Source organism: Sphingopyxis sp., from assembly GCF_035998905.1.
Lineage (GTDB): Bacteria > Pseudomonadota > Alphaproteobacteria > Sphingomonadales > Sphingomonadaceae > Sphingopyxis.
The window spans coordinates 1-57,671 of record NZ_DASYHG010000006.1 but is presented as its reverse complement, the minus strand read 5'-3'; the positions used below and the strand labels follow the sequence as shown (position 1 = coordinate 57,671).

48 protein-coding genes (1 of these 48 running past the window's edge) are annotated in these 57,671 nt (G+C 65.3%); 26 read left to right on the top strand and 22 right to left on the bottom strand.

Annotation, left to right across the window (positions count from 1 at the left end; genetic code table 11):
* Positions 1-453, bottom strand: partial view of a substrate-binding domain-containing protein gene (locus tag VGN62_RS00950; RefSeq protein ID WP_327450262.1) — the 5' end (the start) only. 597 nt of this gene lie to the left of the window's left edge; 453 of the gene's 1,050 nt are visible here — the first part of the coding sequence; it begins with the start codon at positions 451-453; its stop codon lies off the left edge, out of view.
* A 238-nt stretch (positions 454-691) separates the two neighbouring features.
* Here VGN62_RS00950 and VGN62_RS00945 point away from each other — a divergent pair, with 238 nt between their 5' ends.
* The 3 genes from VGN62_RS00945 (at position 692) to VGN62_RS00935 (ending at position 2,492) form a co-directional block, all read left to right on the top strand.
* Entirely contained in the window at positions 692-1,495 is an 804-nt protein-coding gene (locus VGN62_RS00945; RefSeq protein ID WP_327450260.1) for a HEPN domain-containing protein, read from the top strand.
* Positions 1,492-1,800, top strand: coding sequence for a putative quinol monooxygenase (locus VGN62_RS00940; RefSeq protein ID WP_327450258.1), 309 nt, complete (start codon positions 1,492-1,494; stop codon positions 1,798-1,800). The genes VGN62_RS00945 and VGN62_RS00940 overlap by 4 nt, the downstream gene beginning before the upstream one ends.
* Before the next feature lie 143 nt (positions 1,801-1,943).
* Positions 1,944-2,492, top strand: coding sequence for a hypothetical protein (locus tag VGN62_RS00935; protein ID WP_327450255.1), 549 nt, complete (start codon positions 1,944-1,946; stop codon positions 2,490-2,492).
* Between the two features lies 1 nt (position 2,493).
* Here VGN62_RS00935 and VGN62_RS00930 read toward each other — a convergent pair whose 3' ends face one another.
* The 5 genes from VGN62_RS00930 to VGN62_RS00910 form a co-directional block, all read right to left on the bottom strand.
* Positions 2,494-2,958 (bottom strand): nuclear transport factor 2 family protein, encoded by a 465-nt coding sequence (locus VGN62_RS00930; protein WP_327450253.1) that lies wholly within the window; start codon positions 2,956-2,958, stop codon positions 2,494-2,496.
* A gap of 130 nt (positions 2,959-3,088) precedes the next feature.
* Positions 3,089-3,826 carry a hypothetical protein gene (locus VGN62_RS00925; RefSeq protein ID WP_327450251.1) on the bottom strand — a complete coding sequence of 246 codons (738 nt, stop codon included), beginning with the start codon at positions 3,824-3,826 and terminating at the stop codon, positions 3,089-3,091.
* A gap of 92 nt (positions 3,827-3,918) precedes the next feature.
* Positions 3,919-6,810 carry an excinuclease ABC subunit UvrA gene (uvrA, locus tag VGN62_RS00920; RefSeq protein WP_327450249.1) on the bottom strand — a complete coding sequence of 964 codons (2,892 nt, stop codon included), beginning with the start codon at positions 6,808-6,810 and terminating at the stop codon, positions 3,919-3,921.
* A 108-nt stretch (positions 6,811-6,918) separates the two neighbouring features.
* Positions 6,919-9,219, bottom strand: a complete 2,301-nt coding sequence (locus VGN62_RS00915; RefSeq protein ID WP_327450247.1) for a transferrin-binding protein-like solute binding protein — start codon at positions 9,217-9,219, stop codon at positions 6,919-6,921.
* A 397-nt stretch (positions 9,220-9,616) separates the two neighbouring features.
* Entirely contained in the window at positions 9,617-10,939 is a 1,323-nt protein-coding gene (locus VGN62_RS00910; protein WP_327450245.1) for a porin family protein, read from the bottom strand.
* Between the two features lie 238 nt (positions 10,940-11,177).
* Between VGN62_RS00910 and VGN62_RS00905 the strand changes: the two genes are divergently transcribed.
* Complete coding sequence (locus tag VGN62_RS00905; RefSeq protein ID WP_327450243.1) at positions 11,178-13,253, top strand: M13 family metallopeptidase; 2,076 nt, start codon at positions 11,178-11,180, stop codon at positions 13,251-13,253.
* 16 nt (positions 13,254-13,269) lie between these two features.
* Here the strand turns inward: VGN62_RS00905 and VGN62_RS00900 are convergent, their stop codons facing one another.
* A complete protein-coding gene (locus VGN62_RS00900) occupies positions 13,270-14,793 on the bottom strand; it encodes a BCCT family transporter (protein WP_327450241.1) in 1,524 nt (507 codons plus the stop codon).
* A gap of 9 nt (positions 14,794-14,802) precedes the next feature.
* Here VGN62_RS00900 and VGN62_RS00895 point away from each other — a divergent pair, with 9 nt between their 5' ends.
* Both VGN62_RS00895 and VGN62_RS00890 read left to right on the top strand, forming a co-directional pair.
* The gene (locus tag VGN62_RS00895) at positions 14,803-14,940 is read left to right on the top strand and encodes a hypothetical protein (RefSeq protein ID WP_327450239.1); all 138 of its coding nucleotides are present in this window, start codon (positions 14,803-14,805) and stop codon (positions 14,938-14,940) included.
* A complete protein-coding gene (locus VGN62_RS00890; RefSeq protein WP_327450237.1) occupies positions 14,937-15,332 on the top strand; it encodes a hypothetical protein in 396 nt (131 codons plus the stop codon). The genes VGN62_RS00895 and VGN62_RS00890 overlap by 4 nt, the downstream gene beginning before the upstream one ends.
* Positions 15,333-15,336: 4 nt before the next feature.
* On the opposite strand, the gene VGN62_RS00885 is transcribed toward VGN62_RS00890, so the two are convergent.
* Positions 15,337-15,792, bottom strand: coding sequence for a hypothetical protein (locus tag VGN62_RS00885; protein WP_327450235.1), 456 nt, complete (start codon positions 15,790-15,792; stop codon positions 15,337-15,339).
* Positions 15,793-16,059: 267 nt separating this feature from the next.
* Between VGN62_RS00885 and VGN62_RS00880 the strand changes: the two genes are divergently transcribed.
* Positions 16,060-16,410 (top strand): UrcA family protein, encoded by a 351-nt coding sequence (locus VGN62_RS00880; protein WP_327450233.1) that lies wholly within the window; start codon positions 16,060-16,062, stop codon positions 16,408-16,410.
* Between the two features lie 66 nt (positions 16,411-16,476).
* Here VGN62_RS00880 and VGN62_RS00875 read toward each other — a convergent pair whose 3' ends face one another.
* From VGN62_RS00875 to VGN62_RS00850, 6 genes are all read right to left on the bottom strand, one after another.
* A complete protein-coding gene (locus tag VGN62_RS00875; RefSeq protein WP_327450231.1) occupies positions 16,477-17,208 on the bottom strand; it encodes a response regulator transcription factor in 732 nt (243 codons plus the stop codon).
* Positions 17,208-18,380 carry a sensor histidine kinase gene (locus tag VGN62_RS00870; protein WP_327450229.1) on the bottom strand — a complete coding sequence of 391 codons (1,173 nt, stop codon included), beginning with the start codon at positions 18,378-18,380 and terminating at the stop codon, positions 17,208-17,210. The genes VGN62_RS00875 and VGN62_RS00870 overlap by 1 nt, the downstream gene beginning before the upstream one ends.
* A gap of 95 nt (positions 18,381-18,475) precedes the next feature.
* On the bottom strand, positions 18,476-19,936 hold the full coding sequence (locus VGN62_RS00865; protein ID WP_327450227.1) for an MATE family efflux transporter: 1,461 nt from the start codon (positions 19,934-19,936) through the stop codon (positions 18,476-18,478).
* The gene (locus tag VGN62_RS00860; protein WP_327450225.1) at positions 19,933-20,397 is read right to left on the bottom strand and encodes a hypothetical protein; all 465 of its coding nucleotides are present in this window, start codon (positions 20,395-20,397) and stop codon (positions 19,933-19,935) included. Before VGN62_RS00860 ends, VGN62_RS00865 begins: the two co-directional genes overlap by 4 nt.
* Before the next feature lie 23 nt (positions 20,398-20,420).
* Positions 20,421-23,273, bottom strand: coding sequence for a valine--tRNA ligase (locus VGN62_RS00855; RefSeq protein WP_327450223.1), 2,853 nt, complete (start codon positions 23,271-23,273; stop codon positions 20,421-20,423).
* A gap of 169 nt (positions 23,274-23,442) precedes the next feature.
* On the bottom strand, positions 23,443-25,509 hold the full coding sequence (locus VGN62_RS00850; RefSeq protein ID WP_327450221.1) for a S9 family peptidase: 2,067 nt from the start codon (positions 25,507-25,509) through the stop codon (positions 23,443-23,445).
* Between the two features lie 175 nt (positions 25,510-25,684).
* Between VGN62_RS00850 and VGN62_RS00845 the strand changes: the two genes are divergently transcribed.
* On the top strand, positions 25,685-26,386 hold the full coding sequence (locus tag VGN62_RS00845) for an HPP family protein (RefSeq protein ID WP_327450219.1): 702 nt from the start codon (positions 25,685-25,687) through the stop codon (positions 26,384-26,386).
* A gap of 4 nt (positions 26,387-26,390) precedes the next feature.
* Here VGN62_RS00845 and VGN62_RS00840 read toward each other — a convergent pair whose 3' ends face one another.
* Positions 26,391-27,674, bottom strand: coding sequence for an amidohydrolase family protein (locus VGN62_RS00840; RefSeq protein WP_327450217.1), 1,284 nt, complete (start codon positions 27,672-27,674; stop codon positions 26,391-26,393).
* The gene (ypfJ, locus tag VGN62_RS00835) at positions 27,647-28,552 is read right to left on the bottom strand and encodes a KPN_02809 family neutral zinc metallopeptidase (protein ID WP_327450215.1); all 906 of its coding nucleotides are present in this window, start codon (positions 28,550-28,552) and stop codon (positions 27,647-27,649) included. The genes VGN62_RS00840 and ypfJ overlap by 28 nt, the downstream gene beginning before the upstream one ends.
* 152 nt (positions 28,553-28,704) lie before the next feature.
* Here ypfJ and VGN62_RS00830 point away from each other — a divergent pair, with 152 nt between their 5' ends.
* The 5 genes from VGN62_RS00830 (at position 28,705) to VGN62_RS00810 (ending at position 33,655) form a co-directional block, all read left to right on the top strand.
* Positions 28,705-29,862 carry a patatin-like phospholipase family protein gene (locus VGN62_RS00830; RefSeq protein WP_327450213.1) on the top strand — a complete coding sequence of 386 codons (1,158 nt, stop codon included), beginning with the start codon at positions 28,705-28,707 and terminating at the stop codon, positions 29,860-29,862.
* 26 nt (positions 29,863-29,888) lie between these two features.
* A complete protein-coding gene (locus VGN62_RS00825) occupies positions 29,889-30,674 on the top strand; it encodes a 3-hydroxybutyrate dehydrogenase (protein ID WP_327450211.1) in 786 nt (261 codons plus the stop codon).
* Between the two features lie 89 nt (positions 30,675-30,763).
* Positions 30,764-31,390 carry a DUF4893 domain-containing protein gene (locus VGN62_RS00820; RefSeq protein WP_327450209.1) on the top strand — a complete coding sequence of 209 codons (627 nt, stop codon included), beginning with the start codon at positions 30,764-30,766 and terminating at the stop codon, positions 31,388-31,390.
* 20 nt (positions 31,391-31,410) lie between these two features.
* On the top strand, positions 31,411-32,724 hold the full coding sequence (locus tag VGN62_RS00815; RefSeq protein ID WP_327450207.1) for an amidohydrolase: 1,314 nt from the start codon (positions 31,411-31,413) through the stop codon (positions 32,722-32,724).
* 106 nt (positions 32,725-32,830) lie between these two features.
* Positions 32,831-33,655, top strand: coding sequence for a helix-turn-helix transcriptional regulator (locus tag VGN62_RS00810; protein WP_327450205.1), 825 nt, complete (start codon positions 32,831-32,833; stop codon positions 33,653-33,655).
* A gap of 164 nt (positions 33,656-33,819) precedes the next feature.
* Here the strand turns inward: VGN62_RS00810 and VGN62_RS00805 are convergent, their stop codons facing one another.
* Positions 33,820-34,587: a crotonase/enoyl-CoA hydratase family protein gene (locus VGN62_RS00805; RefSeq protein ID WP_327450203.1), complete on the bottom strand. Its 768-nt coding sequence runs from the start codon at positions 34,585-34,587 to the stop codon at positions 33,820-33,822.
* 234 nt (positions 34,588-34,821) lie between these two features.
* On the opposite strand from VGN62_RS00805, the gene VGN62_RS00800 reads away from it, so the two are divergent.
* Together VGN62_RS00800 and VGN62_RS00795 are read left to right on the top strand one after the other, a co-directional pair.
* A complete protein-coding gene (locus VGN62_RS00800) occupies positions 34,822-35,016 on the top strand; it encodes a hypothetical protein (protein ID WP_327450201.1) in 195 nt (64 codons plus the stop codon).
* Between the two features lie 74 nt (positions 35,017-35,090).
* Entirely contained in the window at positions 35,091-36,074 is a 984-nt protein-coding gene (locus VGN62_RS00795; protein WP_327450199.1) for a TerC family protein, read from the top strand.
* 177 nt (positions 36,075-36,251) lie between these two features.
* Here the strand turns inward: VGN62_RS00795 and VGN62_RS00790 are convergent, their stop codons facing one another.
* Positions 36,252-37,844, bottom strand: a complete 1,593-nt coding sequence (locus VGN62_RS00790; RefSeq protein ID WP_327450198.1) for an isocitrate lyase — start codon at positions 37,842-37,844, stop codon at positions 36,252-36,254.
* A gap of 159 nt (positions 37,845-38,003) precedes the next feature.
* Between VGN62_RS00790 and VGN62_RS00785 the strand changes: the two genes are divergently transcribed.
* Together VGN62_RS00785 and VGN62_RS00780 are read left to right on the top strand one after the other, a co-directional pair.
* On the top strand, positions 38,004-39,392 hold the full coding sequence (locus tag VGN62_RS00785) for a helix-turn-helix domain-containing protein (protein WP_327450196.1): 1,389 nt from the start codon (positions 38,004-38,006) through the stop codon (positions 39,390-39,392).
* An 86-nt stretch (positions 39,393-39,478) separates the two neighbouring features.
* Positions 39,479-40,828 carry an HD-GYP domain-containing protein gene (locus VGN62_RS00780; protein ID WP_327450194.1) on the top strand — a complete coding sequence of 450 codons (1,350 nt, stop codon included), beginning with the start codon at positions 39,479-39,481 and terminating at the stop codon, positions 40,826-40,828.
* 45 nt (positions 40,829-40,873) lie between these two features.
* On the opposite strand, the gene VGN62_RS00775 is transcribed toward VGN62_RS00780, so the two are convergent.
* Both VGN62_RS00775 and VGN62_RS00770 read right to left on the bottom strand, forming a co-directional pair.
* Complete coding sequence (locus VGN62_RS00775; protein WP_327450192.1) at positions 40,874-42,703, bottom strand: DUF885 domain-containing protein; 1,830 nt, start codon at positions 42,701-42,703, stop codon at positions 40,874-40,876.
* A gap of 103 nt (positions 42,704-42,806) precedes the next feature.
* The gene (locus VGN62_RS00770) at positions 42,807-43,841 is read right to left on the bottom strand and encodes a mannose-1-phosphate guanylyltransferase (protein ID WP_327450190.1); all 1,035 of its coding nucleotides are present in this window, start codon (positions 43,839-43,841) and stop codon (positions 42,807-42,809) included.
* 117 nt (positions 43,842-43,958) lie between these two features.
* Between VGN62_RS00770 and VGN62_RS00765 the strand changes: the two genes are divergently transcribed.
* The 4 genes from VGN62_RS00765 to VGN62_RS00750 are packed head-to-tail and all read left to right on the top strand — an operon-like array spanning position 43,959 to position 50,673.
* Positions 43,959-45,347, top strand: coding sequence for a TIGR03013 family XrtA/PEP-CTERM system glycosyltransferase (locus VGN62_RS00765; RefSeq protein WP_327450188.1), 1,389 nt, complete (start codon positions 43,959-43,961; stop codon positions 45,345-45,347).
* Positions 45,326-47,452 (top strand): XrtA/PEP-CTERM system histidine kinase PrsK, encoded by a 2,127-nt coding sequence (gene prsK / locus VGN62_RS00760; protein WP_327450186.1) that lies wholly within the window; start codon positions 45,326-45,328, stop codon positions 47,450-47,452. The genes VGN62_RS00765 and prsK overlap by 22 nt, the downstream gene beginning before the upstream one ends.
* Positions 47,449-48,825 carry a PEP-CTERM-box response regulator transcription factor gene (prsR, locus tag VGN62_RS00755; protein WP_327450184.1) on the top strand — a complete coding sequence of 459 codons (1,377 nt, stop codon included), beginning with the start codon at positions 47,449-47,451 and terminating at the stop codon, positions 48,823-48,825. The genes prsK and prsR overlap by 4 nt, the downstream gene beginning before the upstream one ends.
* Complete coding sequence (locus VGN62_RS00750) at positions 48,826-50,673, top strand: tetratricopeptide repeat protein (RefSeq protein WP_327450182.1); 1,848 nt, start codon at positions 48,826-48,828, stop codon at positions 50,671-50,673.
* Here the strand turns inward: VGN62_RS00750 and VGN62_RS00745 are convergent.
* Positions 50,670-51,017 carry a GntR family transcriptional regulator gene (locus tag VGN62_RS00745; protein WP_327450180.1) on the bottom strand — a complete coding sequence of 116 codons (348 nt, stop codon included), beginning with the start codon at positions 51,015-51,017 and terminating at the stop codon, positions 50,670-50,672. The genes VGN62_RS00750 and VGN62_RS00745 overlap by 4 nt on opposite strands.
* Positions 51,018-51,088: 71 nt before the next feature.
* Positions 51,089-51,670: a nitroreductase gene (locus VGN62_RS00740; RefSeq protein WP_327450178.1), complete on the bottom strand. Its 582-nt coding sequence runs from the start codon at positions 51,668-51,670 to the stop codon at positions 51,089-51,091.
* A gap of 183 nt (positions 51,671-51,853) precedes the next feature.
* On the opposite strand from VGN62_RS00740, the gene VGN62_RS00735 reads away from it, so the two are divergent.
* The 5 genes from VGN62_RS00735 (at position 51,854) to VGN62_RS00715 (ending at position 57,545) form a co-directional block, all read left to right on the top strand.
* Positions 51,854-53,437 carry a peptide MFS transporter gene (locus VGN62_RS00735; RefSeq protein ID WP_327450176.1) on the top strand — a complete coding sequence of 528 codons (1,584 nt, stop codon included), beginning with the start codon at positions 51,854-51,856 and terminating at the stop codon, positions 53,435-53,437.
* A 3-nt stretch (positions 53,438-53,440) separates the two neighbouring features.
* Positions 53,441-54,853, top strand: coding sequence for an amidohydrolase (locus VGN62_RS00730; RefSeq protein ID WP_327450174.1), 1,413 nt, complete (start codon positions 53,441-53,443; stop codon positions 54,851-54,853).
* Positions 54,850-56,151 carry an amidohydrolase family protein gene (locus tag VGN62_RS00725; RefSeq protein ID WP_327450172.1) on the top strand — a complete coding sequence of 434 codons (1,302 nt, stop codon included), beginning with the start codon at positions 54,850-54,852 and terminating at the stop codon, positions 56,149-56,151. The genes VGN62_RS00730 and VGN62_RS00725 overlap by 4 nt, the downstream gene beginning before the upstream one ends.
* 148 nt (positions 56,152-56,299) lie before the next feature.
* The gene (locus tag VGN62_RS00720; RefSeq protein ID WP_327450170.1) at positions 56,300-57,001 is read left to right on the top strand and encodes an NnrU family protein; all 702 of its coding nucleotides are present in this window, start codon (positions 56,300-56,302) and stop codon (positions 56,999-57,001) included.
* Positions 57,002-57,008: 7 nt separating this feature from the next.
* Entirely contained in the window at positions 57,009-57,545 is a 537-nt protein-coding gene (locus VGN62_RS00715; protein WP_327450168.1) for a DUF1003 domain-containing protein, read from the top strand.
* Positions 57,546-57,671: the final 126 nt, after the last annotated feature.

Here is a 57,671-nt window from a genome sequence, read left to right as displayed (position 1 = left end):
CGGCTTGCCATAGGGGTTGGCAGCGAGCGCCTTGTAGACATCTTCTTCCGACAGCTTGAAGCCGGGGCCACGCTGCGCTTCGCCCAATGCGATGCCGTCGATGCCGATCTGGACTTCGACGATGTCCTTCACGCCATTCTTCGCGCAGGTGTCGAATTCCTTCTTCTTGATGCGGCGCGAAGCGTTCGCGATGTCGGGGGTGTCGCCGCCGACGCCCGAGCAGAAGCGTTCGAAACCGCCGCCGGTGCCGGTGCTGTCGATCTTCGGCGTCTTGTTGCCCGTCGCTTCGGCGAACTTCTCGCCGACCGCGGTGGCAAAGGGATAGACGGTCGAGGAGCCGACCGCGCTGATATAATCGCGCGCGCCGCCGCCCGAAGACGCCTGATCCTGGCACGCGGAAAGCGCCAGCGCGCACGTCGCCACACCAGCGATAAGGGCAAATTTCTGCAACATGGAATGATCCTGTCGGGGGTCGTTACCGAACCAAGCCGCCACCCCCGCGGCGACTCGCTGAGGGCCATTTGGGGGTTTTGTGTGACGTGTTTGTGACAGGGAGTGTCATGGAAGTGTCATGCTGCACGTCGTTGCGGGAAATTCAATTGATACCAAGAATCGAGCTGCTGCAGCCTGACGTTGGAAGTTTTGATACTTAAGGCTAGAGTGACCGACTAAACAGTCTTTGGGAGGGGGCATGCAGAAGGTTCTAGCATCGCATATATTTTGGACGGTGGCTCAGATTGAACGCATTGAGGTTCTCATAACAGAATGGAAAAAAGATAAAAAATGGGATGGGGCAGATAAGCTTCCTGCGAAAGATAGGCGCCATATCGCATCTCAATATTCCAATCTGGCAAAGAACGCCGCGGCGATGGGCGCAAAGGTCACTTCTAAATCTGCGGAGTTGGCTGTCAGGGATATGAGGTCGAGAAAGGACCCAGTAGATTATAACAGACTTGCTGAGCTGACGGGCCAAATAAGAAGTGTAATGATTCTAGAGATAAATGATGTTGAGTTCTATTGTCTGAATCCTGGATCTGCGAAGTTTTATGGTTCGGACGAACCCCTTTTTGGACGTGAAGTTGAAGCTCGTATTCCAAAGGCCGCAAATGACATCTCGGAGGCAGGAAAATGTTTCGCAACAGGTCGTTATACAGCTTCGGTATTCCATCTCATGCGTGCCATGGAAGTGGCGGTTCGTGAGCTTGGAGAAGATCTGGGCGTCAAAAACGTGGAGCGGGATTGGGGTATCTTGTTGAGCGAAATAAACAAGAAAATTGAATCAATGCCCAAGGGGGCCGAAAAAAACAACTGGTCGCAGGTCCATGCAAATCTATATCATGTAAAACAAGCCTGGCGCAACGAGACAATGCATCCGAAGGCGACCTACACGGAAGAGGAGGCCAGAGAGGTTTTTGACGCAATGAAAGCGTTCTCGAGACATCTGGCTTCAATGCGCCCCGCTGGTGTCGAAGAGGTAGTTAGAGATACCGAATGATCCTCATCACCGGCCACGTCATCCTCAGCCCCGAGCATCGCGAGCGCATGATCGCGCTCGGTGCCGAACATAGCGCGCGGTCGCGGGCCGAGCCGGGGTGTCTGGCGCATAATTGCCATATCGATGTTGAAAACCCCGACCGGCTGATGTTCGTCGAGGAGTGGGAGAGCGTCGATGCGGTCCGCGCCCATTTTGCGCTGCCCGCCTCGCGCGCCTTCGTCGCCGATATGCGCGCGCTGTCGCCCGCGCCGCCGGTGATCCGCATCCATGCGGCGGAGGACGTCACCGCGAAGCTGATGGGGTAGGGGCTTCCAATCCGTTCCGATCGATGCGTGCGGTCGATTTTTCGCTCGTCATGCCGGACTTGATCCGGCATCCATTCGCGCCGGTGTAGAGGGACCCCGGATCAAGTCCGGGGTGACGAAGTGTGGATGTGCGGGGGGGGCATATGAGCGGGTTCGAATTCATCTTTTCGCTGTTCGGGCTGATCCTCGGCCTCGCGCTCGCCGAGGGGCTCGGCGGGCTCGCGAAGGCGATGAAGGCGAGCCACAAGGTGCGGATCGGCTGGCCGACCGCGCTGCTCGGCCTGTTCGTGTCGGGCGATGTCGTGACCTTCTGGATGTACGGCTGGTGGATGCGCGACCTGTTGCCGCTGAGCTGGCCGGTGCTGTTCGGCGGCTTCCTCGTCACCGCCATCTATTTCATCGCGGCGAGCCTCGTCTTTCCCGACGATCCCGAGGCGTGGGACGACCTCAATGCGCATTTCGACCAGCAGTATCGCAAGGTGCTCGGCGGCATCCTGCTGTGCAATATCGCGCTGCTCGCGACCGTCGCCGCGCTCGCGAAATTCCCCGCGCTCGACGCGCGCAACATCGTGATCACATGGAGCTTCTTCCCCGTCGCGCTGCTCGCGATCGCGGCGAAGGACCGGCGCATCGCCTGCGCGTGCCTCGTCTGGCTGATCGCGCTCTACCCGCTCTCGGCGGTGTGGCACTGACCTATCGCACGGCGGTGGTCTTGGCGACGACGCGCCACCCGGCATCGGTGCGATAGAGCAGCAACTGGTCGATATAGCGGTCGCCGCCGAAGCGGAGTTCATAGGTGATCGCGCTCATCCTCGGCGTCGCATCGACGCGCTCGACCACCCGGCCCGCTGCTGTCGGGTCGGGCGCCGCGACCCAGCCGGGCAGGACTTCGGCGAAGGGGCGGCACGCGGCGGTGGCGGGCGGCGCTTCGGACAAGGTGCAGAATTGTCCTTCGGGAAGGAAGAGGCGCTCGAGTTCGGCAAGGTCGCCGCTGCGCAGCCCGCGCACATAGGCCTGGAGCGCCTGCTCGGGCGACGGGTCGATCGGCGGCAGCGGCCGCGCGGGTACGGGGTCGGCCGGCGCGATGGGCGGCGCAGGCGTGGCGGCCAACGGCGCGAACGCGATGAACTGCATGAACGCGGCAAGGTTGAATGGCATCGCTGGAACTCCCGCCCACCTGTCGGGCGCGCAGCCTAGCCTTTTGTGCGGCGCTTCTCCAGCGGCGGAAAAAGGGAAGGCCCCGAACCGAAGCCCGGGGCCTCCTGTCGGTCTCGCCTTTGCTGTCCGGTCAGCCGCCGGTGGGCGTGGCTGTTGCGGCGGGCTCGGCTGCGGGTGCGGCCGTGGCGGCGGCAGGCGTCAGCACCGCGGCGGGCGCTGCGGGTGCGAGCTGTGCGGTCGGGATGACCACCGCCCCCGCCGGAATGACATAGGCGAGCGGCTCGTTCGTCCGCGCCATCAGATGCTGGCCGACCGGGATGATCGCCGACTTGCCGGTGACGAAGGCGCCGAAGACGCCGACCGCGATCGCCGCCCCGACCGCGGCGCCGGTGTTTCCTTCGCCTTCCTGCCGGTGCATCCCCGCCAGCGGCAGGCGGTGGCCGTTGGGCAAGGTCAGTTCGTTGAAGGTGACCTCCATCTTCGCCGACTTGCCGAACGCGCCCTTGCCGGTGCGCCACGTCACCGTGCCCATGCCGCGCGTGCCCTTCGGGATCACGACGACGCCATTGTGCATCACGTCGAAGACGGTGTGCATCGGCACCGTATGGCCCTCGCGCAATTTCTTGCTGTTCGCCTCGGCATCGGGCGTCAGGATCACTTCGGTATAGGAGGGCAGCATCAGGCCGGGTGCGGGCGCCGCGACGGCAACCGCGGGTGCGACAACCGCCGGCACCGCGGCGGGCGCGGCAGCGGTTTCGGCCGCCGCAGCGGGCTCGGCGGCGGGTGTCGCGGCTTCCTGCGCCTGCACCGAAATCGAAAGCATGGTAAAAGAGGCCGCAAAAGCGGCCGCGCCCCTCAGGTAATTCATCCATTTTCCCCCAAGCCGCAGAGTGCGGCCGGAAGTTACTTGCAAGGCTGTCAGTGCCTTGTCAATCGGGTCCGCAAGAGGCGGCGCGGCAATTACTTCAACAATGGCGCCAGATACTGGCCGGTGAAGCTGCGCTTCTCCTTCACCACTTGCTCGGGCGTCCCCGCGGCGACGATTTCACCGCCCTTGACCCCGCCTTCGGGGCCGAGGTCGAGGATGTAATCGGCGGTCTTGATGACGTCGAGGTTATGCTCGATCACCACGACGCTATTGCCCTGGTCGACGAGCGCCTGCAGCACTTCGAGCAGCTTTCGCACATCCTCGAAATGGAGGCCGGTGGTCGGCTCGTCGAGGATGTAAAGCGTCTGCCCGGTCGAGCGGCGCGACAATTCCTTGGCGAGCTTGACGCGCTGCGCCTCGCCCCCCGACAGCGTCGTCGCCTGCTGCCCCACCTTGATATAGCCGAGGCCCACGCGCACCAGCATCGCCATCTTGTCGCGGATCGCGGGCACCGCCTTGAAGAATTCCGCGGCATCCTCGACCGTCATGTCGAGCACGTCGGCGATGCTGTGGCCCTTGAACTTCACCTCGAGCGTTTCGCGGTTGTAGCGTTTGCCGTGGCACGTCTCGCACGTCACATAGACGTCGGGCAGGAAGTGCATCTCGATCTTGATCAGCCCGTCGCCGGTGCAGGTCTCGCAGCGCCCGCCCTTGACGTTGAAGCTGAAACGCCCGGGCTTGTACCCGCGCGCCTGGCTTTCGGGGAGGCCCGCGAACCAGTCGCGGATGATCGTGAACGCGCCCGTGTACGTCGCGGGGTTCGAGCGCGGGGTGCGGCCGATCGGCGACTGGTCGATGTCGATGACCTTGTCGCAATGCTCCAGCCCTTTGAGGCTGTCGTGCGGCCCCGCGACCATGCGCGCGCCGTTGAGCACGCGCGCCGCGCTGGCATAGAGCGTGTCGATGATGAGGCTCGACTTGCCCGATCCCGACAGGCCGGTGACGCAGGTGAAGGTACCGAGCGGGATTTTCGCGGTGACATTCTGCAGGTTGTTCGCGCGCGCGCCCTTGAGCACGAGATCGAAGCCGTTGCCCTTGCGGCGATGCTTCGGGACCTCGATCTTCTTCGCGCCGGTGAGGTAGGCGGCGGTCAGGCTCTTCGTGTTCGCAAGCACCTGATCGAGTGTGCCCTCGGCGACGATCTCGCCGCCGTGCAGCCCCGCGCCGGGGCCCATGTCGACGACATAGTCGGCGTGGCGGATCGCATCCTCGTCATGCTCGACGACGATCACCGTGTTGCCGAGGTCGCGGAGGCGCTTCAATGTCGCGAGCAGCCGGTCGTTGTCGCGCTGGTGGAGGCCGATGCTCGGTTCGTCGAGCACGTAGAGCACGCCCGACAGGCCGCTGCCGATCTGCGAGGCGAGGCGGATGCGCTGGCTTTCGCCGCCCGACAAGGTGCCGCTGGTGCGGTTGAGGTTGAGATAATCGAGCCCGACATTGTTGAGGAAGCCAAGACGCTCGTTGATCTCTTTCAGGATCGCCTTGGCGATCTGCTTCTGCGTGTCGTTGAGCTTTTCATCGAGCGTGCTGAACCAATTGAGGGCGTCCGCCACCGAGCGCTGCGCCGACATGCTGATGTCCTCGCCCGCGATCTTCACCGCAAGCGGTTCGGGGCGGAGGCGCGCGCCATGGCACGTCTCGCACGGATGCGGCGCCTGATATTTGCTCAGCTCCTCGCGCATCCACGCGCTTTCGGTCTGGAGCAGGCGGCGGTTGAGGTTGCCGATGACGCCCTCGAACGCCTTGTGCGTCGTGTAAGTGCGCTTGCCGTCCTTGAAGGTCAGTTCGACGGGCTTGCCGCCGCTGCCGTAGAGGATGATCAGCTGCACCTCGCCGGGCAGGTCCTGCCAGGGCGTCGTCAGGTCGAAACCATAGGCTTTGCCGAGGCTTTCGAGCACTTGCATATAATAAGGCGAGGGCGGGTTCGATTTCGCCCACGGCACGATCGCGCCCTTTTTCAGGCTGAGCGCATGGTTGGGGACGACGAGGTCGGGGTCGAACTCCTGCCGTTCGCCGAGCCCGTCGCACGCGGGGCAGGCGCCCTGCGGCGCGTTGAAGCTGAACAGCCGCGGTTCGATCTCGGCGATGGTAAAGCCCGACACGGGACAGGCGAATTTTTCCGAGAAGATCAGCCGGTTCGCGGGAATGCCCGCGCCCTTCATCGCGCCGCCCGTGTCCTCTCCCTCGCGCCCCGGTACGGGACTGTCGGCGAGGTCGACATAAGCGAGTCCCTCGGCGAGCTTGAGCGCGGTCTCGAAGCTGTCCGCAAGTCGCGTTTCGAGCCCTTCGCGTACGGCAACGCGGTCGACGACGACCTCGATGTCATGCTTGTATTTCTTGTCGAGCGCCGGCGCGTCGCCGATCTCGTAGAATTCGCCGTCGATGCGGACGCGCGTGAAGCCGTCCTTCTGCCACTGCGCGAGTTCCTTCTTATACTCGCCCTTGCGCCCGCGCACGACGGGAGCGAGGAGGTAAGCGCGCGTCCCCTCGGGCAATTCCATCACGCGGTCGACCATCTGGCTGACCGTCTGCGCCGAAATCGGCTCGCCCGTCGCCGGCGAATAGGGGATGCCGACGCGCGCCCACAAGAGGCGCATATAGTCGTAGATCTCGGTCACCGTCGCGACGGTCGAGCGCGGGTTCCGGCTCGTCGTCTTCTGCTCGATGCTGATCGCCGGCGACAACCCATCGATATGTTCGACGTCGGGCTTCTGCATCATCTCGAGGAACTGGCGCGCGTACGCCGACAGGCTCTCGACATAGCGCCGCTGCCCCTCGGCATAAATGGTGTCGAAGGCGAGCGACGATTTGCCGCTGCCCGACAGGCCGGTGATGACGATCAGCGCGTCGCGCGGCAGGTCGACGTCGACGCCCTTGAGATTATGCTCGCGCGCGCCGCGCACTTTAATGTGGGTGAGACTCATGGGAGAGGTTTGTTCCAGATTTGTTCTAGGGGCGCAAGGGGGCGCATCGCACGCCCGTTAAATGGGATGCGACGCGAAAGGTTGCAATAGCCGCGCCTTTGCGGGAACTCAGTCCTTCTTGCCGACGAACCCGCCGCTGATATCGAAATCGCCGCGTATCTGGCCCTGCGGGCCGTCTTTCGACAGGGTGAAGACCCCTCCCAGTTCGGCGGCATCGGGACCGTAGAAGTTGCCGTTGATCATGTAGCTGTAGTCCGTGTGCAGGCGCCCGCCTGAGAAAGCGTTCCCCGATACAAAGGATTTCATCAGATATTCGCCGAGCTGACGGTTCGTGGCGATGCCGTTGGGATCGGTCGCGAGCAGGTTGACGAGCGTTTCCATGTTGAACGTGCCGAAATCGACGCTGGAGCGTATGGTGCCGCTGATGTTCGCGAGTGGGCCGATCCCGCTGACATAGCCCTTGCCGAACGCAAGCCCGCTATAGCTCGCCGAGCCCGACCGCGGCATTTGCGCGGAGGATGTGGCGCTGCCGAACGGAATAAAATAGCGGTTGGTGAGTGTGCCGCCGCGTCCGTCGGAGCGCTTCAACGTGACGCTCGCAAAACTGCTGTACGAAAGCTGGAGCTGACGGCCGCTGCCCGAAAAACGCATGATCCGCGCCTCGCGCTGTCCGTCTGCGCTGCGATAGGCCGCGAAATCGGCATTGCTGTCCGTTGGGACAAGTTCGGTCCCCGCAAAGGCCGTGTCGATCGATCCGCGAAGGCCCGGATCGATCGACTTGAAAATATAGTCGCCCGACGCCGGATCATATGTGATGTCAATTCCGCGAACGGCTTCGCCGTAGACATAGGGCGGGCTGCCGTCGATCTCCTCGACGAAGCTCGCCTTGCCCAGCAGCGCGGTTTTTTCCGTAAGGTTGGCGAGCGGCGTGGTGCCTGCGATGACACTGTCGTCGCGCTTGCCGTAGAGCGTTCCGCTCATGACATTGCCGTTGGAGGCGGACGCGCCGAACCGGGCGCCGACTTCCTCGCCCGCCGGTCCGAAAAAGCCGCCGTTCCACGCGCCGTTGTAATTCGCCGGGCCGGTGACGCTGAAATCGCCGGCGAAGCTACTCGACGATGCTGCAAGCTGCCCGCTGGCATTGAACGTGCCGTAAACTTCGAAGAAGTTGTCGACGTTTCGTACGTCGCCTTTCGCCGACAACTGACCGGTCGCGAAATCGATCGCGAGCCGTCCCTGGCCGGTGAGAGGTCTGGGCGACTCGGTGGAATTGAGCAGCGTCCCGGCGAGGTTGAGCTGGTAGCCCGCCATTCCCCCGGGAAGAGCGGATCGCGACGTCGGGAAACCGAAAACAAAATCGTCGTAGACGTAGCGGTCGCCGTTGACGGTGACGAAGCGGCCCGCCGCCATATATTTGAGCGGCGCCGTATTGTTGTACTGGAGCCACCCGCTCGATGTCTTCAATAGCGGACCGAGTCCGGCATAGCCGCCGGAGCCGCCTCCGACCACGCCAGACTGATCGGCCGACGTCCGCCGACGAAAAACATTTTCGGGAAGAAAGAAGTTGAGGATGTTCTCGTTCGGGTTGGGATGCGGATTGTAGCCGATCACCAACGCGGATTCGCCTGCAGACACATTGGCCGGCGCACTATTGTCCCCGGTACGATCGAACGCGATGCGGTTCGTTCCGATCGAGAAAAATTCCGGTTTCGAAAGCGTGTCGAAGCTTGCGTTGCCGCCAACGGCGGCCTTCCGGCCCATGATGGTTCCGACAAAAACACTGCCGTCGCCCGGCGAACGTCCGTGGAAGGCTGCTCCCGCTTCCTCGGCGTTGGGGCCGAAAAAATGCCCGGCGAATTGTCCGGCATATTGGTTGGATGACATGAAGCTCGCGAAGTTTCCGGAAAAACCGTTCCCGGTCGACGCCACCGTTCCCGTGCCTTGCCAACTGCCGCCCGAATTGGCCAGCCGGACATCGGCCGCGAGGCGTCCCGACGCGAAGTCGACTTGCATCGCCCCATCGCCCGATACGCTGGTGACCCCGCCCGACAGCGAAAGAGCGCCGAGGAGTCCCAGCTGATAATGGGCCTGGCCCGCTCGCGGCACGGCATTCGCGGCGGTCAGCGCGCCATAGGTCAATGCGTCGATATTGCCCGAAATGCTGGTCGAACCGTTGATCGTGCGCTGCCAGAAAGCGCTGCCGACATACTGATAGGTCAGCTGGCCCGACGTGCCGGCATTGGTCAGCGTCAGGCTGTCTGTGGTCGATCCGCTCGTCTTGAGATAGACAGTTATGGTCGCATTGCTCTGTCCCGGATCGATATTGGCCGGGAGGAATGTCTGTGATCGTCCATTGACGGTAAGCGTATAGCCTTGGGTGGTCGCGTCATAGACGATGCTTGCCGTCACAGGGCCGGCCGAAGCCGTTGGCGGATCGCCCGACAGCGGGAAGCTTGCCGAAGCGGTTGCCGCGCGGTTCGCAAATGTTTCGCTGACCAGTGGAGCGATGAGGTCGGGATTGCTCCCGGTAGGCGCCGGCGTCGGCGTGGGGGTAGGTGTTGGTGTCGGTGTGGGCGTAGGGGTCGGAGTTGGTGTGGGCGTAGGCGTAGGAGTCGGCGTCGGCGTCGGGGTGGGGGTAGGAGTGGGCGTTGGGGTCGGAGGCGTGGGCGTGCTGTTGACGCCGCCGCCTCCACCGCCGCCGCATGCGGACAGCGCAAAAGCCAGAACAAGCGACGACGCAGCTGCCGCGAAGCGGTTTTTCATTTGATCAGGCCCCCCTGTTCCATTTTTCCCGGCAATATATGCTTTAGAAAGCGGACGTTATGCCGAATTCAGCACTGATACGGGAATAATCCCAAATCTCAACGGTCGATCTGTTCTTTTCCCAACCGACTTTCACTGTTGGCGCGAAGCTGCCGATCTTGAGAAAGCGGAAATGGCCGCCGACCGAAGCTTGCAGCCGGTCGTCGACGCGCCGGCGCGGATAGAGAAAGAGCCGCCGATCGGCTTCGAGCCGGCTATAGCCCGCGCTGACGGTCAGCGTCGTTTGCCCCAACTCGCGGAAGAGATAAGCGGTGAGGCCGCCCGAGGTCGTCGAATACCCGGGATCGCGAGCCGCCTCGCGATTGCCGCTGAGCTGGAGGCCGCCGCCGAACTTCGGCGAAAAGGCGCGATCATAGGAAGCGGCGAGCTGGAGGTTCGTTGCATCCTGCAGCGCGTTGCGGCGATTGTCGACGTCGGAAACCCGGCCGTCGACGCGCAAGAGCGCCTTGTCGCCCATCGGATGCTGCCAGGTCGCCCCGACGCCTGCGGAGAAGCTGTAGGGATCGAGCCCGTACCAGCGCCACGTCGCTTCGCCCGATATGTTGATCCGGTCCCTTCCCGACGCATATTCGGGACCCGCCTGGATCGAGAGCGCGATGTCGTCGAACTGCTCGGCGCGATAGAGATTGGCATAGGTCGATGCACGGACAAGCAATTGCGCGCGCTTGTCGATGCCGGTGCGGAAATAGGCCTGTCCACGCAGCGCGAGACCCAGCCCGGACCGCGCCTTCGCATCCTCGTCGAGCGTGAAGTCCCCGATGATCGTACCAAGCGTGTCCGACCGCGTCGCCCGGTTGATATTGCTATCCGGAGCGAAGGCGATCGCGACCGACCCGCCAAAGGGTTTCTGCGCGCGGAGCGCGGCGGCATAAAAGCGGATCTGCTGTTCGACCTCGGGGGGCAGGCCGGCTGCCTGCGCGGAGCGCAATTCGCGTTCGGCCGCGCGCAGGTCGCCGAGCATCGCCTGCATACGGGCGAGTTCGACGCGGACACGCGCGGCGCCGGGCTTTTCGTCGAGGATCTCGCGAAACAGCACCGCCGCGTCACGGTGCCTTCCAAGGTCGTCGGCGAGCATCATCGCGAGCCGGAAGCGCGCTTCGGTGCGAAGCTCGATGTCGGGATTGCCCGCAAGCGCGCGATAGGCGGTTTCCGCGGCCGCGAAATCGCGTGCCGCACGCGCCTGGTCCGCGAAGGCGAAGAGCTGCTCGGCCGAAACGCGAACCGGTTGCGGTGCCGCGTCTGTCGCATTTTCCTGAGCATGGCCGGGAAGGCTGCCAAAGGTTGCGGTCGCCAATACCGCCGACATCCAAATCTTTATTGTTTTGCCCCCCAGCGAACACGGCTGCTGCCGTACTCGCGCCATCGGCATATAAGTATTCGGCGTCAATATCTTCCCCGATCCGCACCGGACAAATCTACCAAAGCGGGATTCCCGTCGACCAATGTCCGCGCCTTCGCTTGACCGTCTCGTGCCCCGGGCAGACAATTCGAATATGGCCGCGATCCCGTCGGGGACGGTGCGCGGAATGTGAGGAGACTGGGGAATGAAGACTTTTTTTGCAGGGGCCGCAGGCCTTGCGATCGCCGCGGCGCTTGCCGTACCCGTGCTCGCCAGCGAAACGACGCTATCCGCGCCCTTGGCCGCGGCCGCCGACGAGGCGGGAGGCGGCGCCGAGGCCGGGTCGCTGAAGGCGCTGACCTTCGGTAAATGGGGTGTCGACCTCGATGCGCGCGATCCGTCGGTGAAACCGGGCGACGATTTCGACAAATATGCCAATGGCGGCTGGTTCGCGCGCACCGAGATTCCGGCCGACCAGGCGTCGGCGGGGGTCGATTACGACGTCTATAACCTGACCCAGCGCCAGCTGCGCGCCGTCGTGTCGGGCGCTCCCGCTACGAGCCAGGTCGGCGGACTCTACCAGAGCTTCATGGATGAGGCGCGCGTCGAAACGCTCGCCGCCAAGCCGTTGCTTGCCGACCTCGGCGCGGTCGCCGCGATCAAGGACAAGAGCGAAATGGCGCGCTTCATGGGCGGCACGCAGGGGGCCTTCGGTTCGACGATCGTCAGCGGCGGCCCCTATGCCGACACCGCCGATCCGACGGTCAACGTCCTTTGGCTGGGACAGGCGGGGATCGGCCTGCCCGAGCGCGACTATTACCTCAACGACAGCTTCAAGCCGCAGCGCGACGCATACCGCGCCTATATCGCGCGGACGATGAAGATGGCGGGCAACGCCGACCCCGAAAAGGCAGCCGATGCGATCATGGCGTTCGAGACCGAAATCGCCAAGGTCAGCTGGGCGATCGCCGACCGCCGCGACATCGGCAAGATCAACAATCCGATGTCGTCGGACGAGCTCGCCGCCTATGCGCCGGGGCTCGACTGGAAGGCGTGGTTCGCGGGAGCCGGTATCGCGCCGCAGAAGCGCATCATCGTCAACGAAAAGACTGCGGTGCGCGACATTGCCGCGCTTTATGCCAAGACGCCGCTCGACACGATCAAGCTGTGGCAGCAATTCCATGTCGCCGATAATGCCGCGCCCTATCTGTCGAAGGCGTTCGTCGACAGCCGCTTCGAATATACGAAAGCGCTGAGCGGGGTGGGCGAACTGCGCCCGCGCTGGAAACGCGGCCTGACGCTCGTCGACGGCAGCCTCGGCGAACTCGTGGGCGAAACCTATTCGAAGCAATATTTCCCCGCGAGCGCGAAGGCGAAGATGGAGGTGCTCGTTGCCAACCTGAAACTGGCGATGGGCGACCGCATTCGGGGCAATAGCTGGATGGCGCCGGCGACGAAGGATGCGGCGCTGGCCAAGCTCGCGAAGATGGACGTGATGGTCGGCTATCCCGACAAGTGGCGCGATTATTCGGGGCTGAAGATCGACCCGGCCGACCTCTACGGCAATGTGAAGCGCAGCGCGGCGTTCGAATATGCCTATGCGCTGTCGGACCTGAACAAGCCCGTCGATCGCAAGAAATGGTCGATGAACCCGCAGGAAGTGAACGCCTATAACGGCGGCCTCGAGAACAAGATCGTGTTCCCCGCGGGTATCCTGCAGGCGCCCTATTTCAGCAAGAGCGTCGACGATGCGGTCAACTATGGCGCGATCGGTGCGGTCATCGGCCACGAGATCACGCATGGCTTCGACGATCAGGGCCGCAAGATCGACGCCGAAGGTGCGGTGCGCGACTGGTGGACGCCCGAGGATGCCGCGCGCTTCGACGCGCAGGCCAAGGCGTTCGGCGCGCAATATGCGACTTATGAGGCGGCGCCGGGGTCGTTCATCAATCCCGACCTGACGATGGGCGAGAATATCGCCGACCTAGCCGGGCTCGAGGTCGCCTATGACGCCTATCGCCGGTCGCTGGGCGGCAAACCCGCGCCGGTGATCGACGGACTGACCGGCGACCAGCGTTTCTTCCTTGCCTTTGCGCAGGCCTGGCGGACCAAGCAGCGCGAGGACGCGATCAAGCAGCAGGTTGCGAGCGACCCGCACAGCCCGGCGCGCTGGCGCATTATCGGACCTGTGCGCAACGTCGATGCGTGGTACAAGGCGTTCAGCGTCGCCGCGGGCGCCAAATATTATCTGAAGCCCGAGGAGCGCACCAGGATCTGGTAGTCCTGAGACCCCTTTCTCAGGATTGGGCGGGGGCGGCTTCGTGCCGTCCCCGTACCGCCATCGCGGCGAGCGACAGCCCCGCGCCGACGATGACGAACAGCGCGGGGAAGCCGCCGAGCACCGACATCATGCGGATGCCGTCGATGCCGCCGCCCGCGACGAGTACCAGCGCGACGAGCCCCACCGTGACTCCCCAGACTGCCTGAACCCAGAGCGGCGCTTCGGGCGCGTCGGGCGAGATGCCGCGCGTCGATAGCGCGCTCATCGCCGAGACGTTGGCGTCGGCGCCCGCGACATAGGAGAGGAAGATGGCGAACAGCACGATCGCCGCGACCCCCGGTCCGCCGCCCAAAGCGCTGAACAGGCGGAACAGCACCGGATCGGGGCCTTGCGCGGTCAGGATGGCATAGAGGCCGGCACCGCTTTGCTGGTCGAGCGCGATTGTTGCGCCCGCAATTGCGGTCATCCACACGGCGCCGAACAGCGACGGCAGGATGAGGTTGTAGAGGATGAAGGCGCGGACGCTGTAGCCGACCGCGAGGCGGCCGAGGAACAAGGCGGTCACGGGCGCCCAGGCGAACCAGTTGGCCCAGTTGAAGATCGTCCATTGCCGGTGCCAGCCGGTATCGACGTCGAGCCCCAGGTTGCGCGGCACAAAGGTCTGGAAATAGTCGGCGGTGCCGCGCAGCGAGAGGCCGAACATCTCTACCGTCGGCCCCGCGATCAGCACAAAGGCGATGATTGCGAAGAATAGCCAGGTGTTGAGAACCGAAAGCCCTGCGATACCCTTCTGGAGGCCCGTCGCCGCCGAAATCAGGAAGCTCGCGACGATGGTTGCTGCGATCGCCCAGCGTAGCGCCGTCCCGCCCTGAAAGCCGCCGATCCCTTCGATCCCGCCGGCGAGCGCGAGCAGACCGGCGCCGAGCGAAGCCGCCATCCCCGCTACGAGCGCATATAGGCAAATGATGTCGATGCCCGTCCCGACCGGGCCGTGCGCGCGCTGACCAAGGAGGGGGACGAACAGCGACGACAGGCTGAAGGGTTCGCGGCGGTTGTAATAGACGAGCGCAAGGGCGAGCCCGGCAACGGTGTAGATGGCATAGGGCGTCAGGGTCCAGTGCAGGAACATCGTCGACATGGCGAAGGTTGCCGCGGCGTCGCTGCCCGGTTCGAGTCCGAGCATCGCGGGCGGATCGTTGAGGTGAAACAGCGGCTCGGCGGCGCCCCAGAAGAGGATGCCGGTGGCGATCGTTGTGCAAAGCGTCACCGCGAACCAGCGCCAGCGCGTCAGTATCGGCTGCGCCTCTGTCCCGCCGATGATCCGCCCACCGAGCGGGGAGAGTGCGATCCCCGCGAGCAAGGCAAGAAAGCCGATTCCAGCCCAGGCAAAGAGTGGCGAGAAATGGAGCAGGATCCAGTCGTTGATCGCCGTTTCGACCGCGACGACCGCGTTCCCCTGCCACAGGCTGAGGGCAACGGCGGCGAGAAGCACGGCGAGCGGCGTGAAAAAGACCGGACGATTGAGAGGGTGCGTCGGCAAGGCTGGCAAATGATCGGCCAATCGGACATGGTGTGGACGACCAGCATGGCGGTTGCCCCGGACGAGGTCAATTCGCGGCCGGGAACGGGCCGGTTGCGCAAAGCGTTGGACCGGCAGAAGGATGGATTGAAGGAGATGCTTCGATGACCAGGACAATTTTGGCCGCCGCCGCTTTCGCGCTGGTCGCGTCGGGGCAGGCGATGGCCTTTCAGACGCCGGCCGCAACGGCGACCGCGCAAAAGCCCACCAAGGACGGTACGACCGCCGAAGAGCGCTCGAATACGGCGCGGCTCAACGCCGAACAGGCCGCGCGCGCCAAAGCCGACAACACGACCTATGCGCAGGAAGTATCGGCCGCGCAGCAGCAGGTCGCACACGACCAGCAGGTGTTTACCGAGGAAACCGCCGCCTATGAGGCGGAAAAGGCCCGTGTTGCCGCGATGTCCGCCGAAGAACGGATGAAATGGGAAGCCGATGTCGCCGCGTGCAAGGCGGGCGACACGACGCGTTGCGCTGCTCCGGCAACGCCGCCGCATTAAGGCGTCAATTCGCCGGTACGGCTGCCATTTCGTCGGTCGGTGCGTTTTCGCCCGCCCATGTAATGATCCGAGGGCCGTCGCTTGCCGCTGCCACCTGCGGCTCGGGGTCGGGAAAGCGTCCGCCGTAGCGATAATCGTCACGCATGTCATATGATGGCGACGCGTCGCCCTCGACCGTACCGAGTTCGCGGAATTCGTCGCTCATCCGGTCGTTGCGGCTTGCGCGCAGTCGCATCGCGACGCCATAGCTGTCCGCGCAATCGGGGCAGGGAGCAGCGTCTCCGCCTCGCGCGGTCAGTGCGCCGGGATTGGCGCTGAGGTGCGAATAGGATGCGGGCTCGCCCGGTCCGCGGCCCATTCGCGATCCCGCCGCCATGTCGCCAAGTGCAATCCCGCCGGCAGCGCCTGCGAGCGCCAGCAGCGACCAGCGCACCAGCCGCGCGCCTCTATGCCGACTCACGGCGAAAGATAATTTCTTCGCCACCAGTCAATCTGCTCACGTCTGTGCGCGCAGTGCAAGCCCCACGCCATGTTATTACCCACCGGCTGGCCGTTGGTCGACGGATGAACGCCTTTCGTCCGCAAATCGAGCCGCCGTTCGCGCCGATCGATCCAAAGGCGATTCTCATGACGTCTAGGGAGTATTACCCCCTTGCGGGATATCGGACGACGGTCTCCCCGGTCCGCCAACCGGTATCCCGCATCCTTTTGAAGAGAGGACTCCCCCATGGCGAAATTTTCTTTGTTGCTGGCCGCGCCGGTTGCGCTTGTCGGCTTTGCCGTCCCGGCTGCCGCCGAAGACAACGGCGACCGGCGGAGCGTTGTCGTGCGTTATGACGATTTGAACCTGTCGAGTGCCCAGGGCCGCGAACGGCTGAACACGCGGGTCAAATTCGCAGTGCAGACGGTGTGCGGCAGCCGGCCGCTTTACCGGCAGGGCCTGCGCGAGCGGGCGGTGGCGCTGCAATGCGAAGACAGCGCAATGGCCGATGCCGATGTGAAGCTGGCCGGGCTGTTCAATGGCGACGGAACGCGCCTCGCCGACCGCGGCCGGATCGTCATCAACGCTGCACCCTGACGGCTCGGCGATCCGCGACGAAAAAGAAAGGCCATGCCCCGGTAAGGGGCATGGCCGATTTTCGATTCAACCCTGCATGATCGATTTTACGTCATGCAGATAGGTGCGGCCGATGCGGTGCACGCCGCCTTCGCCCAGATCGACGCTCCATGCGCCGTCGCCATGATGCTTCAGCCCGACGATGCCTTCGCGGCGGATCATCTTCGACCGGTGGATGCGCATGAACTGGTCGGGATTCATCCGCGCTTCCAGCGATTTGATCGTCTGGTGGATCAGCCAGCTGCGCGCGCCGACGTGCAGGCGCATATAGTCGCGTTCAGCTTCGATCAGGTCGACCTGGCCCGCGTCGATGCGCAGCATCTCGCCGCGGTTCTGGACCCAGAATTCGTTGATCCACTTGCTTTTCTGCGCGGGCGCACGCTCGGTCGCGCGCCATTCGCGTACGCGCGACAGCGCGCGCGCAAGGCGGTCGGGCGAGACGGGTTTGAGCAGATAGTCGACCGCCGCGACATCGAACGCGGCGACGGCATAGCGGTCGAAGGCGGTGACGAAGACGACCGCAGGCGGATTGTCGAGGCCCTCGATCGCCGCGGCGACCTCGAGGCCATTGAGATCGGGCATCGCGATGTCGCAGAGCACGAGGTCGGGCGCGAGCGCATCGACCATACGCAGCGCCGAGGCGCCATCACTGGCGGTGCCGACGAGCGAAACGCCGTCCTGTTGCCCGGTCAGGATCTGCAAGCGTTCGATCGCGAGCGGTTCGTCGTCGACGATCAGGGTGCGAAGTGTCTGGATCATCAGCAGGCCTCCCGTGCCAGCGGCAACCACAGCGACACGACAAAGCCGCCGTCGTCCGACTTGCCCCATTCGCATCCGGCGGAGGGACCGTAACGCGTCAGCAGGCGTTCGCGGACATTACCGAGTCCCAGCCCGGTTCCCGAAGCCGGAACGGGCGCCTTGGGGTCGATATCATTTTCGATGCGGAGCACCAGCAGGCCATATTCGGCGCTGGCGGACAGGCGGATCGCGATCTTCCCCTTGCTCGGCGCGACGCCATATTTGATCGCATTTTCGATGATCGGCTGCAGGATCAGCACCGGCACGCACGCGTTTTTCAGCTCGTCGGGCATCGTCACCGCGACCTGCAACCGGTCGGGAAAGCGCGTCTGTTCGATGTCGAGATAGAGCCGCTGGAGCGCGATTTCCTCGTCGAGGCTGACGAGCTGTTCGGGATCGACCGCGAGGCTGGAACGGAGGAAAGACGAGAGGTTCATGATCATCGTCTCGGCCTCGCTCTTCGACCCCTTGAGGACAAGCGTCGACAGCGAATTGAGCGTGTTGAACAGGAAGTGCGGATTGACCTGGTAATGCAGCGCGCGAAGCTGCGCATTCTTGGCTTCCATCCGGAAATGATTGGCGCGGCGTTCGACCGCGCGCATTTCGTTAGCATAGCCGAAGGCGACATAGAGTGCGGCCCACACGGCGAAGAAGAAATACCAGCGGATCGAGCTGTCGAGGATCAGCACCGTTTCCCACGCGCCGGGGTATTTGGCCTGCATCTCCTCGATGATCTTGGCGCCGTCGGACACGGGGAACCAGTAATAGAAGACGAGCAGGTTGACCGTCGCATAGACGACCACCAGCGGCACCGCTGCGCCCAGCGCCGCCGCGAGCCGTGCGCCGAAGCTTTGCGGCTGGGCGCGGCGGAGGAGCTGGTAGAGCACGAAGGTGCACAAGATACCCGCGATCACAACGACCGCGCGGCGGCCGGCAGAGGGCCATTGTTCGGGCGCGCCCGTGAGCATCGCGAGCCCCGTCGTGATCAGGAAATAGATCAGCCACATAGCGATGATCGACCCGATCGCGACGCGCGGATTGACGCGGGCGTCGGAGGCGCGCCAGTCGGGCGCCGCCGCGAGCATTTTTGCGCGCTGGTCGCGCAGCGCGTCTTTGCGGTTTGTCACATTCATTGACGTTGCCTTAGCGCCAAAAGCCGGCCGATGGCTAGCGTGCGCCGGGCCGCCAGTCGAAGCTCTGCGCGCCTTGGTCGAAAGCCGTATGCCGGTCAGGCCACCGGTTGCGGCAGCGCCCGGCGCCAGTTGCCGCGCCGATAGATCGCCCACGCCATCGCCAGCGAGGCGAGCGAGGACAGCGGGAAGCTCCACCAGAGGATGTCGCTGCCGACCGCCGGATAGCCGAAATAATAGATTCCAAGGCGGATCGGGAACATCGACAGGAACAGGATGACGAGCGGCGGGACGACCGAACCGTTGGCGCGCAAGGTGCTGATGAGCACGATCGTCGTGCCGAAGGGCAGGAAAGTCCAGGTCGCGATCAGCTGGATATTGCGCGACACCTCGATCGCGGGGCTTTCGCTGCCGAGGAAGAGCGCGAGTGCGGCGCGGTCGAAAACGAGGAGGAGGACGATCAGCACCCCCGTCATGACGAGGTTGATCGCGATGCCGCTGTTCGTCACTGACGCGACGCGATCCCAGCGTCCGGCGCCGATATTCTGCGCCGCCATCGAGCTGACCGCGGCGCCGACCGCGAGCGCGGGCATCTGGATATAGTTCCACAGCTGGAGCGTCGCGCCATAGGCGGCGGCGGTGACGAGGCCTTCGCGGTTGACGAGGCCGACCATGACAAGCCCGGCGCCCGAGATGACGAGCATCTGCGCGCCCATCGGCAGGCCGCGACCGATAATGAAGCGCAGCTCCGACCATTTGGGAAGCAGGTATGACAATTCATGCCCGCGGAGGCGCAGGACATGGTTCTTCGCATAGAACCAGCCGATCATGCCCGCGAGGCTGATCGTCCCCGCGAGCGCGGTCGCGAGCGCGCTGCCCGCGATACCGAGGCGCGGGAAGGGGCCGAGGCCGAGGATCAGGACGGGGTTGAACGCGATATCGAGTATGACCGCGAGGATCATGAAGCGCAGCGGGGTCATCGCGTCGCCTGCACCGCGCGAAGCCATCATCAGCGTGACCGACAGCATCGAAGCGGGCACCGCGAGAAAGGTGACGCGGAGATAATCGTGCGCGAGCGCAAAGGCCTCGGGCGGGGTTTCGAGCCAGCGCAAGATCTGGTCCGACGCGAACCAGCCGACGATCGCGATCACGACCGAGAAGATCAGCGCGAGGCCGATTACGCCTCCGGTCGCGCGGCGCGCGGCGTCGATGTCGCCGCGGCCTATCGACTGGCCGATAAGAACCGTCGCAGCCATGCCGAAGCCAAAGAAGGCGCCGAACATCAGGAACATGATGATGTTGGCATTGGCGGTCGCGGCGAGTGCGCTGTTGCCGAGGAATTGCCCGACCCAGATCGAGTTCACCGAACCCGACAAAGTCTGGAGGACGTTCGATGCGAGCGTCGGCAGCGCGAAGAGTATCAGCGTCTTGGTGATCGGCCCTTGCGTCAGGTCCATCCGCCCGCCGCCGCGCGCGGTCTGGCGCGGCGGGACGGGGCTGGCGGCCGGATCGGCCGCCGCCGCGACGGGCGTCGGGGTGACGGGACCATCCTCGCTCAACGCGAAGGACCGCCTTCGAGGTCGCCGGTGCACTGGAGTTCGGGTTCCGCTTTCGCCATGCGCTCGAATTCGCGCGTCTGTTTGGAGATGCCCGGGAAGAGGCGGTCAGGCGCTATATGATAGGATTGGATCAGCGTCAGTGCCCATCCATAGTGGCGCGCGCCGGCGGCGCAGCTATCGCTGCCGCCGTCGCCTTCGCCCCAGACGGTGCGCCAGCCCGCCGTGCCGTCGCGCGTCAGGATGATCTTGAAGCCACCGATCGCGCCATTGTCGCCTTCGGCATAGGCGATCGCGCGGGTCCCGTCGCGCCACACCCGGAGGTGGCGAAAGGTGAAGCGGAAATCGGGGTGCGTGCGCAACGTGTCGAGGATCGCGTTGCGCTCGGCGCTGCCGACGGCGGGGGTGTGCGGAGCGGCCTCGCTCGCAGCCAGCGGCGCCGCGAACAGCAGCGCCGTGGCCAAAAGCGGAGCCCGCGCGCCGCGCATCACCCCAGCCGCGCCAGTGCGGCGGTCAGACGATCGGCCTCAGCCTCCTTGGCGGCATGGTCGGCGCGCGCCTTCTCGACCGCTTCGGGCTTGGCGCGCTCGACGAAGGACGGATTGTTCAGGCGTCCGGCGAGGCCATCGCGTTCCTTGACCGCGGCGGCGAGCGCCTTGGTCAGGCGGTCGCGTTCGGCGGCGATGTCGATCACGCCTTCGAGCGGCACGGTGACCGTCTCGCCCTCGACGACGAGCTGCGCCGATGCGCCCGCGGGTGCGGGGTCGAAGCTGATGGCTTCGAGGCGCGCAAGGCGGTCGAGCTGCATCGCGAGCTTGTCGGTGCGGCCCTTGAGCGACGCCGGGAAATGCGCGGTCAGGCGCGCGCCCGGCGGCAGGCCGAGCTCGGCCTTGGCGGTGCGCAGTTCGCTGACCAGCTTGATCAGCCAGTCGATATCGGCGCTCGCCTCGGCATCGCGCGTGGCGTCTGGCGCCGGCCATTTCGCGGTGATCAGCGGATAATCGGCGCGGTCGCCGAGCCCGGTCCACAGCTCTTCGGTGATAAAGGGCATGAAGGGGTGGAGCATGACGAGGATCTGGTCGAGCACCCAGCCGGCGACGGCCTTGGTCTCGTCGTCGATCGCGCCCTTGATCAGTTCGAGATACCAGTCGCAGAAGCGGTCCCACGCGAAACTGTAGATCGCGTTCGCGGCCTCGTCGAAGCGATAGGCGGCGAAGGCGGTTTCCATCGCGGCGACGGTCGCGGCGACCTCGCCGATGATCCAGCGGTTGACCGGCAGCGTCGTGGCGGGCGCTTCGAAGCTGGTCGAGGCCGAAATGCCGTTGGCTTCGCAGAAGCGCGCGGCGTTCCAGAGCTTGGTCGCGAAATTGCGATAGCCCGCGAGGCGCGCGTCATCCATCTTGATGTCGCGGCCCTGGCTTTCCATCGCCGACATGAAGAAGCGCAGCGCGTCGGCGCCGTACTGGTCGATCAGACCGAGCGGATCGACGACATTGCCCTTCGACTTCGACATCTTCGCGCCATCGGGCGCGCGGACGAGGCCGTGGAGATAGAGCGTCTTCCACGGGACATCGCCCATGAACTCCATCCCCTGCATCGCCATGCGCGCATCCCAGAAGAAGAGGATGTCGAAGCCCGAGATGAGGACGTCGTTGGGGTAGTGGCGCTTCACGAGGTCGGTGTTTTCGGGCCAGCCGAGCGTCGCGAAGGGCCAGAGCGCCGAAGAGAACCAGGTGTCGAGGACGTCGGGATCGCGGCGGAGCGCGATTTCCAGATTGTCCGGATTCTCCCGAACCGCCTTGATAAAGTCCCGTGTTTCATTCTCGTCGCCGCTGAGTTCGACGATCTTGGAGCCGTTCGCATATTTGGGCTTGGCGGCATAATATTCGCGCGCCTGCGCGGCGGCTTCTTCGAAGCTGTTGGCGACGAACACCGGCTCGCGGCCGAGCTGGCCCTTGGCGGTAAGCAGATAGCTGAGTTCGCCGTCCTCCATAATTTCAGGGCCGTACCAGGCCGGGATGCGGTGTCCCCACCACAGCTGTCGCGACACGCACCAGGGCTGGATATTTTCCATCCAGTTGAAGAAGGTCTTTTCCCACGTCTTCGGGACGATATCGATGCGCCCGTCGCGTACCGCCTGAATCGGCGGCTGCGCCAGCGTTTCGGCATCGACATACCATTGGTCGGTCAGCCAGGGTTCGATCACCACGCCGCCGCGGTCGCCGAAGGGCGTCTGGATCGTGCGCGGCTCGGCGTCATGCTCATTGCCGTCCTTGTCGATGTGCGGAATGAGGAAGCCTTGTTCCTTCATCATCGAAACGACGAGTTCGCGCGCGCCGTCTTCGCCATTGCGGCGGAAGCGGTGCAGGCCGAGGAAATCGTCGGGGATCAGCCGGTCCGACACCTGCTGCACATTGGCGTCTTCGTCGAACATATTAAACATACGGCCGGGCTGGATGCCCGCGCGCTTGCCGACCTCGAAGTCGTTGAAATCATGCCCCGGGGTGATCTTCACCGCGCCCGACCCGAGTTCGGGATCGGCATGTTCGTCGGCAACGACCTTGAAACGGCGGCCGGTGATCGGCTGGAGAATGTCCTTGCTGATCACGCTCTTGTAACGCGCATCGTCGGGGTGCACCGCGACCGCCATATCGGCGAGCATCGTTTCAGGGCGCGTCGTCGCGACCTCGATATAATCGCGGCCGTCGTCGAGCGTCACGCCATCGGCGAGCGGATATTTGAAGTGCCAGAAGCCGCCCTGCAACTCGTGCGTCTCGACCTCGAGATCCGAGATCGCGGTCTTGAGTTTCGGGTCCCAGTTCACCAGCCGCTTGTCGCGGTATATCAGACCCTTTTTGTGCAGGTCGACGAACACCTTGACCACGGCTTGCGTGAAATGCGGGTCCATCGTGAACTGCTCGCGGCTCCAGTCCATCGAACAGCCGAGACGGCGAAGCTGGCCGGTGATCTGGCCGCCGCTTTCGGCCTTCCACTGCCAGACCTTGTCGATGAAGTCTTCGCGGCTGTAGTTGGTGCGCTTGTCCTGCCGCTCTTCCATCTGGCGCTCGACGACCATCTGCGTCGCGATCCCGGCATGGTCCATGCCGACGACCCACAGGGCGTCCTTGCCGCGCAGGCGTTCGTAACGGACGAGCACGTCCTGCAGCGTGTTATCGAGCGCGTGGCCGATGTGGAGCGCGCCGGTGACGTTCGGCGGCGGGTTGACGATCGTGAAGGGTGTCGCATCGGGACGCGCGGGGCGAAACAGCCCGCGGCTTTCCCATTCATGGGCCCATTTCGCCTCGATAGCGGCGGGATCGAACGTTTTTTCCATCGGCATAGCCGGGCGCCTTTGCCAGCCGGGGCGCGAGGCGGCAAGGGGGTGATCGCTTAAACGGTCCTCTCTTTCCCGCCATGCCGGGCTTGACCCGGCATCCCGCTGTGCTGCCGCGAAGGAAGAAGCGGGACCCCGGATCAAGTCCGGGGTGACGAAGAAAGAGGAATTGGGCCTATTTCTTCAAATGGCTGCCCAGCCAGTTGAACACCGTCTGGTGCCACTGGACGCTGTTCGCGCCCTTCAAAACCCAGTGATTTTCATCAGGGAACACGAGCAGTTCCGACGGAATATTGCGGCGCTGGAGCGCGGTGAAGGCGGCGAGGCCCTGACTGTAGGGAATGCGGAAATCCTTTTCGCTGGTGATGACCAGCATCGGGGTCTTCCACTTGGTCACATGGTTCACCGGGTTCCACTTTTCGGGGTCGGTACGTTCCCACCAGGGACCGCCATGATCCCATTCGTCGAACCACAATTCCTCGGTCTCGAACGCCATCGCGCGCAGGTCGAAGACGCCGTCATGCTGGACGAGGCATTTGAAGCCGTCGGTCCACTGGCCCGCGATCCAGTTCATCATATAGCCGCCGTAGGAGGCACCGAGCGCGCAGGCGTTATTGAGGTCGAGCTGCGCGTCCTGCTTGCCCGCCGCGGCGAGGCCGAGCTTGAGGTCTTCGAGCGGCTTGCCACCCCAATCCTTGTTGATGCTGTCGGTGAAGGCCTGACCGTAGCCGGTCGAGCCGTGGAAATCGACGGTGACGACGCCGTAACCCTGCTGCGCAAAGACGCGCGGGTTCCAGCGCGTCGACCAGCTGTTGCCGAAGCTGCCCTGCGGGCCGCCATGGACGATGAACGCCACCGGCAGCTTCTGTACCGGGCTGACGGGCTTGAGGATCATGCCCCACACCTTGTCGCCGTTCGCACCCGCAAACTGGATGCGCTCGAGCTCGACAGGATCGAACTCGGCGAGGCGCGCGGCGTTGACCGCGGTGATCTGCTTCACCTTGCCCTTCGCATCGCGGACGAACAGGTCGGTCGGCGCAAGTGCGCTGTTGCGCGAATAAAGAAGCGCGCCGCCGGGCAGCGGGGTGACGTCGCCGATATTGCCCTCGAAGGCTTCGGTCGTCGCTTTCAGCTTCTCGACCTTGCCCGTCGTCGCATCGACGCGGAACACCGGATGCTCGAGCGTGTCCTGCGCGGTGACGTAGAGCGATTTGCCGTCCGCTGCCCATGCGATCGAGCCGACCGAACGGTCCCACGCGTCGGTGAGCTTCTTCGTCTCGCCGCTTTCGAGGTTGCGGAGCATCAGCACCTGCCGGTCGGCTTCGTAGCCGGGGCGTGCCATGGCGGCATAGGCAAGCCATTTGCCGTCGGGCGAGGGGGTGGGCAGGGTGTCGGTGGCCTGATTGTCCTGCGTCAGGTTTGTCGGCATCATCCGGCTGTCGACCAGCCAGCTATAGATATCGAGATTGGTCGACATCGGTTCGTTGCGGTCGGCCTTGCGCAGCGTGAAAAAGACGGTGCGGCTGTCGGCGCCCCATGCGAGTTCCTCGCCGCCACCAAAGGGCTTCGACGGGCTGTCGCCGGTGAGGCCCGCGTCGACCGGGCGTGCGGCACTCGCCTTGCCATCGGCGAGGTTGAACACGAAGGGGCGGCTGTAAGTGCCGGGGGTTTCCCACTCGTCCCAATGGCGGACGAAGCCCGCGCCGTCCTTGTAAAGGCGGCCAGTGCCGGGCCCGGGGAGTGCGCCCTTGTCCTTCGCGTCGCAGCCGAAATCAGTGCATTCGCGTGCGATGTCGCCCCACGCGAGCAGCTTCGCCGCGTCGGGCGAAATCTTGAAGCCCGAGACATCGGCCTTGGTGTCGGTCACCTGCGTCGCGGCACCGCCCGCCTTGGGGTCGATGCGCCAGACCTGGCTTTTGCCCGAGGCGTTCGAGAGGAAATAGAGGATGCCGTCCTTGTCGAAGGCGGGGGCGGTTTCATTCTTTCCCGCGGTATCGGCGATGGCGACGGGCTTGGCGTCCTTTGCATTGCGGTCGACGAGCCAGAGGCCGGTCGAACGCTTGTACGTCTCGGCTTCGGTCTCGGTCATCTGGAACACGACCCAGCGTCCGTCGGGCGACGCGGTCGGCGCGGCCACGCGCTTCAGTGTCGCAAGATCGACCTCGGTCATCGGCCGGGCGAAAGCGGGGGTGGAGAGGGCGGCGGCGAGCGCGATCGCGCTGCAGAGGATGTGGTTTCGCATGAAAGCGGTTTAGCGATGCGGCGCGCGGGTTCAAGGACGAACCTTTTCCTGTTCCTGATCCTTCCTCCATCGGGTGGCGCGGCGATATTCTGGCTTGCGCAGGCGCAAATAAACCTCTCTGGCCCGGCGGCTCCGAAAATCGCATCGCGCCGATCGTGCAGCGAGAAGGTAATCGATGTTCCGCGCCCTGTTGAACCGCACCCGCCTGTTCGTCCCGCTGCTTGCGGGGGCGAGCCTGCGCGACCGCATGATTGCGAGTGTCGGGGCGGTGCTCGGGATCGGTTTTGTCGGCCTGTCGTGCGTGGCGCTGTTCCCCTCGTCGATCCCGTGGATCGTCGCGCCGATGGGCGCGTCGGCGGTGCTGCTGTTCGCGGTTCCGGCGAGTCCGCTCGCGCAGCCCTGGTCGATCGCCGGGGGCAATTTCGTCTCGGCGGTCGTCGGCGCGGTCGTCGCGCAGATCATTCCCGATCCGGCGATTGCCGCGGCGGTCGCGGTCTCGCTGGCGATCCTGACGATGTCGCTGCTGCGCTGCCTGCATCCGCCCGGCGGCGCCGCGGCGCTCAGCGCGGTGCTCGGCGGCTATGCACTGCTGTCCGAACATGTCGTCGAATTCCTGTTCGTCGTGCTCGTCAATTCGCTGCTGCTGGTGTCGATCGGCTGGCTGTTTCATCGCTTTTCGGGGCATAGCTATCCGCACCGCGCGCAGCCGGTCGACGGCAAGGCGTTGCCGCCCGCCCCGGCATCGGGGTTGTCGATGGAGGATATCGACAAGGCGCTCGACGATCTCGGCGAAACCTTCGACATCAGCCGCGAGGATCTGGCGCTGCTGCTCGAACGCGCCGAAGTGCACGCCGCGGCGCGGAGCGCCCGGCGGTAGGCGGCTATCGCACCAGCACGCCGCCCTTCATCACATGGTCGATCGTCTCGAGCGCGCCGATGTCGGCGAGCGGGTCGGTCTTGACCGCGACGAAATCGGCGTAGCGGCCGGGCACGATCGCGCCGACGTCGGTGCGGCCCATTTCCTCGGCGGCGCGCCCGGTGGCCGACTGGATCGCCTGCATCGGCGTCATCCCATATTTGACCATGTTGCGGAACTGCCGCGCGTTGAGGCCGTGCGGGTAGACCCCGGCGTCGGTCGCATAGCCGATGTTGACGCCCAGCTCGACGGCGCGGCGGAAGGCGGCGCGCTGCGCATCGGTCGTCTCACGGTTCTTGCGCAAATATTCCTCGGGCCAGCCCTCCTTCGTGCCGACCTCGTCGATATAGGTGCCGTTGTAGATATCCATCGCGAGCCAGGTGCCATGCTTTTTCGCGAGTTGCAGCGTCGCTTCGTCGGCAAGGCTCGCATGTTCGATGCTGTCGACCCCCGCGTTGATGGCGTTCTGGATCCCGATAGCGCCGTGCGCGTGTGCGGTAACCCTCTTGCCGCGGGCATGCGCGACCTTCACGATCGCGCGCAGCTGTTCGGGCGTGAGTTCGGGCGCGCCGGGTTCGGTGCCGATCGCGAGCACCGCGCCGGTCGCGATCGTCTTGATGAAGTCGGCGCCATGGTCGAGCAGGTAGGTCGTCCTTGCCGCCGCCTCTTCGGGCGTCGCCGCAACCCCGAGCCGCATGTCGGGCGGCAGCTGTTCGTTCGGGACGACGCCGTTGAGTTCGCCGCCGCCTTTCGGGATGGTGAGATAGGCACCTGCGACCCACATGCGCGGGCCGGGCACGTCGCCGCGCTCGATGGCATTGCGCAGCGTGACATCGGTCAGGCCGCGATAGGTGCCGACGTCGCGCACGCTGGTGAACCCGGCTTCGAGCGTCACGCGTGCGTTGCGCGCGCCGACGAGCGCGGTTTCGGCGGGGGAGGCCTTGATCGGCGCCGCGAGGTCGGCGCTCTGGCCGAGGTCGGCGAGGTGCGTGTGGAGATCGATCAGGCCGGGAAGCACAGTCAAGCCCGACCAGTCGACGACCGTCGCGCCATCGGGCGCCTTTCCGCAGGGGCCGACCGCCTTGATGCGCTCGGCCTCGATGGTGATGCACTGGCCGGTGCGGGCCTCGTTCGACACGCCGTCGATCAGCCGCCCGGTCTGGACATAGAGGGTTTCAGCGGATGCCGGCGCCGCGGCGAGCGCGGCTGCGAGCGCCGCGGTCAGCCCGCGCTGCCGAACGCGTCGCACTGGCGCGGATCCCCCGATTGCAGTCCGCGGCGCAGCCAGCTCATCCGCTGTTCGCTCGTCCCGTGGGTAAAGCTCTCGGGCACCGGCCGCTGCCCGGCCGAGCGCATCAGCGTATCGTCGCCGATCGCGTTGGCGGCGCGCATCGCTTCTTCCATGTCACCCGGTTCCATCACCGGCTGGCCGTCGCTGGTCTTCGCACGCGCCGCCCAGACGCCCGCATAGCAGTCCGCCTGAAGCTCCATGCGGACTTGCAGCGCATTGCCTTCGGCTTGCGAGGCGCGTTGTTGCGCCTGGCGGACCTGATTGGAAATGCCGCTGATCGTCTGGATGTGATGGCCGACTTCGTGCGCGATGACATAGGCCTGCGCCGCATCGCCCGCGGCGCCGAAACGCTGTTCGAGTTCGCGGAAAAAGCTGGTGTCGAGATAGACGCCCTGATCGGCGGGGCAATAGAAGGGCCCCATCGCGGCCTGCGCGGCGCCGCATTTTGATTCGTTTCGCTCGGTGAAGAAGTTGAGCCGGGGCTTCTGATAGCCGTTGATCAGCCCGCCCCACACCGTGTGTGTCGACCCGAACACATTGCAGGCAAAGCGTTCGGCTTCGGTGTCGCACGCGACGTTCGCGCCGCTGCGGCTGTCGGTCATCGGGTCGCTCGTTCCGCCGCCCATGCTCAGCATATTCGCGCCGGGGCCGAGAAGGAAAAATGCCGCCACGCCGATCAGCAGGATCGTGCCGCAACCCATCTTGCGACCGAGCAGCATCGGCAGGAACCCGATCAGCAGTCCGCCGAGGCCGCCGCCGCCTCCACCCCCGAAACCGCCGCCGCCGCGGCCAAGGTCGCGGATATCGTCGCCGGGATCATAATCGTCGAGGCGCATCGGGCTTCTCCACCGGTGAATGGTCGTTTCGCCGCGAGTGTTACAGCAGCGCCAAGCAATTGGAAGGGGCTTCGAATATAATCGAGCCATTGCAATGGCTCGTGCTGCGGTGCACAAATCCGCAGCGCCTCCAACGAAGGATTGCCGAGTCCATGCCCCGCCGCGCCGCCCGTGCCGCCCTTCCTTTGCCGGACCTTGTCGTGCTCGTTCTGCAGGGCGGCGGCGCGCTGGGGGCGTTTCAGGCGGGGGTGTATGAGGCGCTGATCGAGCTTGGCATCGAACTCGACTGGGTAGCGGGGATTTCGATCGGCGCGGTCAACGCCGCGATCATCGCCGGGAACGAGCGCGATCAGGCGGTAAGCAAGATGCGCGAATTCTGGGAGGGCGTGTCTTCGGCACTGCCGTCACTGCCGACCGCCGACAACGACTGGGCGCGCGAGTGGACGCATATGGCGGCGGCAGGGCAGGTGATGGCCTTTGGCGTGCCGGGCTTTTTTACCCCGCGCTTTCCGCCGCCGGCCTTCGCCGAACGGCAGACGCCCGAGGCGGTGAGCTTTTATGACACCGCGCCGCTGGTCCAGACGCTCGACCGGCTGGTCGACTGGGACCGGGTGAACAATGGCAAGGTGCGGCTGTCGGTTGGCGCGGTCGCGGTCGAGACGGGAAATTTTCGCTATTTCGATACGAAACTCGAAACGATCGACGCACGGCATATCCTCGCGTCGGGCGCGCTGCCGCCCGGCCTGCCGCCGGTCGAGATCGACGGCACATGGTATTGGGACGGCGGGCTCGTCTCGAACACCCCGCTCGAACATGTCGTCGAGGCGGCGAATGAGGATATGCTGGTGTTCCAGGTCGACCTGTTCCCCGCGCGGGGCGAGCGGCCGCACGACCTCGAGGAAGCCTGGTCGCGCGAGAAGGATATCCGCTTTTCGAGCCGCACGCGGCGCATTTCGGATGGGCTGGTGCGGCGGCGCAAGGAGCATCGGCTGATCGACCGGATGCTGCAGAAACTGCCTCCCGAATTCGCCGACCTGTCGGAGGTGAAGGCGGTGCGCAAGATGGTCGACTGCAAGGCGCTCAACGTCGTCCAGTTGATCCATGAACCGCCCAAATGGCAGACCGGCGCGCGCGATTTCGAATTTTCGCGCTCGACGATGGAGGTCAATTGGGCGCTCGGCCGCGATGCGGTCGAGGCCGCGATGAAGGACGGCCATCTGCTCGCCGACAGCATCGTCGAAGGGCGGTCGGACAGTTTCGCGGTGCAATCGAATGCATTGCGACCAAAGGCCGAACCTGACGTTTCCTGAATCTCCCCCACCGAAAGGATTATCTCATGCGCCTCACAGGAAAGACCGCCCTCGTTACTGGATCGACGTCGGGTATCGGGCTCGGCATTGCGAAAATACTCGCTGCCGAAGGCGCGAACATCATCATCAACGGCTTTGGCGAAGCCGACGCGATCGAGGCCGAGCGCAAGGGGCTGGAGGCAACCAGCGGCGGCAAGGCCGCCTATGATGGCGCCGACCTGACGAAACCCGAGCAGATCGAGGCTATGTTCCAGCGCGCCGACAAGGATTTCGGCGGCGTCGACATCCTCGTCAACAATGCCGGGATGCAGTTCGTGTCGCCGGTCGAGGATTTCCCGCCCGAGAAATGGGACATGATCATCGCGCTCAACCTGACCGCGGCCTTCCACACGATCCGCCACGCGGTTCCGGGGATGCGCAAGAAGAAATGGGGGCGGATTATCGCCACGGCGTCGGCGCATTCGCTCGTCGCCTCGCCGTTCAAGTCGGCCTATGTCACCGCCAAGCACGGGCTTGCCGGCCTGACCAAGACCGTGGCGCTCGAGGTCGCCGACGCCGGGATCACGGTCAATTGCATCAGCCCCGGCTATGTCTGGACGCCGCTCGTCGAGAACCAGATTCCCGACACGATGAAAGCGCGGAACATGACACGCGAGCAGGTGATCAACGACGTCCTGCTCGCCGGCCAGCCGACGAAGCAATTCGTGACGGTCGAGCAGGTCGCGGCGATCGCCTCCTTCCTGACACGCGACGAGGCGGCGAACATCACCGGCGCCAACCTCAGCGTCGACGGCGGCTGGACCGCAGCATAGGATGCTGCGGCCTTGAGCAATCTCCTTTGCTCTCCTAAGGTTAATGCAACCGGACCGGGGAGTGACGGAGAATGAGGGGTCGTACGAGTTTGATTTTTGCCCTGGCGCTGGGCCTGACGGCCGGCGCCTGCCGAACGGTGCCGCCCGTGCCGCCGTCGGCGGCCGATGCGCCGGCGGAGACCGGCACGTGGCGGGGCACCGCGACAGCGCAGGATCAGGCGCGGATTCGCGGCTGGTACAGCAGCTGGCAGACCGCGCTGGCCGATGCGCGGGCCAAAGGCTTTGGCGCCGATATCGATCGCGAAGGCGTGCTGCTGCAACCGACCGCGGCCTTGCCCAACCCGCACCTGCCCGCGGGCGATTACCGGTGCCGGACGATCAAGATCGGCGCGCAGGGGCGAGGCGGGCTGTCCTACGTCGCTTATGGCTGGTTCCGCTGCCGCGTCTCGGCCGAACAGGGCTTGTCGAGCCTGACCAAGATCACGGGGTCGCAGCGGCCCGTCGGGCTGATCTTTCCCGACAATCTGAAGCGGCAGGTCTTCCTCGGCACGCTCGAACTCGGCGACGAGAAGATGGCGGTCAATTACGGCAGCGACCGGATGCGCGACATGGCCGGGCTGGTCGAGCGGATCGGCGACAATCGCTGGCGGTTGGTGCTGCCCGCGCCGGCTTATGAATCCTTGCTCGACGTGATCGAACTCGTTCCGGCAGGCTAACAGAACAACAGGGGAATTATATGCGAATCTTGTTGACGAGCGCCGTGGCGCTGGCTCTCGCGGCGCCCGCCGCGGCACAGTCGCTGGGCGGCGAGGTGCAGAAGCAGATGCCCTCGCTGATGGCGATCTACAAGGATTTCCATGCCAATCCCGAACTCAGCTTCATGGAAGTGCGCTCGGCCGGCATCCTCGCGGCGGAGGCGCGCAAGCTGGGGTTCGAGGTGACCGAGAAGGTTGGCGGAACGGGTGTCGTCGCGGTGATGAAGAACGGGCCGGGTCCCGTCGTGCTGGTCCGTGCCGACATGGACGGCTTGCCGGTGACCGAACAGACGGGGCTGCCCGGCGCGTCGAAAGTGCGCGTCACCACGAAGGAAGGCGTCGAAACGGGCGTGATGCACGCGTGCGGCCACGACACGCACATGACCGCATGGATCGGCGTTGCGCGGTTGATGGTCGCGAACAAGGCCAAATGGTCGGGGACGCTGGTGATGATCGGCCAGCCCGCCGAAGAACGCGGCGCGGGCGCGCGGATGATGCTCGCCGACGGGCTCTATACGCGCTTTCCCAAGCCGGAATATGTGTTGGCCTTCCACGATGCGGCGCAGTTTCCCGCGGGCAAGATCGGCTACACGCCGGGCTATGCGCTTGCCAATGTGGACAGTGTCGACATTAGCGTGAAGGGGGTCGGGGGCCATGGTGCCTATCCTCAGACGACCAAGGACCCGATCGTGCTCGCAAGCCGCATCGTCGGTGCGCTGCAGACGCTCGTCTCGCGCGAGATCAGTCCGCTCGACAGCGCGGTCGTGACCGTCGGCAGCTTTCACGCGGGCGCGAAGCACAATATCATTTCGGACGAAGCCAAGCTGCAGCTTACCGTTCGCAGCTATAGCGACGAGGTCCGCGATCACCTGCTCGACGGCATCGCGCGCATCGCGAAGGGCGAGGCGATTGCCGCGGGGATGCCCGACGACAAGATGCCTGTCGTGACGGTGCAGAAGGACGAATATACCCCCGCGACTTTCAATACCCCGGAATTCACGGAGGAAATGGCGGCGTTCCTGAAAACGAGCTTTGGCAACGATCGTGTCGTCCAGATGCCGCCGGTGATGGGCGGCGAGGATTTCAGCCGCTTTGGCCGTGAGGACAAGAGCATCAAGAGCCTGATCGTCTGGGTCGGCGGCGTGCCGCAGGCCGAATATGACGCGGTGAAGAAGGAAGGGCGCACCTTGCCCAGCCTCCATTCGCCCTTCTGGGCGCCCGACGCGCCCGCGGTCATCTCGACCGCGACCGAGGCGCTGACGGCGATGACGATGCGGCTGATGGCAAGAAAATAGGCGCGCGCGAATCCCCGACGGGTGTCCAACGCGGCAGGCTGGCATGCTGTCGTTTCCCAAATAAATTGGGATGGACCTGTTCGCGAGGCTGTGGTGAGCAAAACGCATGTCTGCCAATGAACCTGTTCCCGGCTTGGCCGCATGCCTTACGGATCGGGAAATGGAAGTCCTTCGCCTGTTGGTCGCCGGGCATACCGTCAAGACCATCGCCGCGCGTCTGGGCCGCTCGGAAACCTCGATCAACGAGCGCCTGCGCGCTGCCCGCCGCAAGACGGGGGTCGGCAGCAGCCGCGAACTGGCGCGCCTATTGGACGTCCAAAAAACTTGTGACGAAAATATCGATCTTTCGGAACAGCGCGCCAGCGTGAACGATTGGGCGCACACCGCAACCGTCGGGGTTCGCGGGTCGAAAGGAATGATCGTCATGCTCATCGCAATACCCATGGCCGCCGCTGGACTGATGTTCGCCGCCGCTCCGTCTACCGATCGGGCTGGAACACCGGACGCCGTTTATAGCGCCGCATCCAAGCCATTGCCGCTGGTCGGAAGCTGGTCGCTGGACGCGTCGCAGATGCCGGAAAAGGAACGGCCTCAACGGGTCATGATGACCTTTCGTCCATCGCAGGACGGAAAATGGACAACGCGCGTGGAAGTCATAGGGCCGGACGGCTCCAGCAAGTATTCGGAATCGACTGCCGCTCTCGATGGCGTCCCCGTGCCGATCACCGGCAATATGGATTTCATCGACAGTGTTGCCTTGCGTCAGCCGGCGCCGGACACCTTGGTCATGACGCTTGGAAAGGCAGGCGCCCGGGTGTCGACGCGGGTCTATACCGTCGCCAAGGATCTGAAATCCATGACTGAAACGATCGTCTGGTCCGCCGACAGTCGTCAGAAACTGGAAACGACGCATTTCAATCGAACTGATTGATCGCGGGTAAGTTTCCACCGCCGGCATCGCGCGGCACCAACAAAGCAATCAGCCCTGACGCGCCGCGCGTCCTACAAAGGTTGCGGATTGCGCGCGCGCCGATAACAGCCTCCCACTTCGGCCCCCGGCTTGCCCCGGGGGTCGCCTTGTCCATATCGCCGTCGTCACTCTCCTTTGAAGGCGGCGAAGCTGCCGCCTCGACCCGCGCCCTCGGTAAAGCGTTTAGCCCCCGCCGCCGCGCCTTCGCGCAAGGGAGCAACCCCGGCGTGCGCTTCGTGTGACAGCGCGCCTTCGATATCGAAATCCCATTGTCTATAGGCGCTGAGCCGGTCGCTATTCATGCAGATTTGAGGGAAGGCGGCGATCTGCTTCGCCAATTCCACGGCGGCGGCCAGCGCTTCTCCATCGGCGACGACCCGGTCGGCGAGGCCGATGCGCTGGGCCTCGTCGGCGGCAACGGGGCGGCCGGTCAGGATCATGTCGAGTGCGCGGCCTTGCCCGACGATGCGCGGCAGGCGCACGGTGCCGCCGTCGATCAGCGGCACACCCCAGCGGCGGCAATAGACCCCGAACACCGCGCTGGCCGCAGCAACGCGCAGGTCGCACCAGAGTGCGAGTTCGAGCCCGCCGGCGACGGCATGGCCCTCGACCGCAGCGATCACGGGTTTTTCGAGCAACATTCGTGTCGGCCCCATCGGTCCCGGCCCGTCGGGGTCGTAACGCGAACCGCCCACGGCATTGAGGTCGAAACCCGCACAGAAATGGCCCTCGCTACCCGTCAGGATCGCGACGCGCGCGTCGGTATCGGCGGCAAAAGCGGCGAAGGCGTCGCGCAGGGCGAGGGCGGTTTCGGGATCGACCGCGTTGCGGCGCGCGGGGCGATCGATGGTGACGATGGTGACCGGGCCATCTTTCGCGACAATGACGCTCATCCGGCTTCCTCCTCTTTTCGTGCAGCGTGGCGCGACACGGGGGGACTTGCAAGCGGCGGGCGCGCTTCCTACATAGGAGTCATGCGGGCCGGGCCCCTCTGGCGTCGGCGGGATATTTCCCGCCACGTGATGTCGGACCGCATCGGGTGACTCCGATGCTCTGGCCCATCTCCCCTCTACCCCCGGGACCGGCATCGGCGTCACCTGCTTGATTTATCAATCAGGAGGCCTTTTATGACGCTCAATCCTAACCTTTACCGCCTGACCGTGCTGCATCGCCAGCTCGATGAAGCCGAACGCCGCGAAGTGCGACGGCGCGGCGCCGATCCGTTTCGCCTGCTGCGCCTGAAAACGCTGAAGCTGGCGGTCAAAAAGCGGCTCGCGGCGCTGACGGCGCGGCCAGCGCTGCGCCCGGCATTCGGGCACTAAATCCCATATAATCGACGACCGGGAGCGCTGCCTTTGTGAAGGCGGCGCGCTCGGCATATCCAGGGAATATCGACATGGAATTTCTGTTCGCCGACTGGCTGGGAACCCCAGCCTGGTTCTGGCTTGCCTTCCTTACGCTCGTCATCGCGCTCACCGCGTTCGACCTTGGCGTGCTCAACAAGGAAAACAAGGAGATGGGGATCGGGGAGAGCCTGAAGCTCTCTTTGCTCTACATCGGTATCGCGACCGCTTTCGGCGCGTGGGTCTGGGCCGCGAAGGGCGGCGAGGCGGGTCTCCAATATTACACCGGCTTCTTCATCGAGAAGGCGCTGTCGATCGACAATATCTTCGTCATCTCGCTGATCTTCACGACCTTCGCGATCCCGCCGCGCTACCAGTATCGCGCACTTTTGTGGGGCATCGTCGCGGTCATCGTGCTGCGCGGCATCATGATCGCGGGCGGCGCGGCGCTGGTCACCGAATATGGCTGGCTGCTCTATATCTTCGCGGCTTTCCTGATCTTTACAGGCGTGAAGATGCTGTTCACCAGCGAACAGCCGATGGACGTTGCGGGCAATCCGGTCGTCAAATGGCTGTCGCGCCGGATGCCGATCACGAACGAGCTGCACGGCGAAAAGTTCTTCGTCCGCGTGCCCGATACAAAGACCGGCAAGATCGTGCTCGCGGCAACGCCGCTGTTCCTCGCGCTCGTCGTGATCAACCTTGCCGACCTTGTGTTCGCGGTCGACAGCGTGCCGGCGATTTTCGCGATCACCACCGATACCTTCATCGTCTATACGTCGAACATCATGGCGATCCTTGGCCTGCGCGCGCTCTATTTCGCGCTGTCGGCGATGGTGCACCGTTTCCATTACCTGAAATATGCGCTTGCGCTGGTGCTGGTGTTCATCGGGTCGAAGATCTTCGTGGCCGATTTCGTGCTCGGCGGCGCGAAATTCCCGCCGCTCGTCAGCCTTGGCGTCACGGTGGCGCTGATCGCGGGCGGCGTCATCTGGTCGCTCGTCAAGACGCGCGAAGAGGAGGTCGCGAAGCCCTGACGAAAATGTCCGCCGGAGGCCTTGAGGGCTTCCGACGGACAGGCTTTCCTCCCCAGGAAAGCTCGGGAGGCGCGGGGCGGGTCGCTGACCCCGCGCCAAGAGGGGTGACGCGGGGGCTGCAACATTTCCCCCGCGTCGAACTCGTGTCAGGGGGCGAACTGGTTCCCCCTGCGGCCGTCAGGCCGCAAACTGGTTCATCGTATTGTCCTTGCCCGCGGCCTTGAGGGCCGCTTCGCCGGCGAAATATTCCTTGTGATCGTCGCCGATGTCGCTTCCGCTCATATTCTGGTGCTTCACGCAGGCGATGCCCTGACGGATTTCCTTGCGCTGGACGCCCTTGACGTAACCGAGCATTGCTTCGTCGCCGAAATATTCCTTCGCGAGATTGTCGGTCGACAGCGACGCGGTGTGATAGGTCGGCAGCGTGATCAGGTGGTGGAAGATGCCCGCCCGCTTCGCCGCGTCGCGCTGGAAGGTGCGGATGCGATTGTCGGCCTCGGCGCCGAGTTCGGTGTCGTCATAATCGACGCTCATCAGCTTGGCGCGGTCATAGGCGCTGACGTCCTTGCCGTCCTTTTCCCAGGCGTCGAACACCTGCTGGCGGAAGTTCAGCGTCCAGTTGAAGCTCGGCGAATTGTTATAGGCGAGCTTCGCATTGGGGACGACTTCGCGGATGCGGTCGACCATGCCGGCGATCTGTTCGATGTGCGGCTTTTCGGTCTCGATCCACAAGAGGTCGGCGCCGTTCTGCAGTGAAGCGATGCAATCCATGACGCAGCGATCCTCGCCGGTTCCGGCGCGGAACTGATAGAGGTTCGAAGGCAGGCGCTTCGGGCGCATCAGCTTGCCGTCGCGGTTGATCAGGACGTCGCCGGGGTTGCCCGCGCCTTCGACCTCTTCGCAATCGAGATAGCTGTTATACTGGTCGCCAAGGTCGCCGGGTTCCTTCGAGAAGGCGATCTGCTTGGTCAGGCCCGCGCCGAGGCTGTCGGTGCGCGTCACGATGATGCCGTCCTCGACGCCGAGTTCCATGAAGGCGTAGCGGCAGGCGCGGATCTTCGCGATGAAGTCCTCGTGCGGCACGGTGACCTTGCCGTCCTGATGGCCGCACTGCTTTTCGTCCGAGACCTGGTTTTCGATCTGCAGCGCGCAGGCGCCGGCCTCGATCATCTTCTTGGCGAGCAAGTACGTCGCCTCGGCATTGCCAAAGCCCGCGTCGATGTCGGCGATGATCGGCACGACGTGCGTTTCATGATTGTCGATCGCGGCCTGGACCTGCTTCGCCTTGAGTTCGTCGCCCTCGGCGCGCGCGGCGTCGAGGTCGCGGAACAGCATGCCAAGCTCGCGGGCGTCAGCCTGACGCAGGAAGGTATAGATTTCCTCGATCAGCGCCGGAACGCTGGTCTTTTCGTGCATCGACTGGTCGGGCAGCGGACCGAATTCGCTGCGCAGCGCCGCGACCATCCAGCCCGAGAGATAGATGTAGCGGCCCTTGACGGTGCCGAAATGCTTCTTGATCGAGATCATCTTCTGCTGCGCGATGAAGCCGTGCCAGCAGCCGAGCGACTGGGTGTAGTTCGCGGGATCGGCGTCATAGGCGGCCATGTCGGCGCGCATGATACGCGCGGTGTAGCGCGCGACGTCGAGGCCGGTCTTGAACTTGTTCTGGGCGCGCATGCGGGCGATGCTTTCACCGCTGATGCCGTCCCACGTGCCGTCGTAATCGCGGATGAGGCGGCCTGCCTGTGCCATGTCTTCCTGATAGCCCATCGTCTTGTCCTTGGCTCGGCCCCGGCTGGGGCGTGGAGAGGTGATGGGGTCAAATTGACGCCGGACGCGCCGAAAGTGAAAAGCTTTGTCAATAATATTTGTGAAATATGGCTGATAGGTGTAAATCAGCGTGTAAATCAGTAAAGAAAGTTACAAACTATGGCGGAGCGGCGGGTGTTTGCGGGGCCGGCGGTGCGCAAGGTGCGGCGCGAGGCGGCGATGACGCAGGCGGCGATGGCCGAGGCGCTCGACATTTCGCCAAGCTACCTCAACCTGATCGAGCATGGCCAGCGTCCCTTGTCGGCCACGGTGATTGTCCGGCTCGCCGAACGTTTCGGGTTCGACGCGGCGAAGCTCGGCGCCGACGAAGTCCCCGGCGGGCTGGCGGGGCTGCGGCGGCGGCTCGCCGATCCGCGCTTCGCCGACCTCGGAATCGGCGCGCAGGAGGTCGAAGAATGGTTGCAGAGCGCACCGGCGACGGCGGCGGCGTTCGCGCGGCTGTTCGATGCCGCGCCCGAAGCGCGCGCCGAAGGCGAGGGCGACGCGCCCGAAGTGGCCGCCGTGCGCCGCGCGATCGAGAAATGGCGCAACCATTTCCCCGACCTCGACGCGCGCGCCGAGGAACTCGCCGACGAGTTGCGGCTCGCGGGCGGCGACCTGTACGGAACGATTTCGGAACGGCTGCGCACGCGGCACCAGCTCGGTATCCGTATCTTGCCGAGCGACGTCATGCCCGACCGGCTGCGCTGGCTGGACTGGCATGCGCGGCAATTGATGCTCAACGAGCTGCTGCGGCCCGCGTCGCGGACCTTCCAGGCGGCTGCAACGCTGGCACAGGTGGAGGCGAAGGGCGAAATCGACGCGCTCGTTGCCGGGGCGGAGTTTGCCGAGCCCGCCGCCGCGCGCCTGTTCGAGCGGCACCTGGTCCATTATTTCGCCGCGGCACTGATGATGCCGTACAGCCGTTTCCTGCGCGCCTGCGATGCGACGGGGTATGACCTGTTGCTGCTTCAGCGCCGGTTCGGGGCGGGGTATGAGCAGGTTGCACACCGGCTAACGACGCTCCAGCGCGTCGGCGCGCGCGGGTTACCCTTTTTCATGCTGCGCATCGACCGCGCGGGGCAGGGCAGCAAGCGCTACGCCGGGGCAAGCCAGTCGCCGCTCGTCGACGGCGATGCGCGCTGTCCGCTGTGGGGCGTGCACGAAGCCTTCGCGCGGCCCGGCGAAGTCGTAGCCGACCTCGTCGAGCTGGAAGACGGATCGCGCTGGTTCACCCAGTCGCGCTCGGTCGCGGCCCCCGGCGCGACGGGCAGCGGCACGCCCGCGCGCTTCGCCGTGTGCGTCGGGGTCGATGCCAAGGTCGCGGCGCCGCTGATCGCGGCGCGCGGGATCGACCTGATGCGCAGCCCGGCGACCCCGATCGGACTCGGCTGCCGGCGCTGCACGCGCACCGGCTGCGTCCAGCGGTCGATGCCGCCGCTCGGCCGCCCGCTGCGGTTTCGCGAAGGCGAACGCGGGGTGAGCGCATTCGATTTTGCGGGCGATTAATCTTCGAAGCCCGGCGCATTGCTTAAGCTGGCGCCCGTCGTGCCGTATTGGGAAGGGTGCGGTGATCGACCGTGACGGGACCGGGAATGCTTGTTCGAATAGAAGCCGAAGACGTCGAGATCGGGATGTTCATCCACGCCTTCGAAGGGTCGTGGTTCGATCATCCGTTCTGGCGGAGCTATTTCCGCGTCGAGACGCACGAACAATTGCGCCGGATCCGCAATTCGGGAATCGACGGGCTGGTGATCGATGCCGCGCGCGGGTTGGCGCCGCGCGCCGATCGGCAGGCTGACGGCGATCCGGCGAAGACGCGGCGCGCGCCGTCACGCGCATCGGAAAAGGCGTGGGGCGACGCAATGTCGTTTCGCTCGACCCCGACCTTTGCACCGCCCCAGCCGCCGCCGCGCGACAAGCCGCGCCGCCGCCGCGGCCATGCTACCGAATGCCGCCGCGCCAAGAAGATGATCGAACGGACGCGCGAGGCCGTTGTCGACATGTTCGAAGCGGCGCGCCTGGGCCGCGCGGTCGAGGTGCGGCGCATGGTCACGCTGGCGCGTTCGATCGGGGCCTCGATCGAGCGCGATTCAAAGGCGCTGATCAACCTCGTCCGGCTCAAGGACAAGGACGAATATACCTATCTCCACTCGGTCGCGGTCTGTGCGCTGATGATCAACTTTGCACGCCACCTCGAACTCGATCCGCAGGAGGTCGAGGATATGGGCGTCGCCGGCCTGCTGCACGACGTCGGCAAGGTCGCGATTTCGGACGAGATATTGAACAAGCCCGGCGCGCTGTCGAAAGGCGAAATGCGGTCGGTGCGATCGCATCCGGTAGCTGGCCATCGCCTGCTCGCGAGTTCGCCCGGCGCGCCCGACATCGCGCTCGAACTGTGCCTGCGTCACCATGAAAAGATCGACGGCACCGGCTATCCCGATGGCCTCGCGGGCGAGGCGCTGTCGCTCGCCGCGCGCATGGGCGCGATCTGCGACGTCTATGACGCCGTGACGTCGAACCGGCCGTACAAGGACGCGTGGACGCCGTGTGAAGCGCTGACCCGGATGAGCCAGTGGGCGGGGCATTTCGACCCAGTGCTGCTCGACCGCTTTGCCGACAGCCTCGGCATTTTTCCCGCCGGGACGCTGGTCCGGCTGTCGACGGGGGAATTGGGCGTCGTCATCGGCAGCGCCGACGACGCGCCGGAGAATGTCGTCGTGCGGGCCTTTTTCGATTGCGAGGCGCTGGCCGAAATCACGCCGGTCGACCGCACCATCGCACCGGCAATGGAACATCCGCGGATCGTGGCGCGCGACAGCCCGACCTTCTGGCGCTTTGCCGACTGGGATGCGCTGCGCGTCCGTATCATGAGCGGCGGCGCCGCACCCGCAGCGGGGCAGGGCGACACGCAACCGATCGGCCCGCGCGGCGCCGATCGATAGGCACCGCAGCGGACCGCGCGGGGCGCGCCGCCCGTCCTTTCGCCATCAGGCCTTTTGTGCAGCCGCCCAGCGGTCGATCACCGATTCGAGCACCGAAATCGGCATCGCGCCCGCCGAGAGCGCGGTATCGTGGAAGCCGCGGATATCGAATTTGTCGCCAAGCGCGGCCTTCGCCTTTTCGCGGATCGCGACCCAGCGTGTCTGCCCGACCATATAGCTCGTCGCCTGGCCCGGCCACACGCAATAGCGCTCGATTTCGGTGACGTTCGATCCTTCGGGGGTGCCGAGCGCGTCGTTATAATAGGCGATCGCCTTCTCGCGGCTCCAGCGATAATGGTGGAGGCCGGTGTCGACGACGAGGCGCGCGGCGCGGAACATATAGGATTGCAGATAGCCGAGCTGGCCCCACGGATCGTTCGCATAGACGCCCATCTCGTCGGCGAGCTGTTCGGCATAGAGCCCCCAGCCTTCGGTATAGACCGAATAGGCGGGCAGGCGGCGGAGGCGCGGAATGCCCTCGGCCTCCTGCGCGAGCGCGATCTGGTGGTGATGGCCGGGCGTCGCTTCGTGATAGGTCAGCGTCGGCAGCGTCCATGACGGGTTTTCGGCGGTATCGCGCAGGTTGATATAATAAGCGCCGGGGCGCGAGCCATCGAGCGCGGGGATCTGGTAATAGCCGCCGGGCGCGCCGGCCTCGATCTCCGGCGGCACGCGGCGGATGTCGCATTTTGCCTTGGGCAAACGCCCAAAGGCTTCGGGCAGGCGGCGCTGCATTTCCTGTATCTGTTCGTTCAATTTGGCGATCAGGTCGGCCTTGCCCTTGTCGGTGTTGGGATAAAGGAAGCGCGGGTCCTTGCCGAGTTCGCGCATCCGCTGCGCGACGGTACCCTTGGTCATGCCCTGTTTCCTGAAAATCGCATCGGCGCGCGCGGTCAGCGCGGCCATGCGATCGAGCCCGAGCTGGTGCACCTCCTCGGCCGACATTCCCGTCGTCGTCGCGAAGCGCAGCGCATAGGCGTAATATTCGTCGCCCTTCGGCAGGCGCCACAAGCCGGCGTCGTGCGTCGCGCGCGGGCGCACGGCGGTGAGTTCGGCCGCCTGACGCTGCATCGCGGGATATATCCTGCCCTCGACAAGTCCGGCGCAACGCTTCGCCCAATCGCCCGGGATGTCGGCGGTCTTGGTCTTGAGATTGGTGGTCAGGATATTCGCGTCGGGCAGGGGCGCCATGATGCTTTTGAAGAGGGTGAGCGTGCGGTCGACGACGAAATCGGGCGGGATGACCCCTGCGGCATGGTCGGCCTTGATGCGGTCGGTTTCATTGTCGAGCTGGACCGCGAAATCGGCGCAGCGCGCAAGATACGCCTCGGCATCGGCGGCGTTCGCGATGCTGTGCTGATTGACGAGGAAATCGGGGATCGAGCGATAGGACCCGCTGAGTTGCGTGACCGGATGCGGTTCAGGCCAGCTGTGAAGTCCATAGGAGAAGGTATCGTAAGCCTTGACATAATCTTCCCACGGCCCGCGGAAAGTCTCGTAATTGACGAGATCCATGCCCGACAGCTTTTTCGTATCGATCGTCTTCAGTTCGCGAAGACCGGTGCGATAGAGGTCGTGCCCGCGCTTGATGCCGGCGGGCGAGCGGTCGGCGAGCTTTGCCTTGGCGGCGGCGCGGTCGCCCTTGTCGGCGCCGAGCGAGGTCGCGAATTCGGGGTCCTGATCGAGCAGCATGTCATAGATGCGCTCGTAGATCGCGGTCAGCCGCGCGCCTTCGCTGTCGGGAGCGGCCGCGAGCGCGGCGCGCGCAGGCGAGCGGACGGCGCCAAGCATCGACGAGGCCGCGGCGGCGGCAAGCAGGGTGCGACGGTCGAACATATTGCGATCTCCGGAAAAATTGTCGGCTGCGGGCAGTCGCCCACACATAGGTGTCTTGTTATAGCAACTCACCGCCCGCGCAAGGGGGTTCAGCCGGGATGCGCTATTCGCGCGCCTTGGCGGCCAGTCGGACGTCCTGCGACCGGTCGAGCGGCATCACCAATATGTCGTCGCCGTCGACGATCACCGCGATATTTTCCATGCCGATGACCGACACGCGTTTGTCGCCCGCGCGGACCAGATTGCCGCGGCTGTCGTGCAGGAAGGCGTCGCCGGCGATAACGTTGCCGTCGGCGTCCTTTTCGCCCAGCGCGTGGAGGGTGTGCCAGCTGCCGAGGTCGGACCAGCCCATCGATGCGGGCACGACCGCGACGCGATCGTCCTTTTCCATCACGGCATAGTCGATCGAATCGGAGGGCGCGCGTTCGAATTCGATCGCGTCGGCGTAGAGGGCATCGCCATCGCGCATTCCCGCGGCGACGGCGCGGTCGGCTGCCTCGAAAATCGCGCGGCAGTGCGTCAGCATCGCATCGCGCATCCGCGCCGCGCGGAACAGGAATATCCCTGCATTCCAGCTATACCCGCCCGCTGCAAGCATCGCTTCGGCGTCGGCGAGCGGCGGCTTTTCGATGAAACGGTCGACCGCAAAGCCGTATTCGCCCAACGGCCCGCCGCCGGCGATGTAGCCGAACCCCGTTTCGGGGCGGTCGGGCGTGATGCCGAAGGTGACGAGCCAATCCTGCTGCGCGAGGCGCGCGCCCTTGGCGATCGCGGCGTGGAAGGCCGGGACGTCGGCGATCACATGGTCGCTGGGCATCACGAGCAGCAGCGTGTCGGCGTCGGCGGACGCGACCGCGAGCGCGATCGCCGCGGCGGTGTTGCGCGGCATCGGCTCGACGAGCAGCGACGCTTCGCTTGTGTCCATCTGGTCGCGTACCGCCGCGACATGGCCGTCGCCGCACAGCACGATCGGCGGCAGGAAATCGGCGCCCGCGGGGGTCCGCTCGACGGTTTGCCGGAACAGGCTTTTCGTACCCGTCAACGGCAGGAACTGCTTGGCGCGGGTGCCGCGCGATTCGGGCCACAGGCGGGTGCCGGCGCCGCCGCAGAGGATTACGGGCTGGATCATCAACGTCATGAAATCGGGTCTATCGTCTCGGATGCCGCGGGTCATCCCCCCTTGGTGCGATGGCAAGTGTAAAATTAACCGACAGTTGACGCCTCGGCTGTAGTATCGGGTGCGCGAAAGGTTCCCATGTTTCGGCTTTTTAAACATTATGTTCCGCACGCCGTGGTCTGGCTGGCGCTGATCGAGTTTCTGGCGCTGCTCGCGTCGGCGGAGGGCGCGTGGCACCTCTATGCGCACCAGGCGGGTTTCGACGCGGGCCCGCTGGGCGAACGCTGGCTGCCTCTCGCGACCTTTGCGCTCGCCAATTCGCTCGCGATGATGGCGACGGGCATGTACGGGAACGAGGGACTGCGTTCGATGCGCTTCGCGACCGCGCGGCTGCTCGCCGCGATCTCGCTCGGCGTGATTTTCCTGTCGGTGCTCGGCTTCCTGCTGCCGACCGCGACGCTGTGGCGCGCCAACAGCCTTTATGCGATGATCTTCGCGATCGGCACGCTGTTCGTCATCCGGCTCGCGCTGACCCAGTCGGCGGGGACCGAGGCGTTCCGCCGCCGCATCCTCGTGCTCGGCGCCGGGCCGCGCGCCGCGCGCCTCGCGGCGCTGGCCGACGCGCCGGGAAGCGGGCTCGAAATGGTCGGCTTTGTCGCCATGAGTGCGAACGAGAAGACGGTGCCTGGGGCGATCCCGCGCGAGGCGATCGACAATCTGTCCGACCATGTCGTGATGCTGCGCGCGGGCGAAGTGGTGCTGGCGCTCGAGGAACGGCGCAACGCGCTGCCGCTGAACGACCTGCTCCGCGTCAAGACGACGGGGGTGCATGTCAACGATATCGCGAGCTTCATCGAGCGCGAGACAGGGCGCGTCGACCTTGCGACGACGAACCCCAGCGGATTGATCTTTTCCGACGGATTCTCGGCGGGGCAGCGGATTTCGAAAGTCGGCAAGCGGTTGTTCGACATCCTCGCCAGCCTGATCGTGCTGATCGTCGGCCTGCCGCTGGTGGTCATCGCAGGGATTGCGGTCGTCCTCGACAGCCGCGGGCCGGTCTTTTACCGCCAGCCGCGCGTCGGGCTGTTCGGCGAGCCCTACGACATCTTCAAGATCCGCTCGATGCGCACCGATGCCGAGGCCGCGGGCAAGGCGGTGTGGGCGAGCGAGAACGACCCGCGCGTCACCCGCGTCGGCCGTATCATCCGCAAGCTGCGCATCGACGAACTGCCGCAGACCTGGTGCGTGCTGAAGGGCGACATGAGCTTTGTCGGCCCGCGGCCCGAACGGCCGAGCTTCGTCGAGGAACTCGAACAGAAGCTGCCCTATTATGCCGAGCGGCACATGGTGAAACCCGGCCTGACCGGGTGGGCGCAGATCAATTATCCCTATGGCGCGTCGGTCGAGGATGCGCGCGTGAAGCTCGAATATGACCTCTATTATGCGAAGAATTATTCGCCCTTCCTCGACCTGTTGATCCTGCTCCAGACGGTGCGCGTCGTGTTGTGGCCGGACGGGGCCCGCTGACCATGGTCGCCGGGCTGTCGCAGATATTGTCGGGGCTCGCGCTGGCGGGTTTTGCCGGCGTGGCGCTGTGGCTGCTGATGCGTCCGCGCGCGCGCATGACGGCGTTGATGCCCGCACCGCGCCTCCTGATTGCGGCGGCCGCGGCGACCGCGCTATGGTGCGCAGCGGGAGCGGTCTTCGCGCCAGGATCGTCGCAATCGCTGGTCGCACAGGCGCTGCGCGACCTCGCGATGCTCGGCTGGCTGGGTGCGGCCTTCGGGCCGTCGCGCGGGCCGATGTCGCGGCCGCTACGCCTGATCCTGAAGATGCTGGCGACGATCTGCGTGCTGACGCTGTTGCTCGGGACCGCGGCGCACCTGCGCGCGGGCGCCGCAGCGGAGCCGTGGATGGCGCCGACGCTGACCTTTGCCGCCATGATCGTCGCGGTCGGGGGGCTGCTGATCATCGACGGCGGGGTTCGCCATGCCGGCGCCGGTCAGCGGATGCCGGTGATGGCGGTCGCGGGCGGCTTCGCGATGCTGTGGGCGTATGAACTCAACGCGCAGCTGATCGGCGCGCTGACCGGCGAGACGGCCTCGACGCTGATCGCGCTGCTGCCAGCGGTCGCGCTGCTTACCCTGCCGACCTATGTCCTCGCGGCGCTCGATATCGGGCGCGAGCGGATGCGCCTGTCGCGGACCGCGGCGATGCGCACGCTGATCCTGCTCGGCGCCGCCGCCTATCTGGTGCTGATCGGGCTGACCGGTGCCGTCGCGCGGATGTTCGGCGGCGACTATGCCGAACTGGCGCAAGCGATCTCGCTCGCGGTCGCGCTTGGCGCGGGCGGGCTGCTCCTCGCCTCGGCGCGGTCGCGCGCGTGGCTGTCGGTGATGATTTCCAAACATTTCTTCGAGCACCGCTATGACTATCGCGCCGAATGGATGCGCTTCACCGCCACGCTGGGGCAGGGCGGGGGTGAGGATGACCGCAACCTCTATCGCCGCGTCGCCAAGGCGCTCGCCGAACTGACCGGCAGCCCCGGCGCGCTGTTGATGCTTCCCGGCGCGTCGGGAGGCTTTCGTATCGCCGAGCAATGGCACTGGCCCGCGGGGATCGAGGACAGCGCGACGCTGTCGCTGCGTTCGGCCTTCATGCTTCAGGAGACGCGCCATATCGTCGATCTCGACGCCGAGCGCCGCGGGCAGGGGAACGAAGACCTTGCGATCCCCGACTGGCTGATCGCCGATACGCGCGCGTGGGTCGTCGTACCGGTGCTGCATTTCCAGCGGATGATCGCGATCGTCGTGCTGCACCGGCCCGCGGTATCGCGCGCGCTCGACTGGGAAGACCTCGACGTGCTGCGCATCGCGGGGCAGCAGGCGGCAAGCTACCTCGCTGAATCGCAGAGCCAGCAGGCGCTTTCGGAGGCGCGGCGGTTCGACGAGTTCAACCGCCGCTTCGCCTTCATCATGCACGACATCAAGAATCTGGCGAGCCAGCTCAGCCTGCTCGCGCGCAACGCCGAACGCCACGCCGACAAGCCCGACTTTCGCGCCGACATGGTCGAAACGCTGAAAATTTCGGCGGGGCGGCTCAGCGACCTGCTCGTCCGCCTGTCGCCGCGCGAGCGTGGGCCGGCGGCCGAGGCCGGGCGGACGCTGATCGAACCGGTTCTGAATGAAATTGCTGTCGAGGCACGGCCGCGCCGCTCGCTTTTCGTCGGCTGCCAGGCGGGCCTGTCGGCATGGGCCGACGCCGCGTCGATCCGGCAGGTCGTCCAGCACCTTGTCGCCAACGCGATCGATGCGTCGGCACCCGAGACGCCGGTGCAGGTCGTTGCGGTCGCCGAACAGGGGCGCGTGCGTATCGACGTGATCGACCAGGGCAGCGGCATGACGCGCGACTTCATCCGCGACGAGCTGTTCAAGCCGTTCGTGTCGACGAAGGAATCGGGATTTGGTCTCGGCGCCTTTGAAGCCTTGCAGGTCGCGCAGGCGATGGGCGGCACGATCGAGGTGGCGAGCGAACCGGGGAAGGGCAGCGATTTCACGCTGTGGCTGCCGCTCGCCGATGCGCATGGCGACGCCGGGATCGACGCACGGGTAATGAAAGTGGCTTCGAAATGAGCGAGAGTGGGGGGACTGTCCGCAAGCTGCTGGTGGTCGAAGACGACCCGGGCCTGCAGACGCAGCTCAAATGGGCGTATGAGGATTATGCGGTGCTGATCGCGGGCGACCACGACAGCGCGATCGAGCTGCTGCGCGCCGAGGAGCCCGAGGTGGTGACGCTCGACCTTGGCCTGCCGCCCGACCCCGACGGCACGCGCGAGGGGTTTCGGACGCTCAAGACGATCCTCGAGATCAAACCCGACACGAAGGTCATCGTCGTGTCGGGCCACGGCGAGCGCGCGAGCGCACTGGCGGCAATCGCAAACGGGGCGTGGGATTTCTATCAGAAGCCGATCGATATCGACGAGCTGGGGCTGATCGTGCGCCGCGCCTTCCATGTCCGCGAGCTGGAGGTCGAGAATGCGCGGCTGGCGAGCCAGGGCAGCGGCGACAACCGCGTGCTCGGCGGCATGATCACCGGCGCGCCCGAGATGCAGAAGGTCTCACGCACGATCGAACGCGTCGCGAACCTCGATGTCAGTGTGATGCTGCTGGGCGCGAGCGGCACCGGCAAGGAATTGCTCGCGCGCGGATTGCACGAGGCGAGTGGGCGGCGCGACGGCGCGTTCGTCGCGATCAACTGTGCGGCGATCCCCGAAAATCTGCTCGAAAGCGAATTGTTCGGGCATGAGAAGGGGGCGTTCACCGGTGCGGTGAAGACGACCGAGGGCAAGATCGAGCTTGCGCACGGCGGCACGCTTTTCCTCGACGAGGTCGGCGACATCCCGCTGCCGCTCCAGGTCAAGCTGCTGCGCTTCCTGCAGGAACGCACGATCGAGCGCATCGGCGGGCGCAAGGCGATTGCGGTCGATACGCGGATCGTCTGCGCGACGCACCGCGACCTCGACGCGATGATCGCCGATCAGAGTTTTCGCGACGATCTTTATTACCGCCTCGCCGAGATGGTCGTGAAAATCCCGTCGCTCGCCGAGCGGCCGGGCGATGCAGTGCTGCTCGCGCGCCATTTCCTCCACCAATATGCGCCCGAGATGAACCCCGGCGTGCGCGGCTTTGCACCCGATGCGTTGCAGGCGATCGACGAGGGGCGCTGGCCGGGCAATGTCCGCGAGCTTGAAAACCGCATCAAGCGCGCCGTTATCATGGCCGACGGCAAGCTGGTGATGCGCGAGGATCTCGATATGGCGGGCGACGGTGTCGATAGCGAGGAGGCGTGGCTCAACCTGCGCAGCGCGCGCGAAGCCGCCGACCGCGTCGCGATCCGCCGCGCGATGACGCAGAGCGAGGGCAATATCTCCGCCGCCGCGAAGCTGCTCGGGATCAGCCGTCCGACGCTGTACGACCTGCTCAAGCAATATCGGATGCACGCCTGAATGGATTGGCGCCGCTTCTGGGCCGGCGCGCCGCTCGTTGCGGCGCTGCTGCTGGGGGCGTGCAGCGAAGGGGCCTCTACGGCGCCGCGTCACGCGCTCGAACAGCGTCGCTCGGCGTTGCAGGACGCGATCGCCGACGACCCGCAATCGATCGTGCGGCGCGTCGAACTCGCGCGCGTCGCGATCGCGCTGGGTGACGGCGTCGGCGCCGAAGCGGCGGTGAAAGCGGCGCTGGGTGCCGGCGCGAAGGAAGCGGCGCTACGCCCGTTGCTCGCGCGCGCCTATGCGATGCAGGGCGACAGCTCCCGCGCACTCCAGACCATCGACGGCGGACCGATCATTCCCGAGATGATCGGCGAAGCGGCGTGGGTCGCGGGCGACGTCCACCTCGGCAATGGCGATCTGGCCGCGGCGCGCGATGCCTATGACCGTGCGGTGCAGGAACTGCCGCGAAACGCCGCGCTGTGGGTCAGTGTCGCGCGCTTTCGCGACGCCAACGCCGACACGCGCGGCGCGCGCGACGCGGCGGACTATGCGATCGAACTCGACAAGGCGAACAGCCCGGCGCTGGCGTTCAAGGCCAATCTGGTGCGGACGGAGGAGGGCCTTCCGGCCTCGCTCGGCTGGTACGACAAGGCGCTTGCTGCCGACCCCGACAATGCCGACGCGCTGATCGAGCAGGCGGCGACGCTGGGGGATCTCGGCCGCTATCGCGACATGCTGAGCGCGCTGCGCCACGCCGCGACGATCGTCCCGCGCGATCCGCGGATCCACTATCTGCAAGCGGTGCTGGCTGCGCGCGCGGGCAATTACCGGCTCGCGCGCAGCCTGTTGCAGCGCACGCGCGGCGAACTCGACGAACAGCCGTCATTCATGCTGCTGAGCGCGGTCGTCGAGTTCGAGCTGGGCGGCGAGGCGGTCGCGGCGACCTGGGCCGACCGGCTGATCGCCGAACAGCCGGACAATTTCACCGCTCGCCGGATCCTTGCCGCCGCCGACTGGGCCGGCGGCGATGCCGACGGCGCGTCGGAAGCGCTGGCACCCATCGTGTCGCGCCCCGACGCCGACAGCTGGTCGTTGCTGCTCGCGGCGCGCGTCGCCGCCGAACTGGGGCGCCGGGTCGAATCGGCGGACTATCTGGGGCGCGCGGCGACACTCGCGCGGGGCGAAGCCGTCCCCTTTGCCGCCGACAATGATTACGGGCTGTTGACGATGGCAGCCGACGCCGAACCACTGAACCCGGCCGCGGTGATCCCCGCGATTTCGGCTGACCTGTCGAGCGGAAACAGCGCCCGCGCCATCGCGCGCGCATCGCGGATTCGCGATGCGAACCGCGGCGTCGCTGACGCACATATCCTGCTGGGCGATGCAGCGCTCGCGGGCGGGCAGTTCGACCTCGCCATCCGGTCTTATCGTGCCGCCCGCGCGCTCGATGCGGGCGAGCGGACGACGCTTCGGCTCGCCAATGCGCTATACCGCGCCGGCGATATTGCCGGCTCGGGCGCGGCGATCCTCGCGCTGCGCGACAGCCAGCCATCGAGCGTCGCCGCCGACCGGCTGGCGGGGCATCTTGCGATGGATATCGAGCATTGGGACGATGCGATCGCGCATTTCGAGCGCGTCCGCAGCCGGATCGGCGATCGCGATGTCGTCGTCCTGCGCGAACTCGCGCGGGCGTGGGCGGCGAAGGGTGACGATGCGCGCGCGCTGCGGTTGATCGATCGCGCCTATCGGCTGCAACCACTCAATGCCGCAATCATGGAATTTTACGCCGGCCTGCTCGCGCACCGCGGCAACCGGCAGGCCGCGGCAGACTTGCGCGACAAGGCCGCGCAGATCGGGCGTTAAGCTTCGGTCAGATCGAGCAGCGCGCGCGCGTCGAGGCCGATGCGGCCCATCTGCTGTGCGACCGGGGGCCAGACATTCGCAAGGAAATCGGCGCGCATCAGGTCGCGCAGCCGTTCGGTCGCGCCCTCGGCGACGAACATGCCGACGCCGCGCTTGACCGTGACCAGTCCTTCGTCCTGGAAAGTCTGGTACGCTTTCGCCACCGTCAGCGGGTTGGCGCCTTCCTCCGCGGCGAGCGAGCGCACTGAAGGCAGCATGTCGCCGTCGCTGAACTGGCCATCGAGGATCGCGTTCGCGATGACATCGCGCAGGCGCTGGTACACGGGTTTGGACTGATCGAGCATGCCGCTTTAATGCCATAAGACAGCAGCACAGTCAAATTAGGATTGTTACAAAGCGTTGCTGCTATGCGTAACTAAATTTCCCAAGCGCGAACAGCATCATCATATTCGGGGCGTGGGCGCTCGTCGAGGTCCCGCGACGCGGTGCCGAGGAAGAAATAGCCGACAATTTTGTCGCCGTCGCCCGCGCCGAACGCTGCGGCGACATCGGGGCTGAACGCCGCCCAACCGGTGAGCCAGCTCGCGACGAACCCGTGCGCATGCGCGGCGTGAAGCAGGTTCATACCGACCGCACCCGCAGACATCTGCTGTTCCCAGACAGGAATCTTGACGCCGGGTACCGGGGTCGAGACGAGCACGAGCAGGGTGGGGGCCTGATGCGCGAACTGGTCGAGCGCCGACAGGTCCATGCCGGCGGCGCCGGGATTTTCCGCGACCCATGCTTTTTTCAGCAGCGCGGCGAAGGCGTCGCGCTGCCCGTCGGCGATCGTCACGATCCGCCAAGGGGCGAGCTTGCCATGGTCGGGGGTGCGCAGCGCGAGCGCGATGATGTCACGAAGCTGTGCGGCATCGGGGCCGGGCGCGATCATGTCGCGCGCCTTGCCCGAGCGGCGGGTGGCGAGATGGGCGAGGAGCGAGGAGGTGTCGTTGAACATGGTGCGCCATGTGGCGTTTCGCGTCACTTTGTGCAAGTGTTGCGAACGGTTCGCAACAGTTTTTGGCCCGTCCGAAGCGGTTTCACGCGCAATTAGATTCTTCCCATACGCAATTTTGACGCTAGTGTTACGGCCATCTGCCTCGCTTACGGGGCCTATAACCATATCCAGGGAAGGGTCGCCATGACCAAAGCCTATGCCCAGCACGGGGATGCCGCCGGGACGTTTCTCGGCCACCCGAAGGGCCTTTTTGTCCTGTTTTTCGCCGAAATGTGGGAGCGATTCTCCTATTATGGGATGCGCGCACTCCTGATTTTCTACCTGACCAAGCACTGGCTGTTTTCGGACGGGGAATCGGGCGTCATTTACGGTGCCTATACCGCGCTCGTCTACATCACCCCGGTGCTCGGCGGCTATCTCGCCGACCGCTGGCTGGGGCAGCGAAAAGCGGTCACTTACGGCGCCATCTTGCTGACATTCGGCCATTTCATCATGGGGTTCGAAGGCGACGGCGGACAGGATCCGGCCAGCCTCAACATCTTCTGGCTTGCGCTTGCCTTCATCATCGTCGGCTCGGGCTTCCTGAAGGCGAACATCTCGGTGATCGTCGGCCAGCTCTACCCGCGCACCGACGTGCGCCGCGACGGTGCCTACACGATCTTCTATATGGGGATTAACCTCGGCGCGTTCCTCGGTTCGCTGCTCTGCGGCTATCTCGGCGAAGTCTATGGCTGGTCCTATGGCTTCGGCGCCGCGGGCTTCGGCATGCTGCTCGGCCTGATCGTCTTCATCTGGGGCAAGCCCCTGTTGCTCGGCCGCGGCGAGCCGGAGGATCCGGCGAAACTGGCGGCGCCCGTGATGGGCATCAAGTTCGAATGGCTGCTCTACATCGTCGGCCTCCTCGCCGTCGGCGTGTGCTGGTGGATGGTGCAGAACCAGGCGCTGGTCGGGACCTTGCTCGGCGTCGCGGGCGCCTTGCTCGTCGCCTATGTGATCTTCACCGCCGTCGTGAAACTGCCCTCGCAGGACCGCGACCGCATCTTCGCCGCGATGTTCCTGATCCTCGGTTCGATCCTCTTCTGGGCCCTGTTCGAACAGGCAGGCTCGTCGCTCAACCTCTTTGCCGACCGCTATGTCGATCGCGCGGGCGTGCCGGCGTCGGTTTTCCAGTCGCTCAACGCAGGTTACATCGTCCTCTTCGCACCGCTCTTCGCGGCGCTTTGGACCTGGCTCGGCCGCCGCGGGTGGGAACCTTCGGCGCCCGCCAAGTTCGGCCTTGCGATGCTCCAGCTCGGGCTCGGTTTCTTCGTGCTCAAATGGGGCGCCGAAGCCGCGGGCATGGAAAATGCGACGCCCGTGCTGTTCATCTTCCTGATCTACCTGCTCCACACGACCGGCGAGCTTTGCCTGTCGCCGGTGGGCCTCAGCGCCATGAACCGCCTTGCGCCCGCGCATATGGCGTCGCTGATCATGGGCACCTGGTTCTTCGCATCGGCGACGGGCAATTTCGCCGCGGGCCTGATCGCGGCGGCGACGGGCTCGGAGAAGGCGAGCGGCGAGGGCGCCGGCAAGGCGCTCGTGCTCGACGTCTACCAGACGATCGGCCTCTGGGCGGTCGGCTTCGGCATCCTCGTGATCGTCGTCTCGCCGCTGATCAAGAAGCTGATGCACCTCGACTCGCTGCGCGATGCAGAGGATCTGGCTGGTCAGAAGGAACTCGCCGAGCCGCAGGCGGCTGGCGTTCATCCCGAACCCAAAGGGGCGTAATCGATGATCCGGGGTGTGAAGGGCAGCCTGCTGGCTGCGGTATCGCTGGCGCTCGTCGGTTGTGCGGCGAGCAAGGGAGAGACGGCCTCGGCGGGCGACAAGCCCGCCGCGAGCGCCGAGAAGCCGGTGAAGTTCAACAAGGATCCCTATCCGTCGACCTACAAGCCCTATGCGGGGCAGGTCACGGCGGTCCGCAATGTCACCATCTTCGACGGTGAGGGTGGGCGGATCGACAACGGGACCGTGCTGCTCGCGAACGGCAAGGTCGAGGCCGTCGGTGGTCCCGATACGCCGATCCCGGCGGACATCGCGGTCTATGACGGCACCGGCAAGTTCCTGACCCCCGGCATCATCGACATCCACAGCCATCTTGGCGACTATCCGTCGCCCAGCGTTGACGCGCATTCGGACGGTAATGAGGCGACCTCGCCGACCACCCCCGAAGTCTGGTCGGAGCATAGCGTCTGGCCGCAGGACCCGGGGTTCAGCCGCGCGCTGGCGAATGGCGGCGTGACCGCACTCCAGATCCTGCCGGGGAGCGCGAACCTGATGGGCGGGCGCTCGATCACGCTCAAGAATGTGCCCTCGCGCACCGTGCAGGGGATGAAATTCCCCGGTGCGCCCTATGGCCTGAAAATGGCGTGCGGCGAAAATCCGAAGCGCGTTTACGGCGGCAAGGGCCGCGCGCCCTCGACGCGCATGGGCAATTTCGCGGTCAACCGCGCGACCTGGCAGAAGGCCGCAGCGTACAAGAAGAAGATGGACGACGGGAAAGCCGTCGACCGCGACCTCGCGATGGAAACGCTCGCGGGTGTGCTGTCGGGTGAAATCCTCGTCCACAACCATTGCTATCGCGCCGACGAAATGGCGCTCGTCATCGATATGTCGAAGGAGTTCGGCTATAAGGTGTCGACCTTCCACCACGCGGTCGAAGCGTACAAGATCGCCGACATCCTTCAGAAGGAAGGCATCTGCTCGGCGATGTGGGCCGACTGGTGGGGCTTCAAGATGGAAGCCTATGACAGCGTCAACGAGAATATCCCGCTCGTCTACAAGGCGGGTGCGTGCACCATCGTCCACTCGGACGACGCGAACCAGATCCAGCGGCTCAACCAGGAAGCCGCGAAGGCGCGCGCCGCGGGGCGCCGCATCGGCATCGACGTCAGCGACGAGATGGCATGGACATGGCTGTCGTATAACCCGGCGAAGGCGCTGGGTATCGCCGACAAGACCGGCAGCCTGAAGCCGGGCAAGATGGCCGACGTCGTGCTGTGGAACGGCAATCCGTTCAGCGCCTATACGCGCCCGGAAAAGGTCTGGATCGATGGCGCGCTGATGTTCGACGCGAACGATCCGAAACGGCGTCCGGTGAGCGATTTCGAACTCGGCCAGCCGGGCGAAGGAGACGTGAAATGATCCGCGCACTCCTTCTTTCCGCTGCAGCCATCATTGCAGCTCCCGCCGCTGCGCAGGATATCGCGATCGTCAATGCCAAGCTCGTCATCGGCGATGGCAGCGCGCCGATCGACGGCGGCACCGTCTTCGTGCGCGGCGGCAAAGTCGTCGCGGCAGGCGCGGGTGTTGCGGTGCCCGCAGGCGTCGAGCGCGTCGATGCGCAAGGGCGTTATGTGACCCCGGGCATCGTCGCGGCGTTCAGCCGCGTCGGGCTGACCGAAGTCGACGCCGTCACCGGCACCAACGACCGGTCGGCGCCGCGCACGCGCTTTTCGGCGGGTCTCGATATCGCGCCCGCGCTCAATCCGATGGGATCGCCCGTCGCGGTGAACCGCGCATCGGGCGTGACGCGCGCGATCGTCGCGCCGAGCGGCAGCAGCAATTTGTTCGCGGGCCAAGGCGCGGTCGTCGACCTTGCCGACGACATGGACATGGTGACGCGCCCGCGCGCGCTCCAATATGTCGCGTTCGGCGAGGATGGATCGGCCAAGGCGGGGGGGAGCCGCGCGGCGACCTTCCTGTTGTTCCGTGAACAATTGCTCGCGGCGCGCAGCTATGCCCGCAACCCCGCGACGCTCGCCGAATGGGGCAATGACGCGATGATCCAGCGCGCCGACGCCGATGCGCTGGTGCGCGTGATCGACGGCACGACGCCGCTGTTCGTGCGCGTCGACCGCGCCGCCGACATCGTCAATGTGCTGAAGCTGCGGCAGGACTTCCCCGCGCTCAAGCTCGTGCTCGTCGGGGTGACCGAAGGCTGGCTCGTCGCGCGCGAGATCGCGGCGGCAAAGGTGCCGGTGCTCGTCTCGCCGCTCACCGACCTGCCGTCGAACTTCGAACAGCTTGGCGCGACGCAGTCGAACGCGGGACGGCTCAAGACTGCTGGCGTCGATGTGTCTGTCGGCGTGTTCGACGACGATGACGCGCACAAGATGGGTTACGCGACGCAATATGCCGGCAACCTTGTCGGCTTGGCACGCGTGCCCGGCGCGAGCGGGATGACGTGGGATCAGGCCTTCGCATCGATCAGCAGCGTTCCCGCGCGCGCGGTCGGCATGGAAGGCAGCATCGGTTCGCTGCGTCCGGGCCGCGTCGGTGACGTCGTGATCTGGGACAATGACCCGCTCGAACTCGGCAGCCGCCCGACCGCGATCTGGATCGACGGCAAGGCGCAGTCGCTGACGACGCGGCAGGACCGCCTGCGCGATCGGTATCGGGCGCCGCAGGAAGGCGCGTTGCCCAAGGCTTACGACCGCTAAGGATCGGGCGGGCGCTTCGGCGCCTGCCCGCTTCACTGCTCATGTTGACACTGTTACCTTTGTAGCGGATGGTGCCGGCACGATGCCGCGAGTCGTCCGCCATCGGGGCGGTCGGCGGCGGGAAATTCGCTCGATGAGGGGATTGGCCGTGCAACCGATATCGCTTTTGATCACCACCTGCGTCCTGTTTGTCGGCTCGCATCTCATTCTGTCGCATCCGCTTCGGGACGGGCTTGCGGGGCGGATGGGGGAGCGCGGGTTCCAGATCGTCTACTCGGTCGTCGCGATCGCTACGTTCATCATGGTTGTGCAGGCGTGGCGCGGGATGCCGCCCGAACCGCCCATATGGTCGGTCGGCGACGGGCTGTGGGGCCTCGCATCGCTGCTCGTGCTGTTCGCGAGCATCCTCTTCATGGGATCGCTGATCGGCAATCCCGCACTGCCCGCGCCGCATGCCGCACGGGATGCGGCCGCCGCGCCGCGCGGGGTCTTTGCGATCACGCGGCACCCGATGATGTGGGGCTTCACCCTGTGGGCGGCCGCGCATGTCATCGTGATGCCAACGCCGGGACAGATCATCCTGTCCGCCACGATCATCTTCCTCGCGCTCGTCGGATCGGCGGGACAGGATGTGAAGAAGGCGCGGCTGATGGGCGAGGCATGGCGTGGCTGGGCGGCGCGGACCAGCTTCGTGCCGTTCGCGCGGCAGGTTGGCAACGGCGCGCCGTGGGCCGATACCATCCCGCGGCCGCATGCCTTGTTCGGCGGGATTATGCTATGGCTTGCCGCGACCTGGGCGCACGGCGCGCTCGGATATATGGTCGCAGGCATCTGGCGCTGGGTGGGATAGGATTGGAATGAACGCGAGCACGCACCTCAATGACCTGTCGCTGCGGCTTCTCGGCCGCGCCTTCGACGACCTCGATCCCGAAGAATCGCGTGTGGTCGAGGCGATCGCCCAGCGCGCGCCGAGCAGCCGCGATGCCGCCGATATCGAGGACGCGCAGGCGAGCACGGGTGACCGGCTTGCCGACAGGGTTGCGGCGGTCGGCGGTTCGTGGGGCTTCATCATCGTCTTTGCGCTGGTGCTGCTCGGCTGGATGCTGCTCAATTCGGAGATACTTCAGCGTTTCGGGCTGGCGTTCGATCCCTATCCCTTCATCTTCCTCAACCTGATGCTCTCCACGCTCGCCGCGGTGCAGGCGCCGATCATCATGATGAGCCAGAACCGGCAGGCGGCGAAGGACCGGCTGACCGCGAGTGTCGACTACGAGATCAACCTGCGCGCCGAACTGGAGATCATGCGGCTGCATGAGAAGCTGGACCAGATGCGCATTCATGAGTTGGCGGAGAAGGTCGACGCGTTGTGCGAGCGGATGGATACGAAGGGTTAGTTCGTCGGACGACGGAGGGTGGCTTTGGGGTGAGGAGCGGATGTTCTCCACTTTCGTCATCCCCGCGAAAGCGGGGACCCAGAGCGCGCGTGGGCTTACTCCACACTGGGTTCCCGCTTTCGCGGG

Coding starts and splice junctions, on each gene's coding strand:
- VGN62_RS00945 (WP_327450260.1), top strand. CDS start 692: ATGCAGAAGGTTCTAGCATCGCATATATTTTGGACGGTGGCTCAGATT.
- VGN62_RS00940 (WP_327450258.1), top strand. CDS start 1,492: ATGATCCTCATCACCGGCCACGTCATCCTCAGCCCCGAGCATCGCGAG.
- VGN62_RS00935 (WP_327450255.1), top strand. CDS start 1,944: ATGAGCGGGTTCGAATTCATCTTTTCGCTGTTCGGGCTGATCCTCGGC.
- VGN62_RS00930 (WP_327450253.1), bottom strand. CDS start 2,958: ATGCCATTCAACCTTGCCGCGTTCATGCAGTTCATCGCGTTCGCGCCG.
- VGN62_RS00925 (WP_327450251.1), bottom strand. CDS start 3,826: ATGAATTACCTGAGGGGCGCGGCCGCTTTTGCGGCCTCTTTTACCATG.
- uvrA (WP_327450249.1), bottom strand. CDS start 6,810: ATGAGTCTCACCCACATTAAAGTGCGCGGCGCGCGCGAGCATAATCTC.
- VGN62_RS00910 (WP_327450245.1), bottom strand. CDS start 10,939: ATGTCGGCGGTATTGGCGACCGCAACCTTTGGCAGCCTTCCCGGCCAT.
- VGN62_RS00905 (WP_327450243.1), top strand. CDS start 11,178: ATGAAGACTTTTTTTGCAGGGGCCGCAGGCCTTGCGATCGCCGCGGCG.
- VGN62_RS00895 (WP_327450239.1), top strand. CDS start 14,803: ATGATCGGCCAATCGGACATGGTGTGGACGACCAGCATGGCGGTTGCC.
- VGN62_RS00890 (WP_327450237.1), top strand. CDS start 14,937: ATGACCAGGACAATTTTGGCCGCCGCCGCTTTCGCGCTGGTCGCGTCG.
- VGN62_RS00880 (WP_327450233.1), top strand. CDS start 16,060: ATGGCGAAATTTTCTTTGTTGCTGGCCGCGCCGGTTGCGCTTGTCGGC.
- VGN62_RS00875 (WP_327450231.1), bottom strand. CDS start 17,208: ATGATCCAGACACTTCGCACCCTGATCGTCGACGACGAACCGCTCGCG.
- VGN62_RS00870 (WP_327450229.1), bottom strand. CDS start 18,380: ATGAATGTGACAAACCGCAAAGACGCGCTGCGCGACCAGCGCGCAAAA.
- VGN62_RS00855 (WP_327450223.1), bottom strand. CDS start 23,273: ATGCCGATGGAAAAAACGTTCGATCCCGCCGCTATCGAGGCGAAATGG.
- VGN62_RS00850 (WP_327450221.1), bottom strand. CDS start 25,509: ATGCGAAACCACATCCTCTGCAGCGCGATCGCGCTCGCCGCCGCCCTC.
- VGN62_RS00845 (WP_327450219.1), top strand. CDS start 25,685: ATGTTCCGCGCCCTGTTGAACCGCACCCGCCTGTTCGTCCCGCTGCTT.
- ypfJ (WP_327450215.1), bottom strand. CDS start 28,552: ATGCGCCTCGACGATTATGATCCCGGCGACGATATCCGCGACCTTGGC.
- VGN62_RS00830 (WP_327450213.1), top strand. CDS start 28,705: ATGCCCCGCCGCGCCGCCCGTGCCGCCCTTCCTTTGCCGGACCTTGTC.
- VGN62_RS00825 (WP_327450211.1), top strand. CDS start 29,889: ATGCGCCTCACAGGAAAGACCGCCCTCGTTACTGGATCGACGTCGGGT.
- VGN62_RS00815 (WP_327450207.1), top strand. CDS start 31,411: ATGCGAATCTTGTTGACGAGCGCCGTGGCGCTGGCTCTCGCGGCGCCC.
- VGN62_RS00810 (WP_327450205.1), top strand. CDS start 32,831: ATGTCTGCCAATGAACCTGTTCCCGGCTTGGCCGCATGCCTTACGGAT.
- VGN62_RS00805 (WP_327450203.1), bottom strand. CDS start 34,587: ATGAGCGTCATTGTCGCGAAAGATGGCCCGGTCACCATCGTCACCATC.
- VGN62_RS00800 (WP_327450201.1), top strand. CDS start 34,822: ATGACGCTCAATCCTAACCTTTACCGCCTGACCGTGCTGCATCGCCAG.
- VGN62_RS00795 (WP_327450199.1), top strand. CDS start 35,091: ATGGAATTTCTGTTCGCCGACTGGCTGGGAACCCCAGCCTGGTTCTGG.
- VGN62_RS00790 (WP_327450198.1), bottom strand. CDS start 37,844: ATGGGCTATCAGGAAGACATGGCACAGGCAGGCCGCCTCATCCGCGAT.
- VGN62_RS00785 (WP_327450196.1), top strand. CDS start 38,004: ATGGCGGAGCGGCGGGTGTTTGCGGGGCCGGCGGTGCGCAAGGTGCGG.
- VGN62_RS00780 (WP_327450194.1), top strand. CDS start 39,479: ATGCTTGTTCGAATAGAAGCCGAAGACGTCGAGATCGGGATGTTCATC.
- VGN62_RS00775 (WP_327450192.1), bottom strand. CDS start 42,703: ATGTTCGACCGTCGCACCCTGCTTGCCGCCGCCGCGGCCTCGTCGATG.
- VGN62_RS00770 (WP_327450190.1), bottom strand. CDS start 43,841: ATGACGTTGATGATCCAGCCCGTAATCCTCTGCGGCGGCGCCGGCACC.
- VGN62_RS00765 (WP_327450188.1), top strand. CDS start 43,959: ATGTTTCGGCTTTTTAAACATTATGTTCCGCACGCCGTGGTCTGGCTG.
- prsR (WP_327450184.1), top strand. CDS start 47,449: ATGAGCGAGAGTGGGGGGACTGTCCGCAAGCTGCTGGTGGTCGAAGAC.
- VGN62_RS00750 (WP_327450182.1), top strand. CDS start 48,826: ATGGATTGGCGCCGCTTCTGGGCCGGCGCGCCGCTCGTTGCGGCGCTG.
- VGN62_RS00745 (WP_327450180.1), bottom strand. CDS start 51,017: ATGCTCGATCAGTCCAAACCCGTGTACCAGCGCCTGCGCGATGTCATC.
- VGN62_RS00740 (WP_327450178.1), bottom strand. CDS start 51,670: ATGTTCAACGACACCTCCTCGCTCCTCGCCCATCTCGCCACCCGCCGC.
- VGN62_RS00735 (WP_327450176.1), top strand. CDS start 51,854: ATGACCAAAGCCTATGCCCAGCACGGGGATGCCGCCGGGACGTTTCTC.
- VGN62_RS00730 (WP_327450174.1), top strand. CDS start 53,441: ATGATCCGGGGTGTGAAGGGCAGCCTGCTGGCTGCGGTATCGCTGGCG.
- VGN62_RS00725 (WP_327450172.1), top strand. CDS start 54,850: ATGATCCGCGCACTCCTTCTTTCCGCTGCAGCCATCATTGCAGCTCCC.
- VGN62_RS00715 (WP_327450168.1), top strand. CDS start 57,009: ATGAACGCGAGCACGCACCTCAATGACCTGTCGCTGCGGCTTCTCGGC.